Raw genomic sequence first — 57,671 nt, 5'->3', positions numbered from 1 at the left:
TCCAAAATTTTGGAAAGAAATAACTGAATTTATCCTATTAGAACGCATATTTCGTTATCCAAAAGATTCTGATCAGCATATGACATTCGATGCTGGTACAGGGATCTTGCTTTTTGAAATATTGATGCGGAACAAAGCATTGATTGAAACAAATCAAGGTTATCTTCAATTTGATTTGGAGCGTCTTGAAAAAGTAATAATATTGATGATAGCAGATATAGAAGCACTTGAAGCATTAGATGATGACGCTTATTTGGCAGGAGCTAAAGATTATATCCAAAATAATCTTGGTAAGCCGCAAACTTCACAGTCACGATTTAATTTTTCAACATCATCTTATGCACAGCGAGTGATTAGAGGATTAAATCATTGAGTTTTATAAAAGGACGATTATTATTATTTACTTTTGCCATTCTAGCATTGTTTTCCATAAGTTGGTTATTATCTAAGAATTTGGTTAGCAATATACCCGTCATGCATGCGGTTGGACTTAGGTTGTTTGCCACCGCTGCCACCTTATGGCTGATTGCAATATTTCGTGAGAAAGCTGTTTTCAGATCCCTACCATTGCTTTCCATGATACCTTCTTTTTTAATTCTCTCAGTGTTAGGATTTTCGCTGTATTTTGTATGCAGCTTTGGTGCATTAAAATCGCTCAAAGCCAGTGATTTAACCATGGTGCTCGCTACTATTCCAGGAATTACTTATATATTAGGTGCATTGACAAATGTCCTTAAATTCTCATGGCTGAAGCTTAGTGGAGTGATAATTGTCAGTGTAGCAGCTGTAGTATTCAATATAAATAGTGGAGAAGGTGGATATTATAACCTGATAGGAGTAGTGCTTGCCTTAACAGCAGCACTTTCTTATTCTGCTTATGGCTTATTGTCTAAACGTTATCTTAAAAATCTACCTTTGCTCACCTCACTGGCTTGGATCACGACAATTTCTGCAGCATCATTTATGCCATTATTTATTTTTGATCCTGCCCCACTCTTCTATCTTAAGTTAGAAGATATATTGAAAATATTGATTTTAGGAACTGTTTGCTCGGCACCAGTTTACGTATTATATCAAAAAGTTTTAGCCGAAGGAGGCGTATTATACGCCAACACTATCGGCGTATTATCCCCTTTTGCAGTGATTGCATGTGAATGGATAATCGGCTCGAGCCCTTCTCTCAATATGATCAAAATAATTGCTATGATTGTAGTTGTTATAGGGATGACACTCTTATTTATAGATGCATCAAAGGTATCTACATGGCAACATAAACGCCATTCTCAAAACTCCAAATTTAATGAGGAAACAAAATGAAAAAACTCGCGTTAGTTTGCCAGCGCAATGCAAAATTACCATTTATATTTGAAGCAGCACAAGCAGCTAATATCGAATTAGTAATGATCTATGATACCGCTGAAAGCGTTCCCTCTCAACACCCCGCAGCAGTAACTTCAACTTGGCAACTTCCTGTTTTTGATAACCCAGAGGCAGCTCTAGACACTTTTGCAACGGAAGCAAAAGAACGCAATATTTCTGGGGTTATGACCCTTCGCGAAGAAGCCATCCTATGGACAGCTTTGGCTGCAAAAAAAATCAATACTCCAAGTATTGAACCAGAAGTAGCAGCATTAACCAGAAATAAATATCTCATGCGTCAAGCTTTCGCTAAAGCAGGCTTAAGAACACCAGGATTCTTTTATATAGATTATCCAGAAGACCTATCACAAACACAAGCCTTGGATTATCCACTCGTTATTAAACCCGTCTCTGGATGGGCAAGTACAGGCGTAATGTTAGCTAAAAATTCCGCCGAACTTCCTGATCTCATTAAAGCCGTATGGAATGTTCAGCATAAAGACATGGCACGTTTTAATGATAAAAGTAAACCTGTAGGTTTAGTAGTAGAACAGTATTTGCCAGGAAAAGAGTTTGTCGTAGAATGCTTTGTTGATACAGCAGGTGTACACGTTCTGGCCATTGGAGACAAGGGACAGCCTGAGGGACCATGGTTTGAAGAAACAATTTATCGTCAACGATGTGATATAGATGATCCTTTAATTATTGCTTTATGTGAGGCTGCATGCTCTGGAGTTAAAGCTCTTGGTATAAATATAGGTGCTGCCCATGTAGAGCTACGCCTAGATGCTCATAATTTACCTTATATCATTGAGATTGGCGCTCGTATAGGTGGATCAGGTGTCTCCCATTTTATTGTTGAGCAAAGTACAGGAATTTCATTTGCAAAACTATGTATGAATACCGCTTTAGCTGAAAAAAACTTAGACCTTCCCGATATACTTCCAGCTGAAAAAGTGGCGGCAAATTATATTATTCCTCTTCGTGGTCATGGACGGTTTTCTGGATTTTTAGGTCTCGATAAGGTTGCACAGCATCCTCAAACCGCCAGAACTATCATTTTCTTTGAAACCAATCATCTTTCACCACCTCCACCAGCATTTGGTGGATATCCTGGTTTTATTTTCTCTGTTCATAACTCAAACGAAGAAGCACGCAATTACCATAAATGGCTCGATGATACCTTAAGCATCATATGGCAAAATACTGATTTATAATGATAATTTATCTTTATTCATATTGAATAAGAACGCCGATATCGTAGGATTTTCTCATTTTAAATCTGTTTATCAGATGGACAAATTTTTTAAAGCATTTGAAAAATGCTATAGTAGATAAAAATAAATCAACACGATATTTTCATATTTATTAAAGCACATGGTACCATTATTAAAAAATTCTGCACAAACAATGGTTTTAATTCCGGTAGTAGAACAAGACTTCGAAAATCACATTTATTGTTTTTTTAAAGATTTATTAAAAATGATAGCGCAAACCACCAGAAAAATGAACTCCAGAAAAACCAGCCTTGGTTAACCTATGCTGATAGCTAAGATCACTGTGAAGTGTAACTTTAGAAGAAAACTGTGAATTGACACCCAAACCTGTTTCTAAGGAAGAACCGAAAGCACTCAACTGAAAAACATCTTTAAAATGAACAAATTGTTCTTTACCAAAACAATGAGCAAGATGAATATTTCCATAAAAAGAAGTGATACGATCCTTATCAGAGGCTGTAAATGTTTTACTTAAACGCCCACCAACACGCACAAACCATTGACTCATTTTTTTCATATCAACATCAAATCCATCAATATCACGAAACTTATCAAATTGAAAATGTTGATAAATAAGCTGAAGTTGCGGATCAAAAATAAGATCTTTATATCCTGTTATAAACGTTTTACCAGCAGAAAACGAAACGTTCAAAGGATTTGCTTTTAATGTCGCCGTCTTACCCCAAACATGGCTACGCACATCCCCTTTAAACAAACCATAAGATAAAAAACTATCTATATAAAAACCAGTTTTGTGTTCCACACTACCATATGCCGTAAATGACCATTTATTAAATGTACTCTTTTGACTTTGTTCCACGTTATGAGGTTGTAAGGAAAGCTTTCCATAGGTTCCCATAATCCCAAAAGATGTCGTACTATATGCACGCTCTATTGTTTTGAGCAAAATATCTGTTTTTATAGCGTTATAATCAACATGACCATCGTACCCATATTTAAGTGTAGAAAGATCTGAGACATAACGATAACTCCCACCATAACCGTGGACAGATAAAGCAAAGTTCCCTTCAACTTTTAATAATTTACGAGGAATAGACCGCCTAACTTGCAACTGCTTTTGTTGATGACTCATATCCATGAGCCCAACATGAAACAAAGCATTTGGTAACAAAAGATAGGTCGGAACTTGTGGAACAACCTCTCTGACCTTTAACTCAGAAAGGGGAATAGCAGACACCTCTAAAGCAGGCTGAATATATTTACTTTCAAGGCGGAAATCCCAAAAATCTCCATTTCCTTCAACCAATCTTTGAGAAGTTTGTGCATTTCCAAGAGCAGAAGCTGGACCATAAGCATGAAGATAATACTGGTAAGGCAAACCCTCTAATGCGATATAAGCACGATTTAACTGAAAAGAATCCTCTGCCGCTTTTCCAGAAACCTGAATAAGTGAAATACTATGAGCATTTTCACCGGTTGCTATCTCACCCTGATTTCCTGAAACAAATTGCACATAAACTGTCGTTTTTCCAGAAACATCACCATGTATCAAAAGCCGATCAGTTTTTTTATTATCGAGCAAACCATCACTACTGAGATGTGTATTGAGATAAATATCTGCCCTATCTTGTGCACTATAAACTTCTTTTTCTCCCTTCCCAATATGAAGTGTCTGATACTCCTGAAACATTGGAGTCTCAAAAGCAATAAAACTATCAGAAACTTTCACAAATGAAATAGACGAACTTGTACGGTTTGCAACTTGCAAATCGATCTCTCTTCTTTTTGTCAAAAACCATTTTGATCCCCCTGTTAAATAAAGCTCAGCAATAGAATCATCGGCAACACGAGTCCCTCCTATCAATGAAGAAGAATTAGCCAAAACCGCTACACTTCCCCCCTTTTCAGCTGTTAATAATAAGTCACCAAAAATTTTTGTACCTTCTGTTACTCCAATATAAATACGACTGTTATGACTATGAACAGCTGTCCCATCTGGAACCTCAAAAATCGTCCTTTTCAAAAAGACAAGCCCCTGTTCATATGCATCATTTTCCTCATCCCTCTCAAAATACATACCATGTTTGTTACCTATTGCTTTAATTGTTGAATCTTCAATATTAACCCGCGAAATTAAAATATTTCCTTCCCTGCCGTTATTGGATGGCGTGTTAGAATCTTGTCCAACTGTTAAAACATGAACATCCGTAGAAATAATATTCGTATTTTTTACATAAACAGAACCCTGATGTTTTACATTGAAAACTGTATGTGTACTTTTTTCATTTGTATTTTCTTTGTCTTCTGTTTTTTGATATTTTGAAGCAATGGTAACACCATCTAAAGTCGCACTCCCCCCTCTCCCCACATAAAGCGCAGCAGCATCATTCACATCAATAAATCCACTTTTCATCTGAATACCCGCATCAGCACTAACGAAAAGAGCACTCTCTTGACCGATACCCAAACCTTCCACTTTAATTTTTGTATTCGTTAACGTAACAGATGCTCCTCGCTTCTCTGCATAAACAGCAATCTGAGAAGCCTCAATTGTTCCACGATTAACCTCAATCATTCCACTATCAGCTTTAAGACCTATTGATACATTTTTTAAAGCTGAATCGCTCAAAACAATTTTTCCCCCTCGTGATACAAAAACACCATAAATATCTTCTATACTCGCAGTCCCTTCAACCTCTACACGCGTTGCCTGAATAACTGTATTTGGCTCCTGCACTACTATAGCAGCAGGTAACATGAGAGAACGATCCTCCCCATTCTTTTCTTTAACAGGCGCCGTGAATTTATATACTTTATCACTAATTGTATGCTTTGAACCATCACTGCATTCATAAGGTAATTTGTTTTTGTCACATGACAGTGATGTATATGAATGAGAATGTGCCTCAATATTTATATTTAACAAAAAAGAAAAAATAGCTGCTGTAAAAACGCACGAATACAAGTGATTGTTAGATACCTTGATTATCATTGTTTTTCAAAACTTTCTTTTTTCAACAAAAACAAAAAATGCTGGCAAAAAAATAAACCACAAATTAAACACAACAAGAATAAAACAAACAAAATTATTTTATTTTTTTTATGATAAAATCATAGCATTCAATAATATGTTTTGTGTTTTATGTAAAGAAAGAACAAAAAGTTTAAAAATACCATTTAGGATGAAAATCCCTTTAAAGAATGCATCTCAAAAACCGCTGGAAACTGTAATTACAAAAGGCCAAAAAACCAATCTTAAAAAAACGTAAAAAATGCGAATTTTGAAGAGATATAATATTCAATTTATCTCACCACCAAAAAATAAAAATACAACAAAATGAGAATGACTTCTAAGATTAAACGATTAAAACGTTTTAATAAAACACAGAACAAAAAGATACAGTATACGAAATCTATAACCGCATCATCTCTTCAACTACAACAAAAAAACAAGAAATTGCACACTAATGTATAAGCTAATGTACACAATTTCTATATTAAAAATGCTAGATATCTAACAAAGAAATTTGAATAAATAAAAAACTTCTCCTAATACCCTATCATCAATGATTTGAATTAATAAATGTAATATTTTAGATCTTTTGATAAAATCTAAAATACAGTAAAACACTCACCATTCTGAACTTAAAAAACACCAAAATAAAATTTCATCAAAATTAGCTCTATGAAAGCTATCTGTTTATTATCGTTAAAGAAGATATTTTAGCAAAGCTATTATTTGCCATTCTTTATATTGAATAAATTTCTCTAAACAACAACTCACTATCCTCCGCTAGCATCATCTGACAACAACACTATTGCCAATCTCGTAGCTGATGAATATAACTACATTAGAGACAAAAGAGCTATATTTCTCTCTTCTCCCGTTTAATATTTTTATTTAATTATTGCTTTAAAAATTAACGTTCTACTGTTGATGATCACTTGTGCAAAGCTTTTTTTATTTTCTGGCGCTTTTTATCATTTTCAAAACGTAACATCGAATCTCGCTCTTGTTGTGTCGAATTGGTTACACCAAAAGTATCATTGTCCATAACCTGCTGATACCCTGCTACCATTAAATTGACTAAAAATGAATCACTTCGCGGCGTTGATGAAAAATAGATTCCCTTTGAATCTTGTAATTTGTACCGATAACCTGCTTTAGTCATGCACTCATAAACTGCTGCAAAATCACTTGCACGCGAATCCATATTTTTAGAAGAAGCGTAGATTGGTTTCCAACCACATTTTGACAGTGCTTGTTGGACCATAGACTTACTGACACCAGACTTTTCCCATAATTCTAACGTCGATGGGGGAGGTTTGCTAATACACCCAGCAGAGCTTAATAAAATTATAGCAATCAATAATTTCAATGTTTTTTTCATTTCCCCCTCCGTCAATATTTACGATAGAAAGACTGATAAGTCTTCTAATATTTTCTCACACGCAAGATGACTTTTGTTAGCATATAGATATTGAAGAAACAATCCCACCCCCCATGCAAAAACAAGAATGGAAGGATTTTTGATTACAGCAGCCTCAATACTTAAGGTTGACATTCAGGTTGTTCTTTATGCTCTTCACAATGAGGACTATTCAAACGCCTCTCTACACTTCGCTGAGGAATAACTGCATCAGGCTGACAAATTGGAAGATTTTTATATTTCTCACACCACTTCATTCTTCCCAATTTATCTTGGAAACCTGCTTGGATCATACATGCATTCACAGACTCCTCAGCATTGAATTTCTCATCAGTACTTGTTTCTGTATCAAGACGACCATCAAGATGCTGTATTCCACATTCTAACAGAGCTTTTTTGATCTCAAGCTGATCAGCACCTGATTTTTCCCATGCATCTACAGCTGTTCGAGAAGGCTGCTCAGGGTAGCATCCAGCCATAACAAATAAGGTTATCCCGCTTAATAATTTTAAAATCTGCTTCATTTTCCTATCCTTGAGTAATTTTGATATTACGAAACAATCTATAAATTATTTTACATGCTGTTTTTTATTTCCAAAACAATGATGAACATTATCAATCTATATTATTTTTATCTTTCCGAAGATTATGCCATAATTATTATATCAAAAATACGGTAAAATTATTACTAAAATCATCTATCTATCAACGATATGCTTATAATTATTATCAATATTTTGATTATAACCAAAATAGATATTTCATATTATTGCGCCAACAGTTGTGGTACCCATAAATAAATAGCATTGACATGCTGAATTAAGTCCCCCGCGTACGGGTATGAGAAACATGAAGGTAGGGATTGTGATCGTCACAAACAGCAAGACTTAAGGTTTGCATTCAGGTGCATTTTTATATTTTTTACAAAAAGGGCTGTTCAAGCGCTTCTTGACACTGCGCCTCGGGATGACTGCGCCTGAACGACAAATCGGCAAGTTTTCGGCTCTAAAAGTATAACATGGTCCACCCGCTCTTGCTACCTCTTCATCTTTATAGCGGAAACCTGATTGAAGCATGCAAGCATAAGTTGTTGCTTTTGCATTGATGCTCTGCTTTCTGTTTTCTGGATCGACATCATAAGGAGTTGGCATACCACATTCTAACAAGCCTTTTCCTATCTCTGTAAAATCTGCTCCTGGTTTTTCCCAAGCAGTCAAATATCCTGAAGGAGGCTTATTAAACTGACATCCAGCTATACTTAACAAAGTTACAGCACTTAATAATTTTACGATGTGTTTCATTTTTTACTCCATGATCTAATTCAAGGCTTTTGTTCTAAATGAGATGTGCCATAAAATTTTTGGCATTTTGGACCCGCATCTCCAAGACAGGTATGGGGATTTATGGGATTTGTAGCCACTCTCTACCATTCTATCCAAACGTTACTGCCAGCAAGGTATCGTTTCGTAGGTATAGCCATTACCGCCAATAATTCTGCTTACAAAGTCAAATTTATTCCCATCAAAACCTGTTTCATGCGTCTGTGAATGGCTGCTATGATGGTCTGTCATGCCAACAATCGTCATACTTTCCCCCATTACATTGATATCTTGACCAGAAATCAGATGAGAAGCAATAATCGTAGCATCTCATTGTACATCCATATCAACATTGCCTGTTGCCTCAAGGATAGAGAGAATTGTTGTTGTGTGTGTTCAGAGCTATTGGAAGATTTCTCGTGTAAAAAGCCACTTTCCGATGATTTTTTTGCTGGTTGTAGTGTTCTTGAGCGCCTTTTATGGTAATATCGAATAATTTTGCACCGAAATACAGTTGCGGAGTGCATTTTGTCCGCCTCCACTTGTGATAAAAATTACTCTTGTATCAATATTAAAAAATAAGTTTGATCCTTCCTCTTGTGAGAGCAATAAGAATCGTAAAACTGTCACACGTTCATTGTTCTCTTTAATTTACTCTTCTATGAAATTTTATTGTAATACCTTGCTGCTGTTTATTAAAGTTTTTGTAAAAACAATGATACAATGCCTCATGTAACTTTGTTATCCACTATTTTCTACCAACGCCAATCCTCTTTGAGAAAAAATACATAAAGAACTTTATCTTCGCTTCTAAAAGCAATATTAATTTTCTAAACAATAAAATTTAAACAACCAATTTTTTAAAGAGCTAAAAAACAATTCTTACAATAACTTCTTTCGTGAAACAGAACTTCATTAATACGTTTAGAAAAAGATATCTGCCTATAATCATGTATCTGGTAAAATCTATTTGCACTGTTAGGCATTTTAACCTGAAAGACTTATATTGATGGCACAGCTCACCATCAAAAAAACGCCTAATATTTATATGATTTTGTCGTTACCGTAAACAATGGTTCACAAAAACTTCCAAAGCAAAATAATAACGAGCAGATTTTTTCAATCTAGATTGTTCTAACCTTTAGAGAAAACAATCAAACACCTGTTCTCCTGATGACATCAGCTATTTGTTTTGAGTTTTTTCTCTATTCACATTTTATTCAGCTTCTTTTGCTTAAAATTATAAAGTTTAAGTGCATAGAAACAAATAACAAGCCAAGCAATCCAAATAACACCTATAATTAAAACTGGTCGTGTCTCATCAAAATACCATAAGAGAATAAAAATAAAAACCATAAATAAAATAGAAAAAATCGACCCTATTGGCCAAAATGGAATGGGAAATTTTAAACCATTCTGTGCTTCTTTAGGCATCTTAATTCGCATAGAAAATTGTGAAAGTAGAATCATCATCCAAACAAAAACTGTCGCAAATGTTGCCATTACAGCAATAAGAAAAAAAAGCTTTTCATGATAAAAATAATTAAGGACAGCACCAAGAAGAAAAATACCGAAGATCATCAAAATAACAAAAACTGGTATACCGTTTTTTGATAAATATTGAAACTTTTTTAAAGCATAACCTTCCTGCGATAAACCATGGATCATACGACAAGCACCATACATTCCACTATTCATTGCTGAAATAGCCGCTGTAACAACAACAATATTTAAAATATTTGCTGCATATGAAATCCCAAGATTTTCAAAAATGGATACAAAAGGGCTATCCATGAGACCAATCTCATTCCAAGGATAAAGAGACATTAAAATAGCTAACGTCATGACGTAAAAAAGCAAAATACGAACTGGAGTAGAATTAATTGCCTTTGAAATCGTTTGATGAGGGTTTTGAACTTCCATAACTGCCATGCCAATGATTTCTATGCCACCAAAAGCAAAAACAACAACACTAAAGCAAGCTAAAAAACCAAACCAACCATTGGGAAAAAGTCCACCATTTTTCCATAAATTATGAACAGTAACGGTAGAAAAATCTGCACCTTCACCCCACCCCCAAAAAATAATTGCTATTCCTAAAATAATCATCGCAATGATAGCGATAACTTTAATAGAAGATAGCCAAAACTCTAGTTCACCATAGACTTCTACAGCCGCTAAATTAATACCTGTGATGATTAATGTAATACTCAGTGCCCATACCCAAGGAGCAACATCAGGATACCAAAACCCCATATAAGTCGCAAAAGCTGTAATATCAGCCAAACCAACAAGAATCATCTCAAATACATATGTCCATCCCGTTAAAAAACCTGCTAATGGTGATATATAATTTGCCGCATAACGAGCAAAAGAACCAGGCAATGGATTATGAAGTATCATCTCTCCTAGAGCCCGCATAACCATAAAAATAGCTAAACCAGCAATACAATAGGCAATCAAAACACTGGGACCCGCAAGCTTAATTGCCTGTGCAGACCCATAAAAAAGACCTGTTCCAATAGCAGAACCAAGAGCTAAAAAAATAACTTGGCGCTTACTCATCCCTCTTTTCAGTTCATTTATTGCCATTTCTTTCCTTACTTTTTGAAATGCTGACAATCCACACCACGATAACAGCTCTATGAGAAATAAAGCCTCATGTTTCTTTCACAAATATATTTCAAAAAACATCGAAGACCAGCCAGTCCAACACTTTGCTCTAAACAATGAAAAAATACTTTTATTGCGAATTATTCAGCTTTTATAGCCTACAATTTCGTATTATTTTATTCAAATAAAGTGATAATGAATTTTTTCATAATTGTCATTTAATTCATTTCGTATTCTCTAGTTTTTTACAGAGAAAATTAACCTTAATGTAATCTAAACTTTTAGGCTTCTATTTCAGTGCACTGAAATAGAAGCCTAAAAATTCATAACAAACACATTAACTATGCATACAATTAATTTTTTGTTACTTTAAGCCAACTCTCTTTGAGCTTATAAAAAAACTTTTTACGCCAATTGAATAGCTCAATTAATGATAATACGAATCTCGCAAGTTTTCAAAAGTATGAGAAAGTGTATCTACAACCCATCTTTTAAGGACTCCAGCTGCCTTAACGACAAGCTTTCCAATGAAAAAAAAATATACGGTAAAAAGAGCATCTTTGATTGTTGGTCCGATGATAGCGTTCTCCTTACCTCTGGGAATTTGCCCTGATATAGCAATAAAATCTTTGTTTTTCGCTGAAATAAGAGGCTCTTTCTCTTGGGCCACTATCATAATGAAAACTTCCTCTGGAAAGCTACCTCTCCTAAAATTTGCATGAATCTCAAGAATTTGAGAGAAAAAAAGAACTGTTATTGAAACACATAATTTAGCACTTTTAAACATTCCTTTCTCCTTTTTTATTTTAAATATCAAAAATAAACTATAAAATTCATAAAGTATTAACAAATAAGAATAATATAAAATAAAACTTTTATTTTTACTCGATACAATACATATATTATAATTTATATTTATATTTATAGAAATATAATATCACGAATATATAATTCGTGGATATTATTTAACTTATATTAAAATTTCTGATATAAATCAGAAAATATAGGTGCTTTAAGTTTATAGTTTCTATAAAATAACATAATATCTAGTTAACTACAAAAATCAGATATATACAGTAATAAATATATGATTTATTAAATAATTCAAATATTGTATCGCTCCTCTATATTTTCATATGAGAAAGTTTTAAAATTCAATATCCGCCCTTCAGCATTGACCTTCAAACAAATACTATTGAAAACTTAATGAAGGAAAAATTGTTTCTGGTAAAACAGATAATAAGTGCCCTTCACGCACAAGTATATGTGCTTGATGAAGATCTGGAGCCAGATAGCGATCTTCCTTAAGAGAAGCAACATTTTTTCGTAGACATTCCATAACGGATTGCAAAAAAGTACTTGTTTTTAAAGGTGCACGATATTCAATTCCTTGTGCTGCAACAAGCGTTTCAATGCCAATAAGTGTAAAAAGATTTTCGCTCATTACCAATAACCGACGCGCTCCATGGCAAGCCATTGAAACATGATCTTCTTGATTGGCAGAAGTTGGGGTTGAATCAACGGAAGCAGGATGGGCCATTTGCTTATTTTCAGACATTAAAGCTGCCGCTGTTACTTCAGCAATCATAAAACCTGAATTAAGACCCGCATTATGCGCTAAAAAAGCTGGAAGTCCATAAGAAACTGCTGGATCAACCATAAGAGCAATACGCCGTTGAGAAATAGATCCTATTTCACATAAAGCAAGAGCAATCTGATCAGCAGCAAACGCTACAGGTTCAGCATGAAAATTCCCACCTGATACAACTTCACCATTCCTTAAAATCAATGGATTATCTGTAACAGCATTTGCTTCAATAATCAGTGTTTTTGCTGCTGCCAGCAAAATATCAAAACATGCCCCCATGACCTGTGGCTGGCAACGTATACAATAAGGATCTTGTACACGCTCATCCCCCCGTAAATGTGCTGCACGAATTTCTGAATCCTCTACAAGCTTTTCTAATGTTTTCGATACAGCAATCTGCCCATAATGTCCTCGTAAAATATGGATATCAGGATGAAATGGCGCCGTTGATCCCATGATAGCATCTGTCGTCAAAGCCCCTGCCAACAATCCACCACACAATGCCCGATAACCTCGAAAAAGACCAGCAAGTGCAAGGGCTGTTGATGTTTGAGTTCCATTAATAAGAGCTAGACCTTCCTTTGCCTCTAAAATAATAGGGGACAATCCCGCTTTCTCTAATGCAACCGCCCCACTCATACGAATATTTTGAAAAAATGCTTCTCCTTCTCCCATCATAACAGCCGCCATGTGAGCAAGTGGAGCTAGATCACCTGAAGCACCAACAGACCCTTTTTCAGGGATGACAGGAATGACGCCCTTTGCAAGCATATTTTCCAGCAAATTTACCAATTCTAGACGAACTCCTGAAGCCCCTCTTCCTAAAGAGATAAGCTTTAAGCTCATTATCAAACGCACAATATTTTCAGCTAAAGGCTCTCCTACCCCACAACAATGGGACAAAATAAGGTTTCTCTGTAAAACAGCGACATCGTCCGCATCAATTTTAATGGAAGCCAACTTCCCAAAACCAGTATTAATACCGTACACAGGCTCACTTCCAGCAGCAATTTCAGCAATGCGCTGAGCCCCTTTCTCGATAGCTAAATGCGTGTCATTATGAAGTTTACTCACTTCACCATTAAAATAAATAGCTGCAAGCTCACTAAGCGTCACCTCGCTCGGTTTCAGTATAATAGTCATAATCTACTTTCTTTTTTTTATCAAAGTATAACGTTTAGCATTATTGATCCTTCTATAAAACAAAAAAAACTATAACGACTCTTTAAAGCGAGAATGCTTTCTTAAAGGTATTCCTTACAATGGAGTTATTATCCAAAAGTAGAATAGTTGACGATAAATGAAAATGAAATATTGACAAACACAACCAAGGTCATGGATTTTAAAAATAGATAACGCATTAATTTATAATTATAATCTAGCATGATTCATATTAAATGAGAGAGCGGAATATCTTTAGACTCTCTCATTCCAAATCTGTGTATGTTGAATCAATCAAAACCATTCGCTTGCACGTCATAAGCGAAATTGGCGTATGGATAAACTGTACAAAAAAGGACTACTCCTCTTATGAACCGTGTCAAGGGCTGTCGCAACATTGGGAGATGAAAGTGTGGATGGTGCAGGCTTATTCTTTTATGAAGCGTAAAGATGAAAAAATCAATGGATTTATTATCAAGCTATTCTTACTAAACTTATAAAAACCTTAAATAGATAGCTGTCACAATCTATCATGATTGCAAAAATCAAACTCTATAGAAAATTAAAAAACTTATTCAACACATCACAACAGAGAAGAAATTGAGCTTATTTGCGACTTCTAAAATTGTATTTAAAGCGCCAGATTAAACCTTGAAAAACACATCTTCAATAAAACCACATAAGAATCGGCCTAACCCGTTATTTAAAATAAAAATAAAAGAAGTTTTCTTATATCAAAAAATTTAATTAACATATTGTTTTTATATTATATCTTTAAAAAATAGAAATGCTTCATATAGCATATTTATATTTTACTTTTTTGTTATACTGAATCTGAATTTAGAGATAATTTCAAAATGAGTTGTTTTTTAAAGGTGCTTCCAAGCCATTACCTTTTTTACTACAAATTTCTGATTATGATAATTTTTTGTACTTTTTCAGTTGTTTTTGTCAAAATTTATTAAAAACACTCTCATTTAATAATAAAAAGCAATCATAAAAACAAAGAATTATCAAACATTTCTATTCAATTTACCTCTTTCCATTTTATAAAATAATCTGTTGTTAAACTGCAGTAAAGAAAGCGCTTCGATGCTATAATGCAGTGCATAAATTTTCTATTTAAACTCTCTCATATCAAGTGAACAATGAAAATCAGCGGTAATAAGATGTCAATGTGAATGCTGAAGAAAAAAACTTTCGCCCTCAAAGTCTGCCTTAATAAGGCGTTAATTTCCTGAATACCGCCCACTCTGATGTGCTAAAAGAGCAAAAGCAATCATCGATATCGGATTATCCTGCATACATATAGAGCTCACTTCGATACAAAAGCTCCAAATTGCCTTGCACTTCATATTTCTTTATCAATGCGACCAATTGCCGCAAATATTCTTCCCCATAGCAAGCAATAGCGCGTTGCGCTTGCGTTGAAGAGCGGCTCATTCCAATAAAAGCTTCAGATGGGATCATCATCGTCCAATTGTGCGTATGAAAAAAAATCTTTTCTGGATCTACCCCAAAGCCATCAGTCATTTCCTGTAAAAAATCAAAATTACGATAATAACGGGAATAATTCGGACTCATTTTCTCTAACAATGTCTCATAAGCCTCTAGAAATTCGCTATGCTTGAAATCACGATTATTTTGAATAACCGCCATGACACCATTGACTCGAAGTTGATCTGAAACAGAACAAAGCAACTTGGGACGATCCATCCACTGAAACGCTTGCGCTGCAATGACAAGATCAACCTCGCCAATTTGAGGCAATAGGTCTTCGGCACGGCCCTGATACCACTGCACCGTAGGAAATTTTTTTCGCCCCTGCTTAATCATATCTGCCGATACATCGATAGCATGATATTGGTGCTCATTTCCTAAAAATTTAACAATTCCCTCTAATGCGATGCCTGTCCCAGCACCCACATCCACAATGGACAAATGCTTTTTGTTCTTAAAAGGATGGGCATGGTTTTAAATAAAGTAAGGGGATAGCGAGGACGATAACGATCATAATCATTAGCCAATCCATCAAACTTTTCACTTTGCCGCTGAACACTTTCTATCATAGGACTTTCACCCTCCTTCTCAATTACTACCATACATAATTAAAAAGCCTTTTTTATCCAATGTATTAAACATAACTTCTAAAGGAGGAAAATAAGAACTGCCCTGACCTTCTATCTTTCCATAAGATTGATACTTACATTTTTCTCTTTTCCAATTGTTATCTGCACGTTGCAAAACCCAAAACTCCTACGAAAATAATATAATTTTCTGTAATAATAATTGATATAAATATTATTGATCTTTTATAAGATGACATCTATATTACTAGTATTATTTTAATATCAGCAAGTCACTTAAGCGTACCTAAAACGCATAGAGATATCAATTTATTGATAAATACGCCTGTTTATAAAGTTCAAAATACTTTCCACCAAGAAAATAAACCCTATATAATACATAAAATATCTGTGGAGACATCTTTATGTTAAATGTACAAACTTCTTCAATGTTTAAAATATTAAAAAAATTTCCAATCGTGATTCTTTTGGCATGGTTAGTGCCATTTTTAAGTGGGTGCGGATTTAATACGATACCAACAAATGAAGAAAAAGCACATGCAGCATGGAGTGAAGTGCTCAATCAATATCAACGTCGTACAGATCTCATCCCCAATCTTGTAGAAACAGTTAAAGCTTACGCAGCTCATGAACAAAGTGTTTTCACAAATGTAATTGAAGCACGTGCTAAAGCAACACAAGTCAACATTAATGCAGATATGTTGAATAATCCAGAAGTTATGCAGCAATATCTCAAAAATCAAGCAAATTTATCAAGTGCACTTTCGCGACTTATGGCTGTTGTTGAAAACTATCCGGATCTTAAAGCAAACCAAAACTTTCTTGCTCTTCAATCACAATTAGAAGGAACAGAAAACCGTATTTCCGTTGCGCGCCGCGATTATATTGAAACAGTACGTGCCTACAATACTGCACTCAAAACAATGCCGACGATGATTTGGGCAAAATTATGGTTTCGTGATGCTAAACCTATGCCAACTTTTACGATCGATACTGATAGCCAACAAACACCAAAGGTTAATTTTAATTAATGAAATCATTTCGATACTCTTTGCAACGTATTGTATTTCCAAAATTATGGGCTTTTATCTGCTCTCTGTATTTAGTTGCTGCATTGGGAAGTATCGCTTGTTCGCAAATAAAATTTCCTCATTTAACAGGTTATGTTAATGATGTGGCTCATTTGCTCGATAATGCAACCAAGGAAGACTTGACAAAAAAACTGGCAGCACTCGAAGAGAAAACGGGAGATCAAATTGTTCTTATAACACTCCCTACTCTTTCGGGCAACGATATAGAAACGTACAGCAATTTTCTTTTTCGTACATGGGGATTAGGCCAAAAGAAGATCAATAATGGTGTATTACTGGTCATTGCACCGAATGAACGCACAGCACGTATCGAAGTTGGATATGGTTTGGAAGGAGAGCTAACAGATGCTCTTTCCTCTGTCATTATTAATAGCTTCATGATTCCTAATTTTCGCGAAGGAAATTATCAAAAAGGAATTGCTGAAGCAGTTGATACAATTATCAAAGTTATTACAGAAAGTGATTCTGATTTTACTTTTCGCATCAAAGAAAAAGCTAAAATCGTTGAAGAACAACGTAAACAAGCTGAAAAAGAAGAAATGGTAATCAATGCAATTATGTTTCTCATTCTCTTTATAGTCGTTGGTTTGCCCATTCTTGCAATGATTTTTGGTAAAAAAGTGGGTCCACAAAAGTATCTCTGGCTGGGGATCATCTTCACACCTTGGTTTCTTAACTTAAGTGCCGGTGGCAGATATCCTGGTGGAAGGTTCGGTGGTCCTAGAGGTGGAGGGGGATTTAGGGGTGGTGGTGGATCATCAGGTGGTGGTGGTGCAACAGGAAGATGGTAAAAGGAACGTGGATTTTTAAGCGTAGCAAATCTTCTTAAGATAAAATTTTATGAACGTATTCTCTTTTATTCAACAATTCTATACCTTACTCTGTAATCACTTTTATTGATTACAATACAAACTCAAACATCAAGATAAATATTACCCATGACATGTGAATTGAAACATACAGATCGTAATCACTTATCACATCATTTTAATGCAATTCTAGAAAATCCACCCGTCGAATGGAAAATAAGCGATCATCTAGTTGAGTATCCTGAAGCTCTGCGTTATATGCAAGAACGTGTAGAAAAAATTCTTGCAAAAACTGCGCATGAACAAGTTTGGCTTCTCGAACACCCTTCCCTTTATACAGCGGGAACGAGTGCAAATAAAAAAGATCTTTTGGCTCCTAATTTATTCCCTGTTTATGAAGCAGGACGTGGAGGTGAATTTACATATCACGGTCCAGGACAGCGTATTGCTTATATCATGCTTGATCTTAAACGCCGGAAACAAGACATTCGTGCTTTCATTAGTGCATTAGAAGAATGGATCATACAGATGCTTGCCAACTTTAATATTAAAGGCGAACGCAGAGAAGATCGCGTTGGTGTCTGGGTTAAACAGTCTCATTGCCCATCAAAACAAAATGATCTTTCTTCCGAAGATAAAATTGCAGCTATTGGCATTCGAGTGCGCAAATGGATAAGTTTTCATGGAGTTTCTATCAATGTTAATCCTAATTTAGCCCATTATTCAGGAATTGTTCCTTGTGGAATTACAAACCACGGTGTAACAAGCTTTCTTGATCTAGGTTGCCCTGTAGCAATGCATGATATTGATATTGCTCTCAAACACGCTTTTGAAAAAATTTTTGGTCCAACAATCGATGTTTCCTAAGTGCATTGATTTTTAAATAAAAAACAGGCATAAAATTATTTTAATAAATATTTGATTTTATGAGGTGGATAGTTAAACGCTATGAGCGATAACAAAAAGGATCTTTTTAGTGTTTTAAATAAAGCCCAATCTCGGGTAAATACAAAAGAAAACACTCTGCAGTCTCCAATGAAATCAAACGCGATGATTTCAAGAAAAAGTGCAAAAGATACGCAAGAAGATGACTATAATGCCCTCTCTATTCGAGTTCTTGAGGGTTTAGAGCCGGTACGTTTACGCCCTGGAATGTATATTGGTGGAACAGACAGTAAAGCGCTTCATCATTTATTTGCCGAAATTATTGATAACGCGATGGATGAAGCTGTTGCGGGTTATGCAGATTCTATTGAGGTCTCATTAGATAGGAATGGTTATATAACCGTTACAGATAATGGACGCGGTATTCCTGTTGAAAATCATCCTCAAATGCCTGAGAAATCGACTCTTGAAGTTATTATGACACAACTCCACTCAGGGGGAAAATTTGATGGAAAGGCTTATCAAACTGCAGGTGGACTTCATGGAGTAGGAATTTCTGTCGTCAATGCTCTTTCTGATGATATGGAAGTTGAAGTTGCACGAGAACGAAAACTTTACCGCCAACGTTTCTCACGTGGTATTCCTCAATCTGGATTAGAAGATCTGGGAGATGTTTATAATCGTCGTGGTACGCGCGTTCGTTTTCATCCTGATCATAAAATTTTTGGTGAAAAAGCAGCTTTTGATCCAGAAAAAATCTATAAGATGACATGCTCCAAAGCCTATCTTTTTGGTGGCGTAAAAATTCGCTGGTCTTGTGATCCCGTCATACTTGAAGGCGCAAAAAATATTCCTGAAAAAGCTGTTTTTCATTTTCCCGATGGGCTTAAAGACTATTTACTTTCGTCACTAAAAGATGAATATCGAGTAACGTCAGAAATTTTTTCTGGCAAAACACACCACAATAATGGCCATGGCTCCGTTGAGTGGGCTATCGCTTGGCATGGTGGTGATTCTTGTGTGCAATCTTACTGCAATACGATTCCTACAGGAGAAGGCGGAACACATGAAATAGGATTACGTCAAGCTCTTTTGCGTGGATTGAAATCCTACGCTGAGTTAATAGGAAACAAGCGCGCAACGATTATTACGTCTGACGATATTATGATTTCAACAGCCGCAATACTTTCAGTCTTTATCAGTAACCCTGAATTTGTTGGACAAACAAAAGATCGATTAGCAACCATTGAAGCACAGCGTATCGTTGAGAATGCAATCCGCGATCCCTTTGATCATTGGTTAGCAAATTCCCCACAAGAAGCAACAAAACTTCTCGATTGGGTTATTGAACGTGCTGAAGAACGTGTTAGACGACGCCAAGATAGAGAAATAAGTCGAAAAACTGCTGTCCGTAAATTACGTCTGCCCGGTAAACTTGCAGATTGTAGCCAGAACCATGCTTTGGGTGCTGAACTATTCATTGTTGAAGGGGATTCTGCAGGAGGATCTGCTAAACAAGCAAGAAATAGAGCAAACCAAGCAATTTTACCTCTTCGTGGTAAAATCTTAAATGTCGCCAGTGCTGCACATGAAAAAATGAACTCAAGCCAAACAATTAGCGATCTGATCCTTGCTCTTGGATGTGGAACACGCTCCAAGTATCGTGAAAAAGATCTCAGATATGAACGTATTATCATCATGACAGATGCTGATGTTGATGGTGCTCATATTGCGTCACTGCTCATTACCTTCTTCTTTCAAGAAATGCCTGACCTTATTCATCAGGGACATTTATATCTTGCCGTCCCTCCCCTTTATAGAATATCGCAAGGAGGAAAAGTTGCTTATGCTCGTGACGACATTCATAAGGATGAATTGCTCAAAACTGAATTTACTGGAAAAGCTAAAATCGAAATCGGGCGTTTTAAAGGGCTGGGTGAAATGCGCGCAGAACAACTTAAAGAAACGACTATGCATCCTCAAAAACGTACATTGCTTCGTGTTTCTATTGATGCCGTGGAAATGCAAGAAACGAAAAAGACTGTAGAAAGTCTCATGGGAACAAAACCAGAAGCACGATTTCGTTTCATACAAGAAAACTCTACTTTTGCTTCTAATCTAGACATCTAATGTAAAAAATATCCCTTTCAAACCACTGCAGCTGCGTCAATCACGCGCAGTTGCGGATTGATCGTTCCATTCCAATAATTCAAACTAAGATGACCAGCTAAATGAATCATTTCACCAATATTTTCAAAAAGAAAATCACCTAGCGATGTCCCTACAGCACGAAAAGCTATTCCTTGTAGTTTTTTTCCTTCAACATTAGATACAATGAGGCGAAGATGTCCTTTACCAACTTCAGATAGATTCACCAGTCGATGAGAGGGAAGAACAAAAACAGGTGTTGCATTCCCTGCCCCAAATGGCCCTGCTTTTTCAAGCAATTCAAACAGCGCTTCATTAACACCAGAAGCAGAAAGAGAACCATCTATACTAAGAGATTTTTTTGCACGCAACTGTGAAACCATTAAAGAAACTTTTTCTTCTAGCCATTTTCGAAAAATTTCAATTTTTGTTGATTGAATTGTAATTCCTGCTGCCATACTATGCCCCCCTCCTTTTTCTAATAAATTGAGTGTAACAGCTTCACGAACGATTGCTCCTAAATCTATACCATTAATTGAGCGTCCCGACCCTACGCCATTTCCATCTTCTTTCAAAGCAATAGCAAAAACAGGACAAAAAAAACGCTCTTTGAGGCGGGAAGCAAGAATACCAATAATCCCCGGATGCCATTCTTTATGAGAAATGACAAGTGACAATGGTGTTTCTTGACCTTGATAAAGAGAAGCAATATAGGATTCCGCTTGTGCTAATTGAATATTCTCCATTTCTTGGCGTTCTTGATTAAGCCGATCTAATTGTTCTGCTATTCTGTCCGCTTCATCTTTATTCTCACAGCTAAGCAAACGTGCTCCCAAAGCTTGATCACCAATGCGCCCTCCTGCATTAATTCTAGGACCTAATAAAAAACCTAAATGAAAACTATTAAGCGGCTCCCCTATTCGTGCAACCTTTGTTAAAGCTGTTATTCCTAGATTATGCATAGAACGAGCAACTTGAAGCCCTTTTAACACAAAAGCACGGTTAACCCCCTGTAATGGAACGACATCACATATGGTTGCCAATGCAACAAGATCAAGCATACTTAAAAGATCAGGCAGCGGTCCTTGGAATTGTTTTTTCCGCAGCAAATGATGAACCCAAGCTAACGTAACAAAAACAACGCCAGCTGCACATAAATGCCCCTGTTTAGAAAAATCATCAGGACGATTAGGATTGACAAGAGCAACAGCTTCTTGATGAATCTCTGACATTTGATGATGATCTAAAATCACAACATCAGCACCAGCAAGCCTCGCTGCTTTTACGGCATCAGGACTGTTTGCGCCACAATCAACAGTGATAATTAACCGAGCGCCTTCTTGCACAAGCATCCTCATTGCTTGTTCATTCGGACCATAGCCTTCAACAATACGATCAGGAATATAAATTTTGACTTCAATACCAAAATAACGAAAAAAACGTGCTATGAGTGCCGATGAACAAGCACCATCAACATCATAATCACCAAACACAGCAACCTGTTCTTGATTGAGAAGAGCCTTAACAATGCGCTCTGCAGCGCATTGCATATCCCTAAAACTTTCTGGATCAGGCATAAGCGTACGCAATGTTGGATTAATAAAAGCAACAGCCTCAGCTTCATCCACATCTCTTGCTGAAAGTACTCGAGCTAACTGATCTGGAAAGCCAAATTTTTGAGAAATAGCGCGCGCGTTATTTATCCCTTGAACATCAAGGGCATCTAACCAAGCTTGACCACAAGCAGAAGATTCAACATTGAGAAAATAACGAGACCACTGCATTATTTCTTATTTTATAATGAAGAACGATAAAATACAATCATGCGTTAAAGATAAAATAGTCTTTTGCAACATTCATTTTAAGTTTAAATGGTCTACAAACTTCTTTTAATGGGGTATTATAATACCTTTCTTGTAACATGTTGTTTTATAAAGTTTTTATTTTCTCTTGACGTCAATCAAAAGACATTATATCAGAGCAAGTAGTATGCGTTAAATATTTCGCTATGGTAACAATTTTCAACGCAAAACAGTAAAAATTCCCTTATATTAAAAGGGTTCTAATAAAGGATACTTCTATGGCAACTTTTTCACAAAAGCCAACTGAAGTGGTGAAAAAATGGGTTATTATTGACGCAGAAAACCTTGTTTTGGGTCGTCTTGCCACATTTGTTGCTAACCGCTTACGTGGCAAACATAAAGCTACATTTACTCCACATGTTGATGATGGTGACAACGTTATTGTCATTAATGCAGATAAAATAGCTCTCACTGGCAAAAAATATACGGATAAAAAATATTATTGGCATACCGGCTATATTGGTGGAATCAAACAACGTACAGCACGTCAACTTCTTGAGGGGCGTTTTCCCGAACGCGTTATTGAAAAAGCAGTAGAGCGCATGATTCCTCGAGGGCCTCTTGGTCGCCGTCAATTGAAGAATCTACGTGTTTACGCTGGAAGCCAACATCCACATGAAGCACAACAGCCTGAATCTCTTGACGTTGGTGCTTTAAACCGCAAAAACAAAAGGATTGCTTGATTATGGCTGAAATTAATTCTCTTTCTGAGCTTAGCATAGTAACAAGTATTACAGAAACACATGAAAATGTTGTTCCTGTTCACGTGCAGAAGCTTGATTCACAAGGACGTGCTTACGCAACAGGAAAGCGTAAAGACGCTGTTGCGCGTGTATGGATTAAACCAGGTTCTGGAAAAATCACGATCAACAATAAGGAATTTGACAAATATTTTGCTCGTCCTGTTCTTAGAATGATTCTTCGTCAACCAATTGTTGCAACAAATAGGGATACCCAGTTTGATATTATTGCAACCGTTGCAGGCGGTGGTCTTTCTGGACAAGCCGGTGCAGTGCGCCATGGCATTTCCAAAGCTTTAACCTATTACGAACCAGAACTTCGCTCAATCTTGAAAAAAGGTGGGTTTCTTACCCGTGATAGTCGTGTTGTTGAACGTAAAAAATACGGTAAAGCAAAAGCACGTCGTTCTTTCCAATTCTCAAAGCGTTAATTTCAATTTTTGCAATGCATAAAGCCTCGGACAAAAACGGGGCTTTTTAAAACTGCTAAAACAGACTTTTAGATGAATGTAGGAACAAATCTATACCGATTAGAAAAAACAAGAATGCAAAACAACCTCTTCTCTTAAGATAAAAGGCAAGAAAAATAGACCGAAAAAATTCAAAACTTCAGTTTCAATTTTTTAAATCTGTTTTACTAACTTGTAATATATCGACGTGCTAAAGCACAAAAATATTTACGCGACAACTTTAGCAATCTTATAAGCTTTTCAATATTTTTTCTATCATCACTTAACAAGCTTTAGTCCAAGAAATGCTTTACCATTGTAATAAAATGAGGGACAGAAATAGGCTTTGACATATATTCTTCACATCCACTGGCACGAATTCGCTCCTCATCGCCTTTCATAGCAAAAGCTGTTACAGCAACAACGGGGATTGATCGAAGTTCTTCATCTTCTTTTAATTGTTTAATAACATCTATTCCAGAGACCTCTGGCAACTGGATATCCACAAGGATAAGAGATGGCATTGATGAACGCGCCAAATCTAATGCCATAAGACCATTACGTGTTTCAACGGTTTCATAACCACTCGCTTCTACAAGATCGCGAAATAACTTCATATTAAGCTCATTATCTTCCACGATCATGACTTTTTTTGACATTCGTATAACTCCACCCTTCTCAGATAAAATAGAGAAATAGAAATGAATCCACATTCTCTTTGCTTAAGATAAAATGATAAAATGAATTGTAAACCACAAAGAGATTAAAAGATTCCAATAAAAGCATTTTTGCAAATATTTGTAAGACGCATCGCTATACTTATTCAGTTCATCAACATAAAATCCACAAATAGTCGTAAGATTGTGTGACCTTGTATTTTTTGAGTTGATATACAAAGTTTATGGATATCTCAATTAATGCATTCGCGTTTTCATCATAAAAAAATATCAACCACAAACTTAGCTCAAATGCGCATTTTGAAGAGAAAAAAATTTAAGTAAATTTAAAAAGCAACTGATTAGCTGAATTTAATGCACCATATACTGGCATCCACAAAACAATATCTTAATGATATAAAAGGATAAACTTATCAAGGTCATTAAGATTAAAAAAAATAAATAAACCGTGATTAAATATCACGGTTTATTTAATATAAAACATTCAATAACAGCATAATTCAAAGTTTATCAAGGATAATATCTTTTAATTCAAAGCCCATGAACTATGAGAAAAAGCATCGAATGTTCTTCCACCTGTCTTTCTGTTAGGACTCGGCGGCTTTCTAGTAAAGAAATATACAAGATATGCGATGAGACCAAAAATCGCTGTCTCCACCCCCATTAAACCCGCAACTTTTTGGACATTTTTCTCAGCCCCTTGTCCTCCAAACTGGCTAATAATCATATCCACAGCTTTAATAACTCTATTTTCCTGTGTCATTACAGAAATAAAACCAGCATTTTGAAATCTGCCATTTAAAGAATCAGCATTGGCTCTTAAAATCTGTGAAAAGAAAATCGCTACTGCAACAAAACATACTATACAATGCTTGAATATTTTCATCATAACCACCTAATTACAATATTTAGTAAAATAAATTTTCTTTACCGCCCCCTCTAAATAGAAAACATTCCGTTATCTATCGATAAAGTATATTTATCTTCTGATAATAAAAATATAATACAAAATTTAATTAATAATTTTATTTTAATTGTTATTTTTATATTATATTACACTTAGAATATATCCGTTACATGTTTATTTAATAATTGTCAATTATTTTATTTGTACTTTACATTATGTAGTTTAATGATAAAAATATATTAAAATAAAATTATTTTATTGTTTTTATTATGAATTTAGCTTTATTATCATAAATATTATTATGATTTTATAATATATAAAAATATCAATATGTTGTTTTTTAGTTACACATAATATTTTTATTTTTTTGTATAATATAGTAAAATAAATATTTTTATAAAATAATTTTTCCTTAGGATAGATTGAGAAAAAATATTTGCCCCAGCTACAATTAGCGTAAGCACCAGCTTAACTCTTTGATTGAAAAAGCTAAATTAGGTAAGATAAGGGATAACTTTGGTGAATGCGCCAAATCTAATGCCATAAGCTATTACACATTTCAACGATTTCACAGCCATGCGTTTCTACAAGAACGTGGAATAATTTTAATAAAGTTCATTGTCTTCCACAATTATAACTTTCTAACATTAATATAATTCCACGACTCTAAGATAAAATAGAGAAATAAAAATGAATACACCTTCTTTCTAACCAAGATAAAATGATTAAAAATATGAATCATAAAAATTTAATAATGTCCAATAAAAGCATTTTAGCAAATATTTGTAAGACGCATCGCTATACTTATTCAGTTTATCAAAATGATAATCTAGAATAGCCGTAAAATGATGTGATCGTATATTTTTTGAGTTAATACGAAAAATTTATGGATATTCAAATCAGCTCATGCCCCTTTTCATCTTAGAAAAGATATCAATCACGAAAATTAACATAGATATATATTTTGGAAAAAAATTTAAATAACGTTGATATGGATAGATTATTTGCTAGCAAACAATCTTCTCTATTAAATCAGAGTGTTCACTACTGTGATATTGTAATCTCAATCACGACAACACTTCAATAACAGACTAAAATATAGATTCACTATAAGCTTAAAATAAAAATTTTGGAATTGATCATACATACAATGAATGAACCGTAAAATACAAAAGTAATCATAACACTAGAAAATGAAAAAGCTTATCACTCTTGTTCACTATTCCTTCCTCTCTCATTTTTTCTGTGTTATTTTTAAAGTCTTGTAAAAGATATGAATTACATGCAAAAAAAATTAGCCCTTTGTAATCTCTACGCCATCAATCACATTAGTTTTATTAATGATAAGCAATAACATTTGTATAGCTCTAAGCTTAGAGAGCAAAACCAGATTAAAGTATCATTTTTATTTATTGTAAAGAGGATGTAAAACTCCATTTTTCTCTTATCATTGTTAAGAAAAATTTAAAAATGAGCTTATTAATATTAAAAAAATAGAAAATAATTTTTTAAAAAATAATATCTTATTTAATTACTTTTTAAAATAATATAAATATATTATGTTTATATTGTATATATTTAATTAAATAATAATATTTATAATAACACTAAAATAGTACATAATAATTATCTTTATATCAAATAAAATCATAACATAAAATAAGAAATTCACAATAAAATTAGGTATAATTCCATTAGTTAACAAGTAAAACAAAGAAATATATTTAATTATGTTATTGAACTCAGTTGCGTTGCCATCGTTTTTGCCTGCTTGGATTGGTGAATCCTTTTATTTCCAAGCAATTATTAACTGAATTTTGACTGCTCAGCATGCTGAAAAATCTCTATGTGATTGTTGTCTTGATAATTGCTATCATGTTGTTTGGCGAAGCTCTTAGCTTTCTATCGGGCAACTTAAAAGCTTTATTCTGTCAATTTTCTTATTGTTTAAGCAAAAACTCATCCACGTAATAATATATTGAATGCACCAACAAAATCCGCACGAATAACCACATTCTGCACATATAAAAATTACCCATCTTTGACAATTTTTTAGCACTATAAACGCAACAAAAATAAATTTTGCTCGGAGAAGAAAGCACTACTAATATTGTACACCATCTTACCATTGGCTTGTGTCATCAAGCAGCCATCTAAAATCGAACAGTTTAAACCTCTGATTTCTATTTCACGCTCCTTGCCAGTAACCGTGGGAATGCGGCCTATATTATTGTTCAATCTTATCTAACAATAAAAAAAAATCCTCATGTGAAAATTCTACATGCCTTATATCGCCAGAATAAATAACGATAATTTATGGTACAATAGAATTATTCACTCAATTTTTTTTATTTTTATAATCATGCTGACTTTCATCTCATCCCCCTAATCCATTAAATTTACGCATTGTTTTCTTATAACTTATGAAAGTCATGACCATGGAAAGAAAAGCGCTCAACAGAAGATATCCAATATTCCATTCGCCTTTACCAAGCAACAATGACACAGGCAAGGAAGCAGAAAAAGCCATGGGAAGCATAAACAAAAGCCATTTTACGATGCTTAAAGGATAAATTCCTATTGGCACAAATGAAAGCTCATAAATCATTTCATGAAAATATTCGACAGGCATCTTACGGCTAATAATAAATGTTATAAAATTGAACATCAGAAAAAAACAAATATTGACAATAAAAACACAAAATATTGCAACAACAAAAGAGATCCATCTTAGCTTAAGATCAGAAATATTCGGTAATGATACAAATAAATAGGCACTAACATAAAGGACAAAGAGCTTGATCAAATTAAGAGGTTTACACCAACCAAACAACATCAACAACCAAATTGAAACGGGCTTTATCAAGTATGGTTCAATTTTACCATCCGCTACTTTTTCAAAAAACGTTTCAATAGAATTAATAAAAATATTCAAAAATATTCCAAGTAAAACAAAGACAACAAAGATGAAATGGATTTCATCTCTGCTATAGTTACCGATCTTTCCTGAAAAAGAAGATACTCTATCAATAAATATGAATTGAATAAAATAATAGCATAGAGAAAGAATAAACTCCCCAGCCAAATTCTTACCATAAACAATCTGTCGGCGGATATTCAGACTGATAAAATGAAGGATGATTTTCATCTCAACCACCTGCTCCATTATATGCTTTCATCCCTTTATTCCAAGCGATATAAATTAAGAATAAAAAACACAAAATATAAGTAAAACTTCCGAAAATAAACTGCTGAAACAACGCTAAATTTTGCGTCGCGAAAAACTCGGCAGGAGCGGATATCATGAAACGATAAGGATTAAATTGCATAAGCGGAATAAGCCACACCGGCCAAAAAGATGGTGGTAAAAGAACACCCCCAAGAAGCGCTGAACTAAGAATACTAAAAGAGAGTAATATATTGTACTCAATCACCCAAAAGCTTAATAAAGCAATTCCAAAAGAGATTAAAAAACAAAGCAATTGTGATAGAATAACAACCAGAAAAAAGAACAGAAAAGCGATGACCAATCCCAGAATATTTTCATAGAATAAAACAAGCTTAACAATAAAAAGAGCCAATAATGGGATGCTATATAATACACTCTCCCCTAAAAAAGTAAAAAGCATTTGTGTCATATAACTAAAGGGCTTTGTAAGATATACTTCTAATTGGCCTTCTTTAACATGATGAGAGAAAAACTTAATCACATTATAACCATTATTTAAGTGACCTAGGACTAAAGCAAAAGCATAATAATACATCATATCATAAAAGCTAAAGCCATTTATGGTGTTGCCCGTATCAGAGAAAAGTGCATTCCATAATAGAAGTTGAATAACAAATGGCGAAAGTGTCCCAATGATAATATCGGTAAAAAACATTGCTCTATCACTTAGAACAGTGAGTAATCCATTCTTGGCAAAAAGAAACATACCAAAGCAGTGGTTAGATAAATTCTTTAAATTTAACACGGAGCATCTCTTCAAGCGAGGGAGTGGATACAGAGAACGTACAGTTCAATTTGGTTGTAATTTCGCGTACAAAACGCGCAAAATCCTCACGGGGCAGCGAAACCTCCAGCGAGCATTCTTCAGCGTTAAAGTGCTTATCTTTTAAAGAAGTAGATAATTTCAACGCAATCTCATCAATTTTTTCTACAACAGCTGAAGGTACAGCCATGTGTTCACAAAAAAACGTTATTCTCACCAAAGAAGGAATGACATTTTTAAGCGCGTGAAGATTACCATGAAACTGTTTCTTTCCTTTATGCAAGAGAATAATATCATCAACGTATCCATCAATATCTCCCATATCATGACTTGTGATGATATACCCAGTGCCACGCTCCCTTTTCAGTTTTTTAAGAAGCTCCCTGATTTCATGCTTAGATGTAAGATCAAGACCAATACTTGGCTCATCGAGAAACAACAGTTTAGGTCTAAAGGAGAGATTAAATGCCAATTCACTTTTCACTCTCTCACCCAGACTAAGCATCCGCACTGGCTTATCCATAATATGCTCAAGACCCAGTAACTCAGCGATCTCTTTAAGATCACGGGTAAAAGAGGCGCGTTCAAGACCATATAATGGTTGAACCATATCCAGACTGTAGCGTAAGGGCAAATCCCACCATAAACAATTCTTATGACCAAAGACCACACCCAAAGACTTGAACAGATTTTTCTTCGCTTTATAAGGATCAACACCAAGGACTTTAACACATCCCTCATCAGCGTATTGTATACCAGAAAGTATTTTAATCAGTGTCGATTTACCCGCTCCGTTAGGGCCAAGAATTGCTAACGATTGCCCTGAAAAGAGGGTGAAACTCATATCTTTTAACACATGATGATTTGTATAAACCGGCTTGAAGAGAGAAAAGACCTTGTTTTTAAAACCAATTCCTCTGTCAATGTTGCGATATATTTTTGAGACGTTATTAACGTCAATCAATAATGATCCCATCAGTCACTCCTCATTTCAACTTATCCCCCCTTTGAATGTTTCCATAATAAATATCTGTTTTTGTTCACTAGAAAAAACAAAAGTGTTCAAGCCCTCCTTAGAGCAATAAAACGCGCCTGACGTTTTATCTCCAATTTTTTGTCTAGATATTTTTTCAATGTGATGAGTTCACTTCAATGAAGCATTAAGATACTAAAAACTTATTTCTTCTTTTATGAAAGATAATCTTTTGGATAAACTAAGTAAGTAGAAAAATAATTGGTCATTGAAAGGAGAGCTTTGGTAAGAAGGCTTCATTGTGTAAGCAAAGATACAAAGCATAAATCTATACTATAAGCATATCAAACCACATTGATAACAAAACAAAAATCCTTGACAACAGGAATTTTTTGAGAGGCTACTTTCCCTCAGCATTACTATAAAATGCCTCCATTATTCCCCATGAAAAAACTAAAATTGCTTTCACTATTTTAGTAAATATCTTTCAGATTTTATCTAACTCATCTCCCTCAACAGACACGCCTCCCCAATATATGACCTCTGTAGATAATTCAAAGGAGCAGCTTCATAAACTCAGATTATTAAACGATACATCATATCCCAAATAACAATACAATCAATATGGATAAAGAGCTGTAGAAAGAAAGCCATGATATTCGAAAATTTCATCACTCAAAAACACAATTTTCTCATAGCTATTGACTTATCAAAAACTTTCTTCAAATGATGCCCTATTCATCTTATCAAATTTATAGATAAAATTTGTATCAATCAAAAAGAACAAATGAAGTTTGTTTAGTCGGTTTCAGCATCACTCTCATTAAAAGATAAAAGATTAAAACTTTGGACCATATGAGGTGGTAAAGGTGCAACAATGTCCAATATTCCTCCTGAAGGATGCGGAATACGAATACGACGTGCATGAAGATGAAGACGATTTTGAATTCCTCCTGGTAATGTCCAATTACTATCAGAAAAAAAATACTTTGTATCGCCAATGATAGGATGATCCATATGGGCTGCATGCACACGAAGCTGATGTGTTCTCCCTGTATAGGGTTCCATTTCAAGCCACGAAAGAGCCCGCCCTCGCGTATCTAAAACGCGATAGTAAGAAACCGCATGATGTGAATCTGGCTCCCCATGTTCACAAACACGCATTTTGTCACCTTGTGCAGTCATTTCCTTAACCATCCACGTTGAAATTTTGTCCTGCTTTTTTTTAGGCACGCCCCGAACCAACGCCCAATAAGTCTTTTTTGTTTCTCGCGCTCTAAAAGCAGCAGTTAAGGACTGAGCAGCTCCCCTTGATCGCGCAACAATAAGCACACCCGACGTCTCACGATCAAGACGATGAACCAAACGCGGCTTTTCACCTTTTTTATTGCGCCATACCTCAAGCATACTATCCATATGACGTGTTAAACCAGAGCCTCCTTGTACAGCCAACCCAGCTGGTTTATTAAAAACAAATACCTTTGGATCTTCATAAAGCAGCATTTTTTTCAAAACGGTCCCATCATCCTGCCCACGAAGTGTTTTATCCGTTATTGAAAGACTCTCCTTGTCATTAATAGGGAGAGGTGGAATACGAACAGCTTGCCCTATACAAAGACGCGTATCGGCTTTAACACGTCCACTATCAACCCGTATCTGACCAGAACGCAACAATTTTTGCAAAGCTCCAAAACCAAGTCCTGGATAATGCACTTTAAACCAGCGATCTAAGCGCATTCCATTTTCATCTGCCTCAACTTTTTTTATTTCTATGCCTGCCATGAAAATTCCCTTACCTGATAATTTTATTGATCTATTTTTGCGCCTTTATAAACACAAAAATTCATATTTTAGTTGGTTTTATCACACCATATTACAGTTAGTATCCAAAATTTCCTTTTCTTAACGTCCAAATTTTATTAGCTAAAAACTAAGCGTTGTAAAAATCAACAGCCTTTACGCTTAATAGCGAATGGAGATAATTAACCGTGTCCTTATTCAAAACCTATGCACGTGTTCTCACTTACCTAAATAGAGAAAAAAATGCATCCCTTTTAATCTGTACCGCTAATGTTATATTAGCTATTATCACTATTGCAGAACCTATTTTATTTGGACAAGTTATTGATTCTATTACAGACAAAACAGCTATCATCCCTACTCTTGCCATTTGGGTTTGTTTTGGACTTTCACATATTATTGCTTATGTCCTTGTTGCTCGCGGTGCTGACCGCTTAGCCCATAGACGCCGCTTAACGGTTTTAACGGAATCTTTCGAACGTATCATTGCCATGCCTTTAATTTGGCATCAACAACGTGGAACTTCCAACGCACTCCATACACTTTTGCGCGCAATAGATTCCATGTCAACCATATGGCTTGATTTTATGCGCCAACACCTCTCAACGCTTGTCGCCTTATTGGTTCTCATCCCCATCGCGTTTAATATGAATTGGCGTCTTTCAATAGTCTTGGTTGTGCTTGCCATCATTTATGTATTAATTGCACGTTTAGTGATGCGAAAAACAAAAGACGGACAAGCCGCTGTAGAATGCTATCATCATAACCTTTTTAAACATGTCAGTGATTCAATCTCTAATGTTTCCATTGTACAAAGTTATAACCGAATAAAAGAAGAAACTTCCATACTGCATCAACATACAAATGCTCTTCTTAAAGCACAAAATCCTGTTCTCAATTGGTGGGCGCTCGCCAGTGGCTTAAATCGAATGGCTTCAACAATTTCAATCGTTTGTGTTCTTCTCCTTGGAGCTTTTTTTGTTGCAAAAGATCAATTACGAGTAGGTGAAGTCGTTGCTTTTGTTGGATTTGCACAACTCATGATTAGCCGCCTAGACCAAATGAGCAATTTTATTAATTGTGCAATATCCTCACAAGCAAAACTGCAAGAATTTTTTGAAATGGAAGACTCAACCTTTCATATCAACGAACCACAAAATCTTCCTTCCCTCCAAAATGTTAAAGGCGCCATACAATTTCATCACGTGACCTATCAATTCCCAAATTCTTCTCAAGGTGTTTTTGATATTTCCTTTGAGGTTAAAGCAGGACAAACTGTTGCGATTGTAGGACCAACAGGGGCTGGAAAAACAACATTGATCAATCTGTTGCAGCGCGTATACGACCCTACCCTTGGGCATATCTCCATTGATGGAATAAATATATGCTCAATCAATCGCGAATCTTTACGCAAATCTCTAGCAACAGTATTTCAAGACTCGGGTCTTTTCAACCGTACTATTCATGACAATATTTCAATAGGAAAAGCGAGCGCAACGAATGAAGAACTTTATGAAGCAGCAAAAATAGCAGAAGCTCACGATTTTATTCTAAAAAAAGCTGATTGTTATAACACAATGGTGGGCGAACGAGGATCTCAATTATCAGGTGGAGAAAAACAGCGACTAGCAATTGCACGCGCTGTTTTAAAAAATGCCCCTATTCTCATTCTAGATGAAGCAACAAGCGCTCTTGATGTTGAAACAGAGGCACGTGTCAAAGATGCTCTCGATTGCATAAGCCATAACCGCACTACTTTTATTATAGCACATCGCCTCTCAACAGTACGCAATGCTGATGTGATACTCTTTCTGGATCATGGTCACTTAATGGAAAAAGGAAACTTTCAAGAATTGATCGATAAAGGGGGACGTTTCTCTAATTTTTTAAAGGCAAGTGGTTTAACAATCAAACCACCAGAAAGAGAAGGAGAAAATGTTATCCCCTTACATGAAGCCATAGCATCATAAAAACGATACTCTTCATAGATCTTATGCAAAAAATGCCTCTTCAATACAATATAGAGTGCTTATATATGATACAAGTAAAAAGATTTCTAAAAATGCCACAATCCATTTTAGGTATTTAAGAAAAATATTAAAACAGTTTAGTATTTTCTCTGCTATTGCAATTTTACTAGATTAGAACAAAAATATTTTCCTATATCTGTGCATATTGACGAGTATACATTCTCATTTAGGGAAAATGTAAAGATGTAAAGGTAAAAACAATTTCCAGTTTTACCGTCTTCTTTTAACTCAGCTTTACGAATTTCAAAACGAACTAAAGTAATATCTTTTAAATAATGAATATTATGTATTGCGTTGCACTTTTGTTTATCACTTTCTTTATAGTCCTCTCATAAAGAACAGAACATCATTGTTTTGCACATTCATATGACTTTTTTAAGAAACATTTTTCAATGCTCTTAAGCCCATTTCACAACGACATTCGTGAGTGGTTTTGATTAATTTAACATACACAGAATTTAAAATAATAAAACCCTACGAATATTCGTAGCTCTTGTTCAAAAGATAAAACGATAAATTATCATTATAATTCAATATATTAAAGCAATTTCATCATAAATAAATTAGATGTTAATCTAAATATTTAGATTTATGTTATATTACTTTGATTTATATTGATAATTCATTACCTTATAACTTAAAATAAAGATTTATAAAGATAGGAGAATATTCCTTTCAAGACCTTTTAATAATAAACCAAAAAACTGTTTTCTTGTACATAACAAGCAAAATGAAAATAATAGCTCTAAGATACAACAACTCTTTTATAAGCCTTTTCAAGGAAAGAAATTTTATTCATTTGAAAACTAATCGAATAATGATAGCTTATAACTTTATAAGGATAATCGTATGCAATAAATCTTGTATTTTTCCTTTCATAAAAAGAGATGTTTCTTCAAAAAATCTATAAGAGCAACACAATAACTAGTCTCCCTAGTAAAAGAATACACAGCAAAGCATGAAGTGCTGCATAGTCTATCTTATCTTAAAAAGGTGATTCCTGAAACGCTTGGAAGCTATAAAGCCAAATGATAAAGTGGTGATAAAGACAAACACTGTCTTTATCTTTACAATTGTATTTTCCCCAATTACGCTGTATCTGCATTTCAGAAATACACCAGACAGATATTCATGATACATAGATGCCAACCAAATATAACAATGTAAAAAACACCTATGCAGAATGATTTAATTTAATTTTTTTCAAGAAAATCTTTTAGTGCCGCAAATGCCTCATCAGCTTTGTTCCCCTCAGGACCACCAGCCTGTGCCATATCAGAACGGCCACCTCCACCTTTACCACCAAGCATCGCTGAAAGAATACGAACGAGATCTACAGCATTTAACTTATCCGTTAAATCATCCGTAACGCCGACAACAGCACTCCCTTTTCCATCCTCCGAGACACTAATAAAAGCAACCACTCCAGATCCAATTTGTTTTTTCTCAGAATCGACGAGCGCCTTAAGATCCCGTGGTAAAATATTTTTAACAATGCGTCCAGTAAAAGAAAGCCCATTGATGATGGTAATATCACCTTGGCTCCTTTCTGTTACTCCACCACTCAACATCATTTTCTTGCGTACATCATTCAATTCTTTTTCAAGTTTACGACGATCATCAAGCAAAATTCGCACCCGTTCTTCCACACCAGCAGAAGAAGTTTTTAAAAGATCAGCGATTTCATGAATACGTTCATCTTGGCGGCTAAGATAAAGACGTGCTTCTTTGCCTGTTAAAGCTTCAATACGCCGCACTCCAGCTGAAACAGAACTTTCAGAAACAATATGAATTAAACCAATATCACCTGTTCGCTCCACATGTGTCCCTCCACAAAGCTCAATTGACCAACGCTTTTTTAATCTTTCCTGTTCAAGTGGCTCCCCCATAGAAACAACGCGAACTTCATCACCATATTTTTCACCAAACAATGCCATGGCTCCTTCAGAAATGGCCTCATCTACAGCCATGAGGCGCGTTATTACTTTACTATTTTGCAAAATAATCTCATTGGCTAAATCTTCTATTTTTTTCAACTCTTTTGGTGAAACGGATTTTGGATGGGAAAAATCAAAACGCAACCGATCTGGCGATACAAGAGAACCCTTTTGTGTAACATGGTCCCCCAATGTTTGGCGTAAAGCTTCGTGTAACAAATGAGTAGCAGAGTGATTCGCACGAATTTTCTTACGACGAACAATATCAACCGTTAATTCTACACAATCAGACCTCGATGCCTGACCAGATTTCACCTCCCCAATATGGATAAAAACACCATCACCCTTTCTTTGGGTATCATGCACCTTAAAAATAAAATTTTCACCAGAAATGATACCGCTATCACCAATTTGCCCACCAGATTCACCATAAAAAGGTGTCTGATTAACAACAAGCATAGCTTTCTGATCTGAAGAAATATGATCAACAATTTTACCATCACATACAAGAGCTGTAAGAATACCTTTCGCTGTCTCAGTTTCATAACCTAAAAACTCTGTGGCCCCCACTTGATCACGAACAGAAAACCAGATTTTCTCTGTTCCAGCTTCTCCAGAACCAGACCAATTGGCACGTGCCTCCTCTTTTTGGCGTTCCATCGCTTTATCAAAAGCACCAACGTCAACAGATATTCCGCGACGACGAAGAACATCTTGCGTCAAATCAAGCGGAAAACCATAGGTATCATAGAGCTTGAAAGCAACTTCACCATTCAAATAGTCCCCTTCTTTAAGATCGGTACTTGCTTCGTTCAACAAACCAAGTCCTCGTTCAAGCGTTTTACGAAAACGTATTTCTTCTAACCTTAAAGTTTCTGAAATCAAAGATTCAGCACGTGTCAACTCAGGATAAGCTTGTCCCATTTCGCGAATTAAAGCAGGTAAAAGTCGCCACATTAAGGGCTCTTTAGCACCAAGAAGATGCGCATGACGCATAGCACGACGCATAATACGACGTAAAACATATCCTCTTCCTTCATTAGAAGGAAGCACACCATCAGCAATCAAAAATGCAGATGAGCGAAGATGATCAGCAATGACACGATGGCTGGCAATAAAATCACCCTTTGCCTCAATCCCTGTAATTTCTTCTGATGCAGCAATTAATGCACGAAAAAGATCAATATCATAATTATCATGAACGCCCTGTAAAACAGCAGCAATACGCTCTAATCCCATACCGGTATCAATAGAAGGGTGAGGTAAGTTAACACGTTCTTCCTTGGAAACTTGCTCATACTGCATAAAAACAAGATTCCAAATCTCAATAAAGCGATCCCCATCTTCATTAGCACTTCCAGGAGGACCGCCCCATATTTCATCACCATGATCATAAAAAATCTCCGAACAAGGACCACAAGGGCCTGTTTCTCCCATCGACCAAAAATTATCAGCCGTCGCAATACGAACAATTTTTTCATCTGGAAGACCTGAAATTTTACGCCACAGTTCAGCAGCAACATCATCACTCTGATAAACTGTCACCAACAATTTATCTTTTGGCAGGCAAAATTCCTTTGTTAAAAGATTCCATGATAAAAAAATAGCTTCTTCTTTGAAATAATCACCGAAAGAAAAATTACCCAGCATTTCAAAAAATGTATGATGGCGCGCCGTATAACCAACATTATCAAGATCATTATGCTTTCCACCTGCACGAACACATTTTTGTGCCGTTGTTGCCTGCGTATAAGAAGGTTGTTCAAGTCCAGTAAAAACATTTTTAAACTGCACCATCCCTGCATTTGTAAACATAAGTGTAGGATCATTCCGCGGAACAAGCGGACTAGAAGAAAGAACTTTATGCCCATTACGATGAAAATAATCCAAAAATGTTGACCGAATATTATTAACACTATTCATGTTGACACCTGCTCAATACAGCACAAAACCATAAAAGAAAAATCCCCCCTCATTAAATCCTCTTCGCCACGCATGGAGTCAATTTAATCAAAAATGGAATATTTGTTTTAAAAAATTGAGAAAAAAATGACTGCGTATTTAAAAACTCAAACAAAAAAACAGAAAAATCTTAAAGAAAAAAAATTATAGACGACCCCCCCCATCAAATGGCTTCATCACTTTCTATATTTTCTGACCCTGCATTTTCTAACAATTCAATCGCAATCAAACCAGCATTTTGGCGCAAAGCTGCTTCAATCTCTGTAGCTATTTCCACATGTTCACGTAAAAACTGCTTTGCATTCTCACGCCCCTGCCCTAAACGCTGAGAATTATAAGAAAACCATGCACCAGATTTTTCAACAACACCAACCTTGACACCCAAATCAATCAATTCACCTACTTTGGAAATACCTTCACCATAAATAATATCAAACTCAACCTGTTTGAATGGAGGTGCCAATTTATTTTTCACCACTTTAACGCGCGTCTGATTACCAACGATTGAATCCCTATCTTTAATGGATCCAATGCGACGAATATCTAAACGAACAGAAGCATAAAACTTTAAAGCGTTTCCACCCGTTGTCGTTTCAGGAGAACCAAACATCACACCAATTTTCATGCGAATTTGATTAATAAAAACAACCATACAGTTAGAGCGAAAAATTGCTGCGGTTAATTTTCGTAACGCTTTACTCATTAACCGAGCTTGCAATCCGGGCAAAGCATCACCCATTTCACCGTCAATTTCTGCTCGCGGTGTTAAAGCTGCGACAGAATCCACAACAAGCACATCAACGGCACCAGAACGAACCAACGTTTCTGTAATTTCCAATGCCTGTTCACCGGTATCTGGCTGAGAAATGAACAAGTTTTCTAAATCAACACCAAGCTTACGCGCATAAATAGGATCAAGCGCATGCTCTGCATCAATAAAAGCACAAATCCCACCACCTTTCTGTGCCTCAGCAATAGCATGGAGAGCCAATGTTGTTTTCCCAGAACTTTCTGGTCCATAAATCTCAACAATACGCCCCTTCGGTAATCCACCAATCCCTAAAGCAATATCCAAGGATAACGACCCTGTTGGAATTGTTTCAATTTCAACAACCTGCTCTTTTTGCCCAAGACGCATAATCGAGCCTTTACCAAAAGAACGTTCAATTTGTGAGAGAGCAGCATCGAGAGCTTTTGTTTTATCCACGATTATATCCTTGACCGAATTCATAATAACCTAAAACTTTAGTGTATACTGTACTTTTAATTTAACTAAAGGCTTGAGTTTAGAGTTTCACAGACTATTTCCATTCCTATCTCCACATTATGTCCATAAACATTCATGACCATCACAATAAAGAATTGGCATTGCTTATCTTATGACACATAATAAACTCCAATAAAGTAATATCTCTATGGGAGCATAGTTAACATATTTATATCTCTCTAGAAAAGGAACAATTTAATTTTAAACACAATGTTCTACAACCCTTCTGCTTATCCCTTTGATTAAATACTTGAGAGACTAAGAATTCTCCCGCTATTGATCACACAAAAAACGCATCATCAATCAACCTCATACCCTATTGCATCGAAGAACAAAACGCTATTGTGTTGCATATTCATGCACTTGATTTAAGAAACATCTCTCAAAACTTCCAAGCTCATTTTGTGACAACACCTATGAATGTGGTATACTGCAAAACCCTTTAGGCACCACCATCTTTACTCTATAGAAGGAGCAAGCCGGCACCATCACACTATTTATCATCCTCCAATATTGCAACAGCTCTCGGCACTTGAGACAATTCATAGGAGGGATTTTTAGTCCTTTCTTGTACAGTTTTTATCACACGCTAATCCTGCTTGTAACATGCAAGCGAATAACTTGATTGCTTCAACAAATAACAGACTTGGGATGAGAGAAATTTACGGTATTTGAAACTTTCATTCAACTTACGAAACAGTTAATTATCATTATAAGTCAATATATTATTTAATAAAACCAAAAAAAATAAAGCAGCTTAAAAGTTGAATGATATATTTAAATTTGAAAAAATATGCACTTTTGAAGATATCAAAAAAATCTCTACAAGCAATGCAATAAATTGTTTAAAATATAAGCTAAATTTCTCATACAATAACATAAGAGATCAATAAAAAACGTATTTCAACTCAAATTTTATTTTGATCTTTACGTTTTTTGCGCAACTGTTGCCACCACTCAAGACGTTTCACAATTTCACGCTCAAAACCACGCTCAACTGGTTTATAATAACTCTGACGTCCAAGTTTTTCGGGAAAATATTCTTGTCCTGAAAAAGCATCTGGTTCATCATGGTCATAACAATAACCACTTCCATACCCTTCTTCCTTCATAAATTTCGTAGGAGCATTAAGAATATGCTTAGGAGGTGGTAAAGAGCCATTTTTGCGTGCACAACGCAGTGCTGCTTTATACGCAAGATATGCTGCATTTGACTTTGGCGCAGTTGCAACATAAAGACATGCTTGCGCCAAGGCCAACTCTCCTTCTGGTGATCCTAAATAATCATAGGCATCTTTTGCTGCATTACAAATGACAAGAGCTTGAGGATCCGCCAAACCAATATCTTCAACGGCCATACGAACCAATCTTCGCCCAATATAGAGAGGATCTTCACCAGCATCCAACATACGTGCCAAATAATAAAGCGCAGCATCAGGATCAGATCCACGAACGGATTTATGCAACGCTGAAATGAGATTATAATGCCCATCTCGTCCTTTATCATAAATAGGCGCACGACGCTGAATAACTTTTTGCAAAGCAACAACATCAAGAATCTCTCCCAATGGCGCAATAGACCAAACTTCCTCTGCCAATGTTAACGCAACCCGCGCATCACCATCAGACATCTCTATCAAAACGTCTCTGGCATCATTATCCAAGGGAAGAGTTTTTCCCTCCACTTCTTCAGCACGCCTCAAAAGCATGTCCAAACTTTCATGATCATGAGAAAGAAATGTTAAAACACGTGCACGCGAAAGAAGGGCAGCATTCAGTTCAAAAGAAGGATTTTCGGTTGTTGCACCTATAAGTACCACAGTACCCTCTTCCATCACAGAAAGAAAACTATCCTGCTGTGCACGATTAAACCGATGAATTTCATCAACAAAGAGAAGTGTTTTATCCCCAGATATAAAACGCCTCTGCGCAACTTCAAAAATCTTTTTAAGTTCAGAAACTCCTGTAAAAATAGCAGAAACCTGTTCAAACGCGAAATTTGTTTCAAGGGCTAACAAACGTGCAACGGTCGTTTTTCCCGTCCCTGGAGGTCCCCAAAAAATCATCGATCCAATTGAGCCTGTTGCCGCCATACGTGAAAGCAAACCATCCTCTCCAATCAAATGCTTTTGTCCCACAACATCATTGAGAGAACAAGGGCGCATTCTTTCTGCAAGTGGCTGATTTTTATTAACTTGAAAATCAAACGACGAAGTAAAAAAATCTTTCTTCAAAAAAAAACCTCAACGAATAAATTGGCGAATATACATACCATCACGTTCATATTCCAATTGCCACATATTTGAGCGACCTTGCATAAGAACCTTTTTCAACTGATGAACTGTTTGAATTTTATGGCCATTTACAACACGTAGAATATCTCCTGACTGAAAAATTCCAGCTGCATTGCTCATTTCCTCAAGATTGGTAATCACAACCCCTTTTGCAGATATAGGAAGATGAAAACGTCGACTATTTTGCGGTGTTAAATCTAACACCTCAGCACCAGCAAGAGGACTGTCACCCGTAATTTTTTCAGATTTTAAAAATGCAGTTTCTGATATTGATGAAACTGTTATTTGTGTTTTTAAAGTTTTTCCACTTCGTAAATATTCCAAGGCAAGACTATGCTCAACGTCAGCTGTCATCAAACGATAACCAAGACTATCTGGACTGTCAACGCGTACCCCCTGCACACTCAAAATAACATCACCTACTTTCAATCCAGCTTTTTCAGCAGGACTATCTTTGATAACTTCAATAATCAGAGCACCATAGGGACGTTCTAAACCTAAACCACCAGCAATATCAGCTGTAACATTTTGAAAAGAAGCCCCAATATAAGGCGGCACAAAATATTTTCCACCGCGTTTAACAGTATCAAGCATCACTTTTACAAGATTAACTGGAATAGCAAAACCAATCCCTACAGAACCACCGGAACGCGAATAGATAGCCGTATTAATTCCGATTAACTGACCTTTCATATCAATTAAAGCGCCACCAGAATTCCCTGGATTAATGGCTGCGTCTGTTTGAATAAAAAAGTCAAAATCAGAAATCCCAACACGTGTACGCGCTTGCGCTGAAACAATACCACTTGTAACTGTTTGACCAACACCAAAGGGATTACCAATAGCAAGAACAAGATCACCAACTTCAACAGTATCAGAATTTCCCAAAGAAAGAGCCGGAAATTGAGCATCTTTTTCCTTAACTTCAAGAATTGCAATATCAGTTGCTTCATCTTTGAGCACGACCTTACTCTCAAACTCCCGTCCATCAGAAAAAGCCACTTTAATTTCGCTTGCATCTTTAATGACGTGGTAATTTGTAACGATCAAACCACGTGCATCAACAATCACCCCTGATCCTAATGACGATTGCTTACGAACAGGAAATTTATTTTGAAAACGACCAAAAAATTGCTCAAAAAATGGATCGCCTTCAAAAGGTGATCGAGCTCTAATTTGTCGAGCTGCATAAATATTTACAACAGATGGAACTGTCTTTTTAACTAAAGGAGCAAATGAAAGGGTGATTTCTGTTTGTGTTTGAGGAACATGAGCATATACATGATCAAATGATATCTGCATCATAATTGCAAAAAAAATCCGCACCCAAAAAGAATACCTCATAATCCACTCCTTATAAAATCAGCACATTCTGTTGAAGATTAATAGAATAAAAAAACGTATCCCCGCAAATTAAGGACCTCTATTAATATTTCATAATAGAGAATAAAAACAACCTATTTGAACAATAAATATTATAAAAATAAGATAATTCAATATTCTATAATTTTCTCTCTGCACCTATTTCTCAACTAAAACAAACTTAAAAATGCTCACAAAAAAACCGCCCAAGACAAGGCGGCCTTTAAAAATCCAACAGAATAAAAAACTCTACGAAGATGTTCCCTTTTCATTCTCAGAAGCTTCCATGCGAGCACGATCCCCAGCACCCTTCGCTTCAACATCACGATCAACAAATTCTATAACAGCCATGGGCGCATTATCACCGGTACGAAACCCCGCTTTCATAATACGCAAATACCCACCGTTGCGTGATGCATAACGTGGCGCAAGCGTATCAAATAATTTTGCAACCTTTCCTGCATCACGAAGTGCTGCAATAGCTTGCCGACGCGCATGCAAACCACCACGCTTACCAAGAGTAACGAGTTTTTCAACAATAGGACGAATTTCCTTAGCCTTTGGTAGTGTTGTCACAATCTGCTCATGCTCGATCAACGAAGTTGCCATATTTGCAAACATCGCTTTACGGTGACTGGCAGTACGGTTCAACTTGCGTCCTGACTTACTATGGCGCATAAGCCCTCTCCTTAAATTCTAATTTTAATATTGATCTTCATAACGTTTTGCAAGATCATCAATGTTTTCAGGCGGCCACGCAGGAATCTCCATCCCAAGATGTAAACCCATACACGCCAAAACTTCTTTAATCTCATTCAACGACTTGCGACCAAAGTTCGGTGTCCGAAGCATTTCAGATTCTGTTTTCTGAATCAGATCACCAATATAGACAATATTATCATTCTTAAGACAATTTGCCGAACGAACTGAAAGTTCTAATTCATCCACTTTTTTGAGAAGAGCAGGATTAAAAGAAAGCTCAGAATCAGCCTCTTCAACAGGCTCCTTCTGTGGCTCTTCAAAGTTAATAAATAACGATAATTGATCCTGAAGAATGCGTGCTGCAAAAGCAACAGCATCCTCACCATTAACAGCACCGTTTGTTTCAATCGTGAGCGTTAATTTATCATAATCGAGAACTTGACCTTCGCGTGTATTTTCTACTTTATAAGATACCTTACGGATAGGTGAATAAAGACTATCAATTGGAATAAGCCCTATACGTGCATCATCAACACAATTACGATCAGATGGAACATACCCCTTTCCTGTGTTGACAATAAATTCCATACGAATTTCAGCTTCTTCATCAAGAGTACAAATAACATGATCTGGATTTAGAATTTCCATATCCCCAACTGTACTGATATCTCCCGCTTTCACGACACCAGGCCCCTCTTTATAAACGACGACACGTTTAGGCCCTTCTTCTTCCATACGAAGCGCAATTTCTTTTATATTCAGAATAATATCCGTAACATCCTCACGCACACCTGGAATCGATGAAAATTCATGCAAGACACCGTCAATCTGCACAGCAGTAATAGCAGCACCACGAAGCGAAGATAACAAAACGCGACGAAGCGCATTTCCTAACGTTAAACCAAAACCACGCTCAAGAGGTTCAGCAATCACACTTATAATATTTGGATTATCATGTGCACATGATTCAACCTTATTGGGTTTAATAAGTTCCTGCCAGTTTTTCTGGATCATATTTTTATTCCCGTTCTTTAGTTCCGTTACCATTCAATCGTAACGACCAATGTGAACATCAGAGAAATCTCCGACAACAAAAAACAACACCCAATTAAACACGCCGCCTTTTCCGCGGACGACATCCATTATGAGGAATTGGTGTTACATCGCGAATAGAAGTAATGACAAAACCAACAGATTGCAATGCACGTAAAGCAGATTCACGCCCTGATCCAGGTCCACAAACTTCAACTTCCAAAGAACGCATACCATGCTCTTGCGCTTTTCTTGCACAATCCTCCGCAGCAACTTGAGCAGCAAAAGGTGTCGATTTACGCGCACCTTTAAACCCCTGAGCTCCCGCAGATGACCAAGCAATTGCATTACCCTGAGCATCAGTAATAGTAATCATTGTGTTATTAAATGTTGAATTAATATGCACAACACCCGATGAAATATTTTTACGTTCGCGACGACGAACACGTGTGGCTTCCTTGGCCATAATTTCCCTTTCAACGATCTCATCACTGCCGTAACATCAGCAGCTCCACCTTTTTTCCTTGTCAAAAAAATCAAACAAGAAAAAGAATATATAAAAAACCTTCCACAAAGGCCCTTATTTCTTCTTACCGGCGATTGCCTTAGCCGGACCTTTACGTGTACGGGCATTCGTATGTGTACGCTGTCCTCGGACAGGCAAAGACCGGCGATGACGCAATCCTCGATAACAACCAAGATCCATCAAACGCTTAACATTCATAGCAACCTCACGACGAAGATCACCTTCAACTTGATACCCCTGATCTATTGCCTCACGAATCTGCAGCACCTCAGCATCTGAAAGCTCATGCACACGACGCCCCAAAGGAATGCCAACTCTTTCAATAATTTCTTGAGCAAATTTTGGTCCAATCCCGTGGATATATTGAAGCGCAATAATTACACGCTTATTTGTCGGGATATTGACGCCAGCAATACGAGCCACGCCTACTCTCCTTAGTTATTTTGACAAATTGTTATAAAATACCTGATATACCTTACAGAAAAAAATAGACTCAGAAAAAAATTCTTCCGAATCCTATTATTTCACTAAAATAAATTAAATTCACTTCTGATAGATTTCATCTCAAAAGTCAACTCTTTTCATTTATTTCTAAAAAAAAATCTCATGAAAAAAAACCTCTAATCATACGTGTCACTTCAGAAACACCAATCATTCCATCAATAACCTTCAACATTCCCCTCTCTGAATAAAATTTTGATAAGGGAGCTGTTTTTTCACGATATTCTACTAATCTTTTTGCAAAAGCAACAGGATTGTCATCTAAACGAACCTGTCCACCAGTCGCTATTGTTTCCTCAACGCGCTTCTTCATACGTTCAATCAACACGTCTTCATCAACACACAATTCAATAACAGCATTAAGCCGCATATTTTTTGAATCCAGTATCTGTTGCAACGCTTCTGCTTGCCCCACAGTTCGCGGATATCCATCCAAAACAAAACCGTTTACACAATCAGCTTCATCAATCCGATCTGATACGATTTGATTAACAATACTATCAGGTACCAAAGCACCAGAACTTATAATAGCTTTAGCTTTTTTACCAATCTCCGTTTCTTTGGCAATCACCTCACGCAACATATCCCCTGTTGATAAATGAGGAATGTTATATTCCTCAGTCAACATTTTTGCTTGCGTACCTTTTCCCGCTCCAGGAGGACCTAAAAGAATAACTCTCATCGATTCCTTCTACCTCCACGAAGTTTTGATTTTTTTATCAACCCTTCATATTGGTGGGCAACAAGATGCCCCTGAATTTGAGCAACCGTATCAAGTGTAACAGTAACAACAATCAACAAGGATGTTCCCCCAAGATAAAAAGGAACCTGTAATGCAGATATCATAAATTCAGGTAACAAACAAACCAAGATAATATAAATAGCGCCCACAACAGTAATACGCGTCAAAACGTAATCAATATATTCAGCTGTACGCTCACCTGGACGAATCCCTGGAATAAAACCAGAATGTTTTTTCAACTGATCTGCAGTATCACTTGGATTAAACACAATAGCTGTATAAAAAAAGCAAAAAAACGCCATTAAAAATGCATAAACAATCATATAAAGTGGCTGTCCATGACCAAGAGCATAAGAAATCTCCTGAACCCATTGTGGCATTTTATCAGAAAAATTATTAATAGTGGCAGGTAATAATAATAAAGATGAAGCAAAAATAGGTGGAATAACACCAGCAGTATTCAACTTTAAAGGAAGATGCGACATATCTCCTTGAAACATTTGATTACCGACCTGACGTTTCGGGTATTGGATAAGAATTCGCCGTTGCGCACGCTCTATAAAAACAATAAGCCCAATAACCAAAACAGCAATAAGAACGATTCCTATTAAAAGAAAAGTTGATAAATCAGCCTGACTATGAGCTGTCAAAAGCTGAGCAAAAGTAGAAGGAAAGTTGGCTACAATCCCTGTAAAAATGATAAGAGAAACCCCATTACCAATACCACGTGACGTAATTTGCTCGCCAAGCCACATAAGAAACATCGTTCCGCCAACAAGCGTAATAACAGAAGAAATACGAAACATAAGACCTGGTTCTAAAACAATTTGAAGCCCCGACCCTATACCGCTTTCAAGCGCAACCGCAATACCAAAAGCTTGTAGAATTGCCAATACGACTGTTACATAACGCGTATATTGATTGATAATCTTACGACCTAAATCCCCTTCTTTTTTAAGAGTTTCCAAAGAAGGAATAATAGATGTTAACAATTGCACAATAATAGATGCCGATATATAAGGCATGATACCCAGCGCAAAAATAGCCATACGCCCAACGGCACCTCCAGCAAACATATTAAAGAGTCCTAATACACCCGACGCGTGATGTTCAAATGTTTGCCGCAAAGCATCGATATTGATACCTGGAAGAGAGATGTAAGTGCCAAAACGATATACAAGAAGCGCCAACAGAGTAAACCAGATGCGTTTCTTTAATTCAGTTGCACGCGAAAAGGTGCCGAAATTTATATTGGAAGCAAATTGCTCTGCTGCTGATGCCATAAAACGTCTCCACTTTACACTCCAGTTCTTCAAATCACAGAAGTATAATCCTAAAATTCATATATGCATACACAAACAAATGCAGAACTTAAACAATTCTCCACAAAAGATCCCACAAAACAGATATTATTCTTCTTTAGGTCTCTATTCATATCAAAAAATTATCGAGCAATATCAGGAAGAATAACCTGGCCACCCACTTTTTCAATCTTAACACGAGCAGCTTGTGAAGCACCAGAAACATGAAAGGTAATCTTAGCCTTCAAATCACCATCAGAAAGAAGACGAACCCCATCTTTTTCACGACGAATAATACCAGCCTCTTTCAAAGAAACCATATCAACAGGCTTTTCAATATTCAACTTACCTGCATCAACTGCCAACTGAATACGTCCCAGTGAAACTTCATTGTAGGTTTTAGCAAAGAAATTCCTAAATCCACGTTTTGGCAAACGACGATAGATAGGCATTTGCCCACCTTCAAAACCATTAAGGGAAACACCAGAACGTGACTTTTGCCCTTTTACACCACGTCCACCAGTCTTACCCGTACCGGAACCAATACCACGCCCAACACGCTTACGATTTTTTGTTGCGCCTTCGCAATCACGCAGTTCATTGAGTTTCATATCTAATACTCCCGCAACCCTTAACCTTCATCTATAACGCGAACAAGATGCCGAACCCGAGCAATCATACCCCGCACACAAAGTGTATCATCTAAAACGCGCCGACGACGCATTTTATTTAGTCCAAGCCCCTTTAAGGTTGCACGCTGAATCTGTGAGTTTCGAATAGGGCTTCCAATTTGTTCCACCGTCACAGTTTTACCACTCTGAGATTTTTTCTGAACCATTTCCTAATTCCTTTTCTGATAATCTCAGAAACTACCCTTCTAGGTCGACTAAATGGCGACGACGCGCCTGCAAAGTCGAATACTTTATACCACGTTGAGCAGCAATATCTCTAGGATGCATTTGATGTTTCAATGCATCAAATGTTGCACGAACCATGTTATAAGGATTCGACGACCCTAGTGATTTTGCAACGACATCCTGCATACCAAGAGCTTCAAAAATAGCACGCATCGGTCCCCCAGCAATAATACCAGTACCAGCAGAAGCCGAACGTAGCAAAACACGCCCAGCTCCGTGACGACCTTCAAGATCATGATGCAATGTACGCCCAGACCGAAGCGGAACATAAATCATCCCACGTTTTGCAGATTCCGTTGCTTTACGAACGGCTTCTGGAACTTCACGGGCTTTACCATGTCCAAAACCCACACGGCCTTTTTGATCTCCAACGACAACAAGAGCAGCAAAACCAAAACGCCGACCACCCTTTACAACTTTAGCAACACGATTGATATGAACGAGCCTATCGACAAATTCATTATCGCGTTCTTCTCTCTCACCACGTTCTTTTTGTGCCATTCCTCATTCCTTTTTCTTTTCCGGAAGCACGATAACAAAGTCCCTCATCAAACTGGAAGAACTTAAACGAAATACTCTAAACTCTCCTTACTCATTCATAAATAAGAAATTTTAGAAACTCAAACCACCTTCACGAGCAGCTTCAGCTAAAGCCTTGACGCGACCATGGTACACATACGCTCCACGATCAAAAACCACCTCATTAACACCCGCTTTCTTCGCACGCTCAGCAATTAACTTACCAACAGCAAAGGCCGCCTTTTTATCAGCACCACTCTTTAACGATTTTTTCAAATCACTTTCAAGGGTAGAGGCTGAAACAAGTGTACATCCCCGCAAATCATCGATAACTTGAGCATAAATGTTCTGATTTGAACGATAAACACTAAGCCGAGGACGATCATGAGAAACCATTTTAATTCTACGACGAACGCGCCTTGCACGACGTTGGATAATGTCCTTAGATGAAACCATAATACAAAATCCTTATTTCTTTTTACCTTCTTTACGGAAGATACGTTCATCTGCATGCTTAACACCTTTACCTTTATAAGGCTCAGGCTTACGATACTCACGAATCTCCGCTGCAACTTGTCCAACTTGCTGTTTATCAATTCCAGAAACAACAATTTCCGTTGGCTTAGGAACAGTCACAGTAACACCCGACGGAACTTTATAAACCACATCATGCGAAAAGCCCAGAGATAGTTGAACATCTTTACCCTGCAAAGCAGCACGATAACCAACCCCATTAATCTCCAACCTCTTTTCAAAACCATCTTTCACACCACAAAAAATGTTCTCAATCATTGAGCGCGACATACCCCATTTAGAACGCGCATCTTTTGACTGATCCCGCGGCATAACTGATATGATATTCTCCTCAAGTTTGACTAAGACTTCATCATTGACGACGTAACTCAGCTCACCTTTTGGACCTTTTGCCTTAACCAGCTGTCCTTCAACAGTAGCAGTAACTCCAGAAGGAATTGAAATGGGTTTCTTTCCAATACGAGACATTGTTCTAACCTACTTTTTCTTCCGTTTTCTTGACATAACTTAGAAAACACGACAAAGGAGTTCTCCACCAACATTCTGTTCACGCGCCTCATGATCTGCCATGACGCCTTTAGGAGTCGATAAAATCGAAATACCAAGGCCATTTGCCACCTGAGGAAGTGACTTAGCAGAAACATACACACGACGCCCTGGCTTTGATACACGTGAAATCTCACGAATAGCAGCCAGCCCTTCAAAATACTTCAATTCGATTTCAATTTCAGCTTTCCCATCACCTAAATCAATTCGATTATATCCGCGAATATAACCTTCCGACTGAAGAACATCAAGAACGTGCGCACGAAGCTTCGAAGCTGGAGTAACTACTTTACCTTTTTTACGACCAAGTGCATTACGAATACGTGTTAGCATATCACCAAGAGGATCTGACATAGACATTAAATAATCTCCTCTTACCAACTAGACTTTACAATACCAGGAATATAGCCAATAGAGCCAAGCTCACGCAACGCAATTCGCGACATTTTTAATTTACGATAATAAGCCCTCGGACGACCTGAAACCTCACAGCGATTACGAATACGAACTTTCGAAGAATTACGCGGCAACTCTGCCAACTGAACAGAAGCTTTAAAACGTTCTTCAAGAGAAACCTTCTGATCCATAACTATTGCTTTCAAACGTGCACGACGGGCAGCATAGCGCTTTACCATCACCTCACGACGCTTATTTTTTTCAACGGCACTTACTTTGGCCATAATTTCACCTCACTACGTTTGCCGTTACGAACGAAAAGGAAAATTAAAAGCACGCAATAACTCACGAGCTTCATCATCCGTTTTTGCTGTCGTACAAACGATAATATCCATACCCCAAATTTGATCAACTTTATCATAGTTGATTTCTGGAAACACAATGTGTTCTTTAATACCCATAGCAAAATTGCCACGACCATCAAAACTCTTTGGATTTAAACCACGAAAGTCACGAACCCGCGGAAGAGCAATCGTCACAAGACGATCTAAAAACTCAAACATACGATCTTTACGCAATGTAACTTTAGCCCCAAGAGGCATTCCTTCACGAACCTTAAAGGTCGCAATAGAATTACGCGCACGCGTAACAACAGCCTTCTGACCCGTTATTAGCCCTAAATCCTCAGCGGCAAGGGAAGGTTTCTTCGAATCAGCAGTTGCTTCACCTATCCCCATATTTATTACAACTTTATCAATCCGCGGAATTTGCATCACATTTCTGTAATTAAACTTCTCTTGAAGCACTTTACGAATCACTTCAAAATAATGCGCTTTCATACGCGGTATTTGTCTTTCCTCAGCCATTAATCAACTCTCCCGAACGCTTGGCAAAACGAACTTTATTACCATCTGCATTCATACGAAAGCCTACACGTGTAGGCTTACCATCTTTAGGATCAGCAATCGCCAAATTAGACAGATGAATCGGAGCTTCTTTAGAAATAATTCCAGCTTCTTGCTTCTGCGTTTGACGTTGATGACGTTTAATCATATTAATCCCACGAACAAAAGCCTTATTCTCTTTTGGACTAACCTTAATTACTTCACCACTACATCCTTTATCCTTACCGGACAAAACAACAACTTTATCACCTTTTCGAATCTTTTGCATAACATTTACTCCTTACAGAACTTCAGGAGCAAGCGAGATGATCTTCATATGATTCCTACCACGCAATTCACGGGGAACAGGTCCAAAGATACGAGTACCGATCGGCTCTTTTTTATTATCTACTAAAACCGCAGCATTACTATCAAAACGAATGACACTACCATCTGCGCGACGAATATCCTTAGCAGTACGAACCACAACAGCTTTCATAACATCACCTTTTTTAACACGGCCACGAGGAATTGCATCCTTAACCGAAACAACAATAATGTCACCGACCGAAGCATATTTCCGCTTTGAACCGCCTAACACTTTGATGCACATGACACGACGCGCTCCAGAATTATCAGCAACGTCAAGGTTTGTTTGCATCTGAATCATGACTGGCCACCTTCTCTTAACACATATACCCGATTGTATCTTTTACACACTCGGATTTGCCTGCCAAATAACGATAAAGTTATCGCCTTCAAATTTATCAATGATAACCACACTGTTAAATTCTAAAACAATAAGCTTAACTCATTACGCTACATTGTCTTTTACAACAATCCAACATTTATCTTTCGAAATTGGTCTAGATTCTTGAATAGAAACTTGATCCCCAATCTTGAATTGGTTGTTTTCGTCATGCGCTTTATAATTTTTAGACTGCCGAACAGTCTTCTTAAGAAGCGGATGAGAATAACGGCGTTCAACTTTGACAACAACAGTCTTATCACTTTTGTCGCTAATAACAACACCCTGCAAAACGCGTTTAGGCATCTCTTATTTCCTTAAACCTTACTTTCACTTATCTTTTGACGAAGAAAAGTTTTAATACGCGCAATATCACGACGAACTTGTCTAACGCGCGCAGTCTTTTCTAATTGACCTGTTGCTTTTTGAAAACGCAAATTAAATTGCTCTTTCTTTAACTTAGCCAATTCATCTTTCATTTGGTCGAGCGTTTGCGCCCGTAATTCTGTGGCTCTCATCGCTTAACCTCATTATTCAGCAATACGCTGGATGAAACGCGTTTTTATAGGCAACTTTGCAGCACCCAATCTTAGTGCTTCACGTGCAACATCCTCCGGAACTCCATCAAGCTCAAACATGACGCGCCCAGGAGCAACACGTGCAGCCCAATAATCAACACTTCCCTTACCTTTACCCATACGAACTTCAGTCGGTTTAGATGTAACCGGAAGATCTGGAAAAATGCGAATCCACACACGACCAGAACGCTTCATATAACGTGTAATCGCACGACGCGCCGCTTCAATTTGACGAGCAGTAACCCGCTCCGGCTCAACAGCCTTCAAACCGTAGGCACCGAAATTCAAATCCGTACCACCCTTCGCAAAACCGTGAATACGGCCTTTGAACTGTTTACGGAACTTTGTGCGCTTTGGCTGCAACATTGTTCTCTACTCCAAATTTTAGTTCAATCTCAAAAACTAAGCATTTTCGCGGCGACGATTCAATGAAGAACCAGATTGATCAGCTTCCGTAGCACGACGTTCTGAAGCCATCGGATCATGCTCAAGAATCTCACCCTTAAAGACCCAAACCTTAATACCACAAATACCATAAGCGGTCTTAGCTTCTGCTGTACCGTAATCAACATCAGAACGCAAGGTATGAAGTGGAACACGACCTTCACGATACCATTCCATACGAGCAATTTCAGCACCACCAAGACGGCCAGAACAATTGATACGAATACCTTCCGCACCAAGACGCATAGCAGACTGAACAGCACGCTTCATTGCACGACGAAAAGCAACACGACGCTCTAACTGTTGAGCAATTGATTGCGCAATAATTGTCGCATCAATCTCCGGTTTACGAATCTCCACAATATTCAATGAAGTTTCAGCATCCGTCATTTCTGAGAGCTTACGACGAAGCTTTTCGATATCAGCACCCTTTTTACCAATAATCAAACCAGGACGTGCAGAATGAATTGTAATACGACACTTTTTATGAGGACGCTCAATAACAACCTTAGAAATAGCCGCCTGTTTAAGTTCCTCAAGCACATATGAACGAATTTTCAAATCTTCATGAAGAAGGCGCCCATATTCACCACTATCAGCATACCAACGAGAGTCCCAAGTCCGATTAACACCAAGACGAAGTCCTATTGGATTGATCTTCTGCCCCATTACGCGGCCTCCACTTTTTCGGTAACTTCACGAACAATAACAGTAAGATGCGAAAATGGACGTTCAATTCTACTAGCACGCCCTCGACCACGAACATGAAAGCGCTTCATCACTATCGACTTACCAACATAAGCTTCCGCCACAACAAGCGAATCAATATCAAGATCGTGGTTATTTTCTGCATTTGCAATTGCTGATTCAAGCGTTTTTTTCACAGTAGCAGCAATTCGCTTGCGTGAAAACATCAAATCAGCGAGCGCTACATTAACTCTTTTACCACGAATCATTGCAGCAACTAAATTAAGCTTCTGCGGACTAACACGAATTGTCCGCGTGACAGCTCTTGCTTCATTATCTTTAAGCTGGCGCGAAACTTTAGCTTTTCCCATTCCTACTTCCTCTTCGCTTTCTTATCGGCACCATGACCATAATAAGTCCGGGTAGGAGCGAACTCACCAAACTTATGCCCAACCATCTCTTCAGAAACAGAAACAGGAATATGCTTATTACCGTTGTAAACACCAAAAGTTAAACCAACAAATTGCGGTAAAATAGTAGAGCGACGACTCCATATTTTTATAACTTCGTTGCGCCCACTTGCACGTACCTTCTCTGCTTTACCAAGAAGATAGCCGTCAACAAACGGACCTTTCCACACTGAACGAACCACCTCAGACTACCTTTCTCATTTCTTGCGTTGATGACGCGTACGCATAATAAATTTATCAGTGGCTTTATTGGAGCGCGTACGCTTACCTTTCGTAGGTTTACCCCAGGGAGAAACTGGATGGCGCCCCCCCGATGTACGACCTTCACCACCACCGTGTGGATGATCAACGGGGTTCATAGCAACACCACGAACATGTGGACGTTTACCACGCCAACGTGACCGCCCCGCCTTACCATCATTAATATTCCCATGATCAGGATTTGAAACAGCGCCAACAGTTGCAAAACAGCTACTCGGAACCAAACGCTGCTCACCAGAATTTAAACGAAGAATAGCCATACCATGATCTCGTCCAACCAACTGCGCATAAGCACCTGCTGAACGTGCAATCTGTCCGCCTTTCCCTGGCTTCATCTCAACATTATGAATAATTGTACCTACAGGCATATTAGCAAGAGGCATAGCATTACCTGGTTTAACATCCACATTTAAACCAGCCATAACAGAATCACCAACACCAAGACGCTGTGGTGCAAGAATATAACTCAATTGCCCATCCTCATAGCGGATTAAAGCAATAAAAGCGGTACGATTAGGATCGTATTCTAAACGCTCAACCTTTGCTGAAACATCACGTTTAAGACGCTTAAAGTCGACAAACCGATAACTACGTTTATGTCCACCACCCTGAAAACGAGCAGTAACACGACCGCGATTATTACGTCCACCCTTTGAAGACAAACCTTCAGTTAACATCTTTACAGGTTTTCCCTTATAAAGACAAGAACGTTCCACAATAACAAGCTGACGCTGCCCAGGTGTCGTTGGATTAAACTGCTTAAGTGCCATTATTCCTATCTCCGAGCCTCTTAAAGACCTGTCGAAACGTCGATAGTCTGACCACTGGCCAGAGTTACGATCGCTTTTTTGACATCACTCTGCCGACCAACTATACCTTTGAAACGCTTCACTTTACCCTTACGGACTATCGTGTTAACTGCTTTAACTTTTACGCTAAAAAGCGCTTCAATAGCAGCCTTAATCTCAGGCTTCGTCGCTTTCGGCGCGACATTAAAAGCAACTTGATTATATTCAGAAATCATAGTCGCCTTTTCAGTAATAACTGGACTAATAATTATATCATAATGGCGAAGATCTGTCATTTAAAACGCTCCTCAAGAGCCTCAACAGCTGCTTTTGATAAAACAAGTTTGCTGCGACGCAAAATATCATAAACATTAATTCCCTGAATAGGCAAAATGTCAATATTAGGGATATTAGAGGCTGCACGAAAAAAGTTAATATCAATCTCTTTACCACCAATCAAGAGAGCGTTATTAAATCCAAGCTTAGAAAAATGAGAAACAAGCATTTTCGTTTTAGCATCCTTAACAGTCAACTCATCCACAATAATTAAATCTTTTGCTTTTAATTTTGCAGATAAAGCAAGACGTAACCCAAGAGCACGAATCTTTTTAGGAAGATCATGCGCATGGCTACGAACCACCGGTCCATGTGCCTTACCCCCACCCCTAAACTGCGGTGCACGTGCAGATGAATGTCGAGCACGCCCAGTTCCTTTCTGTTTAAACATTTTTGCCCCTGTTCGCGACACATCAGAACGACCTTGGGATTGATGACTTCCCTGCTGACGACGTGCAAGCTGCCAACGAACAACACGTTGCAAAATATCCTCACGCGGAACAAGATCAAAAATAGCTTCAGAAACCTTTAATTTGCCAGCTTCATTACCATCAAGAGTTTTAATTACAAGATCCATTATTAGGCTCCCTCAACCTCAGAGGTTTCCGTCACCGGAGTAACCATTTCCGCTTTCTCCTTCACAAGACGGCGAATACCAGCAGGCTTTGGAGCATTATCAGGAAGACGCTTCTTCACAGCATCCCGTATCAAAATCCAAGAACCTTTAGAACCAGAAACAGCACCACGCACTAAAATTAAACCACGCTCACTATCAGTGGAAATAACTTCAATATTCTGTGTTGTTACACGCACTTGCCCCATATGGCCAGCCATTTTTTTACCTTTAAAAACTTTACCAGGATCTTGGCACTGCCCTGTAGAACCATGAGCACGATGTGTAATCGAATTACCATGAGAAGCACGATGTCCACCAAAGTTATGTCGTTTCATAACACCAGCAAACCCCTTACCAATACTGGTACCAGTCACATCAACTCTTTGTCCTGGAACAAAATGTTCCACTGTAATCTCAGTACCAACATCAAGAAGATTGTCGGGACTCACACGAAACTCTGCTATTTTGGCTTTAGGCTCAACAGAAGCCTTAGCAAAATGTCCACGAAGAGCTTGTGAAGTATTCTTAACCTTAGCAAAGCCTACACCTAATTGAACAGCAGTATAACCATTCTTTTCAACTGTACGCTGAGCAACGACTTGACAATTCTCCAAACGAAGTACCGTCACCGGCACATGCTCACCAGCATCATTATAAATACGGGTCATGCCCAGCTTCTGTGCTATTACACCTGAACGCATCGGGTCTGTTCCTTCTGTCCTCAAACCTCAGAGCTTAATTTCTACATCCACACCAGCAGAAAGATCGAGCTTCATAAGCGCATCCACTGTTTGCGGCGTTGGATCAACAATGTCAAGAAGACGCTTATGTGTTCGCATCTCAAACTGCTCACGACTTTTCTTATCGATATGCGGTCCACGATTGACCGTAAACTTCTCAATCCGCGTCGGAAGCGGAATGGGACCACGGACATTTGCACCGGTACGTTTAGCAGTCGATACGATCTCACGCGTCGACGTATCAAGAATTCTATGATCAAACGCTTTCAAGCGAATGCGAATATTCTGACTGTTCATGCTCTTTATTTCCCTGTTATACAAAGTGCCTTCAATAATCAAAGCACTCAACAAGCATTATTTATTCAATGATCTTAGAGACGATACCGGCACCAACAGTACGACCACCTTCACGAATAGCAAAAC

The 57,671-nt window shown here is 37.1% G+C and carries 58 protein-coding genes and 2 pseudogenes (1 of these 60 running past the window's edge); 11 read left to right on the top strand and 49 right to left on the bottom strand.

Annotated elements, in window-relative coordinates; translation table 11 throughout:
• The 3 genes in view from ACFINX_RS05395 to ACFINX_RS05385 are tightly spaced (each overlapping or abutting the next) and all read left to right on the top strand, a layout consistent with a single transcriptional unit that may run on beyond the window.
• Positions 1 to 373, top strand: the final stretch of a protein-coding gene (locus tag ACFINX_RS05395) for a DUF6421 family protein (RefSeq protein WP_375668440.1). The gene continues 527 nt to the left of window position 1, outside the view; the window shows 373 of its 900 coding nt (coding positions 528–900); its start codon lies off the left edge, out of view; the stop codon is at positions 371 to 373.
• A complete protein-coding gene (locus ACFINX_RS05390; protein WP_375668439.1) occupies positions 370 to 1,317 on the top strand; it encodes a DMT family transporter in 948 nt (315 codons plus the stop codon). The genes ACFINX_RS05395 and ACFINX_RS05390 overlap by 4 nt, the downstream gene beginning before the upstream one ends.
• Positions 1,314 to 2,576 (top strand): acetyl-CoA carboxylase biotin carboxylase subunit family protein, encoded by a 1,263-nt coding sequence (locus ACFINX_RS05385; protein WP_375668438.1) that lies wholly within the window; start codon positions 1,314 to 1,316, stop codon positions 2,574 to 2,576. Before ACFINX_RS05390 ends, ACFINX_RS05385 begins: the two co-directional genes overlap by 4 nt.
• A gap of 259 nt (positions 2,577 to 2,835) precedes the next feature.
• On the opposite strand, the gene ACFINX_RS05380 is transcribed toward ACFINX_RS05385, so the two are convergent.
• A complete protein-coding gene (locus tag ACFINX_RS05380) occupies positions 2,836 to 5,589 on the bottom strand; it encodes an autotransporter outer membrane beta-barrel domain-containing protein (protein ID WP_375668437.1) in 2,754 nt (917 codons plus the stop codon).
• On the opposite strand from ACFINX_RS05380, the gene ACFINX_RS05375 reads away from it, so the two are divergent.
• Positions 5,567 to 5,866: a hypothetical protein gene (locus tag ACFINX_RS05375; RefSeq protein ID WP_375668458.1), complete on the top strand. Its 300-nt coding sequence runs from the start codon at positions 5,567 to 5,569 to the stop codon at positions 5,864 to 5,866. The two genes, ACFINX_RS05380 and ACFINX_RS05375, sit on opposite strands and share 23 nt — an antisense overlap.
• Before the next feature lie 672 nt (positions 5,867 to 6,538).
• On the opposite strand, the gene ACFINX_RS05370 is transcribed toward ACFINX_RS05375, so the two are convergent.
• The 9 genes and pseudogenes from ACFINX_RS05370 to ACFINX_RS05330 all read right to left on the bottom strand — a co-directional run bounded on the left by ACFINX_RS05370 (position 6,539) and on the right by ACFINX_RS05330 (position 15,952).
• Entirely contained in the window at positions 6,539 to 6,988 is a 450-nt protein-coding gene (locus tag ACFINX_RS05370; RefSeq protein WP_375668436.1) for a hypothetical protein, read from the bottom strand.
• 161 nt (positions 6,989 to 7,149) lie between these two features.
• The gene (locus ACFINX_RS05365) at positions 7,150 to 7,551 is read right to left on the bottom strand and encodes a hypothetical protein (protein ID WP_375613121.1); all 402 of its coding nucleotides are present in this window, start codon (positions 7,549 to 7,551) and stop codon (positions 7,150 to 7,152) included.
• Between the two features lie 363 nt (positions 7,552 to 7,914).
• Positions 7,915 to 8,328: a hypothetical protein gene (locus ACFINX_RS05360; protein WP_375613122.1), complete on the bottom strand. Its 414-nt coding sequence runs from the start codon at positions 8,326 to 8,328 to the stop codon at positions 7,915 to 7,917.
• 141 nt (positions 8,329 to 8,469) lie between these two features.
• Positions 8,470 to 8,613 carry a hypothetical protein gene (locus ACFINX_RS05355; protein WP_375668435.1) on the bottom strand — a complete coding sequence of 48 codons (144 nt, stop codon included), beginning with the start codon at positions 8,611 to 8,613 and terminating at the stop codon, positions 8,470 to 8,472.
• A 942-nt stretch (positions 8,614 to 9,555) separates the two neighbouring features.
• Positions 9,556 to 10,938: an amino acid permease gene (locus tag ACFINX_RS05350; RefSeq protein ID WP_375668434.1), complete on the bottom strand. Its 1,383-nt coding sequence runs from the start codon at positions 10,936 to 10,938 to the stop codon at positions 9,556 to 9,558.
• Positions 10,939 to 11,386: 448 nt separating this feature from the next.
• Positions 11,387 to 11,746, bottom strand: a complete 360-nt coding sequence (locus ACFINX_RS05345) for a hypothetical protein (RefSeq protein WP_375613125.1) — start codon at positions 11,744 to 11,746, stop codon at positions 11,387 to 11,389.
• A 405-nt stretch (positions 11,747 to 12,151) separates the two neighbouring features.
• Positions 12,152 to 13,690: a histidine ammonia-lyase gene (hutH, locus tag ACFINX_RS05340; protein WP_375629031.1), complete on the bottom strand. Its 1,539-nt coding sequence runs from the start codon at positions 13,688 to 13,690 to the stop codon at positions 12,152 to 12,154.
• Positions 13,691 to 15,001: 1,311 nt separating this feature from the next.
• Positions 15,002 to 15,777, bottom strand: a pseudogene (locus tag ACFINX_RS05335) (class I SAM-dependent methyltransferase).
• A gap of 19 nt (positions 15,778 to 15,796) precedes the next feature.
• Complete coding sequence (locus ACFINX_RS05330) at positions 15,797 to 15,952, bottom strand: hypothetical protein (protein WP_375668433.1); 156 nt, start codon at positions 15,950 to 15,952, stop codon at positions 15,797 to 15,799.
• Positions 15,953 to 16,199: 247 nt separating this feature from the next.
• Here ACFINX_RS05330 and ACFINX_RS05325 point away from each other — a divergent pair, with 247 nt between their 5' ends.
• The 4 genes from ACFINX_RS05325 (at position 16,200) to parE (ending at position 20,710) form a co-directional block, all read left to right on the top strand.
• Positions 16,200 to 16,826: a LemA family protein gene (locus ACFINX_RS05325; RefSeq protein ID WP_375613126.1), complete on the top strand. Its 627-nt coding sequence runs from the start codon at positions 16,200 to 16,202 to the stop codon at positions 16,824 to 16,826.
• Positions 16,826 to 17,677, top strand: coding sequence for a TPM domain-containing protein (locus ACFINX_RS05320; protein ID WP_375668432.1), 852 nt, complete (start codon positions 16,826 to 16,828; stop codon positions 17,675 to 17,677). The genes ACFINX_RS05325 and ACFINX_RS05320 overlap by 1 nt, the downstream gene beginning before the upstream one ends.
• Before the next feature lie 147 nt (positions 17,678 to 17,824).
• On the top strand, positions 17,825 to 18,562 hold the full coding sequence (gene lipB, locus ACFINX_RS05315; protein ID WP_375613128.1) for a lipoyl(octanoyl) transferase LipB: 738 nt from the start codon (positions 17,825 to 17,827) through the stop codon (positions 18,560 to 18,562).
• 81 nt (positions 18,563 to 18,643) lie between these two features.
• Positions 18,644 to 20,710 carry a DNA topoisomerase IV subunit B gene (gene parE / locus ACFINX_RS05310; RefSeq protein ID WP_375668431.1) on the top strand — a complete coding sequence of 689 codons (2,067 nt, stop codon included), beginning with the start codon at positions 18,644 to 18,646 and terminating at the stop codon, positions 20,708 to 20,710.
• A 17-nt stretch (positions 20,711 to 20,727) separates the two neighbouring features.
• On the opposite strand, the gene recJ is transcribed toward parE, so the two are convergent.
• The gene (recJ, locus tag ACFINX_RS05305; RefSeq protein WP_375629022.1) at positions 20,728 to 22,512 is read right to left on the bottom strand and encodes a single-stranded-DNA-specific exonuclease RecJ; all 1,785 of its coding nucleotides are present in this window, start codon (positions 22,510 to 22,512) and stop codon (positions 20,728 to 20,730) included.
• A 296-nt stretch (positions 22,513 to 22,808) separates the two neighbouring features.
• Here recJ and rplM point away from each other — a divergent pair, with 296 nt between their 5' ends.
• Both rplM and rpsI read left to right on the top strand, forming a co-directional pair.
• Positions 22,809 to 23,273, top strand: a complete 465-nt coding sequence (rplM, locus tag ACFINX_RS05300; protein WP_015856544.1) for a 50S ribosomal protein L13 — start codon at positions 22,809 to 22,811, stop codon at positions 23,271 to 23,273.
• Between the two features lie 2 nt (positions 23,274 to 23,275).
• A complete protein-coding gene (gene rpsI / locus ACFINX_RS05295; RefSeq protein WP_015856545.1) occupies positions 23,276 to 23,761 on the top strand; it encodes a 30S ribosomal protein S9 in 486 nt (161 codons plus the stop codon).
• A 311-nt stretch (positions 23,762 to 24,072) separates the two neighbouring features.
• Here rpsI and ACFINX_RS05290 read toward each other — a convergent pair whose 3' ends face one another.
• The 6 genes from ACFINX_RS05290 to ACFINX_RS05265 form a co-directional block, all read right to left on the bottom strand.
• Positions 24,073 to 24,438 (bottom strand): response regulator, encoded by a 366-nt coding sequence (locus tag ACFINX_RS05290; RefSeq protein ID WP_273724078.1) that lies wholly within the window; start codon positions 24,436 to 24,438, stop codon positions 24,073 to 24,075.
• Between the two features lie 544 nt (positions 24,439 to 24,982).
• Positions 24,983 to 25,342 (bottom strand): hypothetical protein, encoded by a 360-nt coding sequence (locus tag ACFINX_RS05285; RefSeq protein ID WP_375668457.1) that lies wholly within the window; start codon positions 25,340 to 25,342, stop codon positions 24,983 to 24,985.
• A gap of 2,398 nt (positions 25,343 to 27,740) precedes the next feature.
• Positions 27,741 to 28,529 (bottom strand): ABC-2 family transporter protein, encoded by a 789-nt coding sequence (locus tag ACFINX_RS05280; RefSeq protein WP_375613131.1) that lies wholly within the window; start codon positions 28,527 to 28,529, stop codon positions 27,741 to 27,743.
• A complete protein-coding gene (locus ACFINX_RS05275; protein WP_375668430.1) occupies positions 28,513 to 29,298 on the bottom strand; it encodes an ABC-2 family transporter protein in 786 nt (261 codons plus the stop codon). Before ACFINX_RS05275 ends, ACFINX_RS05280 begins: the two co-directional genes overlap by 17 nt.
• Positions 29,299 to 29,311: 13 nt before the next feature.
• A complete protein-coding gene (locus ACFINX_RS05270) occupies positions 29,312 to 30,331 on the bottom strand; it encodes an ATP-binding cassette domain-containing protein (RefSeq protein ID WP_375613133.1) in 1,020 nt (339 codons plus the stop codon).
• A 795-nt stretch (positions 30,332 to 31,126) separates the two neighbouring features.
• On the bottom strand, positions 31,127 to 32,110 hold the full coding sequence (locus ACFINX_RS05265) for an RluA family pseudouridine synthase (protein ID WP_375632409.1): 984 nt from the start codon (positions 32,108 to 32,110) through the stop codon (positions 31,127 to 31,129).
• A 206-nt stretch (positions 32,111 to 32,316) separates the two neighbouring features.
• Between ACFINX_RS05265 and ACFINX_RS05260 the strand changes: the two genes are divergently transcribed.
• On the top strand, positions 32,317 to 34,098 hold the full coding sequence (locus ACFINX_RS05260) for a glucan ABC transporter ATP-binding protein/ permease (RefSeq protein ID WP_375629013.1): 1,782 nt from the start codon (positions 32,317 to 32,319) through the stop codon (positions 34,096 to 34,098).
• 1,253 nt (positions 34,099 to 35,351) lie between these two features.
• Here the strand turns inward: ACFINX_RS05260 and alaS are convergent.
• The 32 genes and pseudogenes from alaS to ACFINX_RS05100 form a co-directional block, all read right to left on the bottom strand.
• The gene (gene alaS, locus ACFINX_RS05255; RefSeq protein ID WP_375668429.1) at positions 35,352 to 38,018 is read right to left on the bottom strand and encodes an alanine--tRNA ligase; all 2,667 of its coding nucleotides are present in this window, start codon (positions 38,016 to 38,018) and stop codon (positions 35,352 to 35,354) included.
• A gap of 202 nt (positions 38,019 to 38,220) precedes the next feature.
• A complete protein-coding gene (recA, locus tag ACFINX_RS05250) occupies positions 38,221 to 39,264 on the bottom strand; it encodes a recombinase RecA (protein WP_273791424.1) in 1,044 nt (347 codons plus the stop codon).
• 968 nt (positions 39,265 to 40,232) lie between these two features.
• The gene (locus ACFINX_RS05245) at positions 40,233 to 41,558 is read right to left on the bottom strand and encodes a replication-associated recombination protein A (RefSeq protein ID WP_375613137.1); all 1,326 of its coding nucleotides are present in this window, start codon (positions 41,556 to 41,558) and stop codon (positions 40,233 to 40,235) included.
• A 9-nt stretch (positions 41,559 to 41,567) separates the two neighbouring features.
• Complete coding sequence (locus ACFINX_RS05240) at positions 41,568 to 42,962, bottom strand: DegQ family serine endoprotease (RefSeq protein WP_375613138.1); 1,395 nt, start codon at positions 42,960 to 42,962, stop codon at positions 41,568 to 41,570.
• Positions 42,963 to 43,229: 267 nt separating this feature from the next.
• Entirely contained in the window at positions 43,230 to 43,658 is a 429-nt protein-coding gene (gene rplQ, locus ACFINX_RS05235) for a 50S ribosomal protein L17 (RefSeq protein ID WP_273791421.1), read from the bottom strand.
• A 24-nt stretch (positions 43,659 to 43,682) separates the two neighbouring features.
• The gene (locus ACFINX_RS05230) at positions 43,683 to 44,696 is read right to left on the bottom strand and encodes a DNA-directed RNA polymerase subunit alpha (RefSeq protein WP_375611485.1); all 1,014 of its coding nucleotides are present in this window, start codon (positions 44,694 to 44,696) and stop codon (positions 43,683 to 43,685) included.
• Positions 44,697 to 44,790: 94 nt separating this feature from the next.
• Positions 44,791 to 45,180, bottom strand: a complete 390-nt coding sequence (gene rpsK / locus ACFINX_RS05225) for a 30S ribosomal protein S11 (RefSeq protein WP_007347762.1) — start codon at positions 45,178 to 45,180, stop codon at positions 44,791 to 44,793.
• A 114-nt stretch (positions 45,181 to 45,294) separates the two neighbouring features.
• Positions 45,295 to 45,663, bottom strand: coding sequence for a 30S ribosomal protein S13 (gene rpsM, locus ACFINX_RS05220; RefSeq protein WP_026500557.1), 369 nt, complete (start codon positions 45,661 to 45,663; stop codon positions 45,295 to 45,297).
• Positions 45,664 to 45,844: 181 nt separating this feature from the next.
• The gene (locus ACFINX_RS05215; protein WP_375611484.1) at positions 45,845 to 46,423 is read right to left on the bottom strand and encodes an adenylate kinase; all 579 of its coding nucleotides are present in this window, start codon (positions 46,421 to 46,423) and stop codon (positions 45,845 to 45,847) included.
• A complete protein-coding gene (gene secY, locus ACFINX_RS05210; protein WP_375611483.1) occupies positions 46,420 to 47,766 on the bottom strand; it encodes a preprotein translocase subunit SecY in 1,347 nt (448 codons plus the stop codon). Before secY ends, ACFINX_RS05215 begins: the two co-directional genes overlap by 4 nt.
• A gap of 161 nt (positions 47,767 to 47,927) precedes the next feature.
• The gene (gene rplO / locus ACFINX_RS05205; protein WP_375613141.1) at positions 47,928 to 48,395 is read right to left on the bottom strand and encodes a 50S ribosomal protein L15; all 468 of its coding nucleotides are present in this window, start codon (positions 48,393 to 48,395) and stop codon (positions 47,928 to 47,930) included.
• Between the two features lie 20 nt (positions 48,396 to 48,415).
• Positions 48,416 to 48,622: a 50S ribosomal protein L30 gene (rpmD, locus tag ACFINX_RS05200; protein ID WP_375611481.1), complete on the bottom strand. Its 207-nt coding sequence runs from the start codon at positions 48,620 to 48,622 to the stop codon at positions 48,416 to 48,418.
• A 31-nt stretch (positions 48,623 to 48,653) separates the two neighbouring features.
• On the bottom strand, positions 48,654 to 49,202 hold the full coding sequence (gene rpsE, locus ACFINX_RS05195) for a 30S ribosomal protein S5 (protein ID WP_015856574.1): 549 nt from the start codon (positions 49,200 to 49,202) through the stop codon (positions 48,654 to 48,656).
• A gap of 111 nt (positions 49,203 to 49,313) precedes the next feature.
• On the bottom strand, positions 49,314 to 49,676 hold the full coding sequence (rplR, locus tag ACFINX_RS05190) for a 50S ribosomal protein L18 (protein ID WP_375611480.1): 363 nt from the start codon (positions 49,674 to 49,676) through the stop codon (positions 49,314 to 49,316).
• A 12-nt stretch (positions 49,677 to 49,688) separates the two neighbouring features.
• A complete protein-coding gene (gene rplF, locus ACFINX_RS05185) occupies positions 49,689 to 50,222 on the bottom strand; it encodes a 50S ribosomal protein L6 (RefSeq protein ID WP_375621436.1) in 534 nt (177 codons plus the stop codon).
• A 39-nt stretch (positions 50,223 to 50,261) separates the two neighbouring features.
• Complete coding sequence (gene rpsH, locus ACFINX_RS05180; RefSeq protein ID WP_375613142.1) at positions 50,262 to 50,660, bottom strand: 30S ribosomal protein S8; 399 nt, start codon at positions 50,658 to 50,660, stop codon at positions 50,262 to 50,264.
• 14 nt (positions 50,661 to 50,674) lie between these two features.
• Positions 50,675 to 50,980 carry a 30S ribosomal protein S14 gene (gene rpsN / locus ACFINX_RS05175; RefSeq protein ID WP_273791412.1) on the bottom strand — a complete coding sequence of 102 codons (306 nt, stop codon included), beginning with the start codon at positions 50,978 to 50,980 and terminating at the stop codon, positions 50,675 to 50,677.
• A gap of 24 nt (positions 50,981 to 51,004) precedes the next feature.
• Positions 51,005 to 51,562 carry a 50S ribosomal protein L5 gene (gene rplE, locus ACFINX_RS05170; protein ID WP_375613143.1) on the bottom strand — a complete coding sequence of 186 codons (558 nt, stop codon included), beginning with the start codon at positions 51,560 to 51,562 and terminating at the stop codon, positions 51,005 to 51,007.
• Positions 51,555 to 51,869: a 50S ribosomal protein L24 gene (gene rplX / locus ACFINX_RS05165; RefSeq protein WP_015856579.1), complete on the bottom strand. Its 315-nt coding sequence runs from the start codon at positions 51,867 to 51,869 to the stop codon at positions 51,555 to 51,557. Before rplX ends, rplE begins: the two co-directional genes overlap by 8 nt.
• Positions 51,870 to 51,881: 12 nt before the next feature.
• Positions 51,882 to 52,250, bottom strand: coding sequence for a 50S ribosomal protein L14 (gene rplN, locus ACFINX_RS05160; protein ID WP_004855715.1), 369 nt, complete (start codon positions 52,248 to 52,250; stop codon positions 51,882 to 51,884).
• 144 nt (positions 52,251 to 52,394) lie between these two features.
• Complete coding sequence (gene rpsQ / locus ACFINX_RS05155; protein ID WP_012231991.1) at positions 52,395 to 52,634, bottom strand: 30S ribosomal protein S17; 240 nt, start codon at positions 52,632 to 52,634, stop codon at positions 52,395 to 52,397.
• 11 nt (positions 52,635 to 52,645) lie between these two features.
• A complete protein-coding gene (gene rpmC, locus ACFINX_RS05150) occupies positions 52,646 to 52,846 on the bottom strand; it encodes a 50S ribosomal protein L29 (protein ID WP_375606714.1) in 201 nt (66 codons plus the stop codon).
• A 12-nt stretch (positions 52,847 to 52,858) separates the two neighbouring features.
• The gene (gene rplP, locus ACFINX_RS05145) at positions 52,859 to 53,272 is read right to left on the bottom strand and encodes a 50S ribosomal protein L16 (protein ID WP_375611475.1); all 414 of its coding nucleotides are present in this window, start codon (positions 53,270 to 53,272) and stop codon (positions 52,859 to 52,861) included.
• Positions 53,273 to 53,308: 36 nt separating this feature from the next.
• Positions 53,309 to 54,019 (bottom strand): 30S ribosomal protein S3, encoded by a 711-nt coding sequence (gene rpsC / locus ACFINX_RS05140; RefSeq protein ID WP_375668428.1) that lies wholly within the window; start codon positions 54,017 to 54,019, stop codon positions 53,309 to 53,311.
• A complete protein-coding gene (rplV, locus tag ACFINX_RS05135) occupies positions 54,019 to 54,408 on the bottom strand; it encodes a 50S ribosomal protein L22 (RefSeq protein ID WP_273791407.1) in 390 nt (129 codons plus the stop codon). Before rplV ends, rpsC begins: the two co-directional genes overlap by 1 nt.
• 2 nt (positions 54,409 to 54,410) lie before the next feature.
• Positions 54,411 to 54,689, bottom strand: coding sequence for a 30S ribosomal protein S19 (rpsS, locus tag ACFINX_RS05130; protein ID WP_004855734.1), 279 nt, complete (start codon positions 54,687 to 54,689; stop codon positions 54,411 to 54,413).
• 15 nt (positions 54,690 to 54,704) lie between these two features.
• Entirely contained in the window at positions 54,705 to 55,538 is an 834-nt protein-coding gene (gene rplB, locus ACFINX_RS05125) for a 50S ribosomal protein L2 (protein ID WP_375611474.1), read from the bottom strand.
• Between the two features lie 20 nt (positions 55,539 to 55,558).
• On the bottom strand, positions 55,559 to 55,852 hold the full coding sequence (locus tag ACFINX_RS05120; RefSeq protein WP_273723987.1) for a 50S ribosomal protein L23: 294 nt from the start codon (positions 55,850 to 55,852) through the stop codon (positions 55,559 to 55,561).
• Positions 55,849 to 56,469, bottom strand: coding sequence for a 50S ribosomal protein L4 (gene rplD, locus ACFINX_RS05115; RefSeq protein WP_273791405.1), 621 nt, complete (start codon positions 56,467 to 56,469; stop codon positions 55,849 to 55,851). Before rplD ends, ACFINX_RS05120 begins: the two co-directional genes overlap by 4 nt.
• A 2-nt stretch (positions 56,470 to 56,471) precedes the next feature.
• Entirely contained in the window at positions 56,472 to 57,209 is a 738-nt protein-coding gene (gene rplC / locus ACFINX_RS05110; RefSeq protein WP_273791404.1) for a 50S ribosomal protein L3, read from the bottom strand.
• 27 nt (positions 57,210 to 57,236) lie between these two features.
• A complete protein-coding gene (rpsJ, locus tag ACFINX_RS05105; RefSeq protein WP_005773267.1) occupies positions 57,237 to 57,545 on the bottom strand; it encodes a 30S ribosomal protein S10 in 309 nt (102 codons plus the stop codon).
• Between the two features lie 61 nt (positions 57,546 to 57,606).
• Positions 57,607 to 57,671, bottom strand: a pseudogene (locus ACFINX_RS05100) (elongation factor Tu); the annotation flags it as partial.

This window comes from Bartonella sp. AP36NXGY, from assembly GCF_042195865.1.
Lineage (GTDB): Bacteria > Pseudomonadota > Alphaproteobacteria > Rhizobiales > Rhizobiaceae > Bartonella.
The sequence above is the reverse complement of the archived record's forward strand: the minus strand, read 5'-3'. Positions and strand labels throughout refer to the sequence as shown.

What these genes read in the sequence shown, in the direction of transcription:
- rpsH (WP_375613142.1), bottom strand. Translation starts at nt 50,660, where the DNA reads ATGTCTATGTCAGATCCTCTTGGTGATATGCTAACACGTATTCGTAAT.
- ACFINX_RS05120 (WP_273723987.1), bottom strand. Translation starts at nt 55,852, where the DNA reads ATGACAGATCTTCGCCATTATGATATAATTATTAGTCCAGTTATTACT.
- rplF (WP_375621436.1), bottom strand. Translation starts at nt 50,222, where the DNA reads ATGTCTCGTATTGGAAAGAAACCCATTTCAATTCCTTCTGGAGTTACT.
- rpsJ (WP_005773267.1), bottom strand. Translation starts at nt 57,545, where the DNA reads ATGAACAGTCAGAATATTCGCATTCGCTTGAAAGCGTTTGATCATAGA.
- ACFINX_RS05280 (WP_375613131.1), bottom strand. Translation starts at nt 28,529, where the DNA reads ATGGAGCAGGTGGTTGAGATGAAAATCATCCTTCATTTTATCAGTCTG.
- rplM (WP_015856544.1), top strand. Translation starts at nt 22,809, where the DNA reads ATGGCAACTTTTTCACAAAAGCCAACTGAAGTGGTGAAAAAATGGGTT.
- ACFINX_RS05275 (WP_375668430.1), bottom strand. Translation starts at nt 29,298, where the DNA reads ATGTTTCTTTTTGCCAAGAATGGATTACTCACTGTTCTAAGTGATAGA.
- ACFINX_RS05265 (WP_375632409.1), bottom strand. Translation starts at nt 32,110, where the DNA reads ATGGCAGGCATAGAAATAAAAAAAGTTGAGGCAGATGAAAATGGAATG.
- rplD (WP_273791405.1), bottom strand. Translation starts at nt 56,469, where the DNA reads ATGGATCTTGTAATTAAAACTCTTGATGGTAATGAAGCTGGCAAATTA.
- ACFINX_RS05360 (WP_375613122.1), bottom strand. Translation starts at nt 8,328, where the DNA reads ATGAAACACATCGTAAAATTATTAAGTGCTGTAACTTTGTTAAGTATA.
- ACFINX_RS05215 (WP_375611484.1), bottom strand. Translation starts at nt 46,423, where the DNA reads ATGAGAGTTATTCTTTTAGGTCCTCCTGGAGCGGGAAAAGGTACGCAA.
- ACFINX_RS05320 (WP_375668432.1), top strand. Translation starts at nt 16,826, where the DNA reads ATGAAATCATTTCGATACTCTTTGCAACGTATTGTATTTCCAAAATTA.
- rplX (WP_015856579.1), bottom strand. Translation starts at nt 51,869, where the DNA reads ATGCAAAAGATTCGAAAAGGTGATAAAGTTGTTGTTTTGTCCGGTAAG.
- ACFINX_RS05350 (WP_375668434.1), bottom strand. Translation starts at nt 10,938, where the DNA reads ATGGCAATAAATGAACTGAAAAGAGGGATGAGTAAGCGCCAAGTTATT.
- ACFINX_RS05290 (WP_273724078.1), bottom strand. Translation starts at nt 24,438, where the DNA reads ATGTCAAAAAAAGTCATGATCGTGGAAGATAATGAGCTTAATATGAAG.
- parE (WP_375668431.1), top strand. Translation starts at nt 18,644, where the DNA reads ATGAGCGATAACAAAAAGGATCTTTTTAGTGTTTTAAATAAAGCCCAA.
- rpsQ (WP_012231991.1), bottom strand. Translation starts at nt 52,634, where the DNA reads ATGCCTAAACGCGTTTTGCAGGGTGTTGTTATTAGCGACAAAAGTGAT.
- secY (WP_375611483.1), bottom strand. Translation starts at nt 47,766, where the DNA reads ATGGCATCAGCAGCAGAGCAATTTGCTTCCAATATAAATTTCGGCACC.
- rpsI (WP_015856545.1), top strand. Translation starts at nt 23,276, where the DNA reads ATGGCTGAAATTAATTCTCTTTCTGAGCTTAGCATAGTAACAAGTATT.
- rplO (WP_375613141.1), bottom strand. Translation starts at nt 48,395, where the DNA reads ATGAAACTCAATGAACTGCGTGATTGCGAAGGCGCAACAAAAAATCGT.
- recJ (WP_375629022.1), bottom strand. Translation starts at nt 22,512, where the DNA reads ATGCAGTGGTCTCGTTATTTTCTCAATGTTGAATCTTCTGCTTGTGGT.
- rpsK (WP_007347762.1), bottom strand. Translation starts at nt 45,180, where the DNA reads ATGGCCAAGGAAGCCACACGTGTTCGTCGTCGCGAACGTAAAAATATT.
- ACFINX_RS05230 (WP_375611485.1), bottom strand. Translation starts at nt 44,696, where the DNA reads ATGATCCAGAAAAACTGGCAGGAACTTATTAAACCCAATAAGGTTGAA.
- rplQ (WP_273791421.1), bottom strand. Translation starts at nt 43,658, where the DNA reads ATGCGCCATAGTAAGTCAGGACGCAAGTTGAACCGTACTGCCAGTCAC.
- ACFINX_RS05285 (WP_375668457.1), bottom strand. Translation starts at nt 25,342, where the DNA reads ATGAAAATATTCAAGCATTGTATAGTATGTTTTGTTGCAGTAGCGATT.
- rplN (WP_004855715.1), bottom strand. Translation starts at nt 52,250, where the DNA reads ATGATTCAGATGCAAACAAACCTTGACGTTGCTGATAATTCTGGAGCG.
- ACFINX_RS05325 (WP_375613126.1), top strand. Translation starts at nt 16,200, where the DNA reads ATGTTAAATGTACAAACTTCTTCAATGTTTAAAATATTAAAAAAATTT.
- ACFINX_RS05345 (WP_375613125.1), bottom strand. Translation starts at nt 11,746, where the DNA reads ATGTTTAAAAGTGCTAAATTATGTGTTTCAATAACAGTTCTTTTTTTC.
- rplE (WP_375613143.1), bottom strand. Translation starts at nt 51,562, where the DNA reads ATGGCTGAGGAAAGACAAATACCGCGTATGAAAGCGCATTATTTTGAA.
- hutH (WP_375629031.1), bottom strand. Translation starts at nt 13,690, where the DNA reads ATGACTATTATACTGAAACCGAGCGAGGTGACGCTTAGTGAGCTTGCA.
- ACFINX_RS05385 (WP_375668438.1), top strand. Translation starts at nt 1,314, where the DNA reads ATGAAAAAACTCGCGTTAGTTTGCCAGCGCAATGCAAAATTACCATTT.
- rplR (WP_375611480.1), bottom strand. Translation starts at nt 49,676, where the DNA reads ATGGTTTCATCTAAGGACATTATCCAACGTCGTGCAAGGCGCGTTCGT.
- rplP (WP_375611475.1), bottom strand. Translation starts at nt 53,272, where the DNA reads ATGTTGCAGCCAAAGCGCACAAAGTTCCGTAAACAGTTCAAAGGCCGT.
- ACFINX_RS05355 (WP_375668435.1), bottom strand. Translation starts at nt 8,613, where the DNA reads ATGACGATTGTTGGCATGACAGACCATCATAGCAGCCATTCACAGACG.
- rpsC (WP_375668428.1), bottom strand. Translation starts at nt 54,019, where the DNA reads ATGGGGCAGAAGATCAATCCAATAGGACTTCGTCTTGGTGTTAATCGG.
- alaS (WP_375668429.1), bottom strand. Translation starts at nt 38,018, where the DNA reads ATGAATAGTGTTAATAATATTCGGTCAACATTTTTGGATTATTTTCAT.
- ACFINX_RS05380 (WP_375668437.1), bottom strand. Translation starts at nt 5,589, where the DNA reads ATGATAATCAAGGTATCTAACAATCACTTGTATTCGTGCGTTTTTACA.
- ACFINX_RS05365 (WP_375613121.1), bottom strand. Translation starts at nt 7,551, where the DNA reads ATGAAGCAGATTTTAAAATTATTAAGCGGGATAACCTTATTTGTTATG.
- ACFINX_RS05370 (WP_375668436.1), bottom strand. Translation starts at nt 6,988, where the DNA reads ATGAAAAAAACATTGAAATTATTGATTGCTATAATTTTATTAAGCTCT.
- rpsN (WP_273791412.1), bottom strand. Translation starts at nt 50,980, where the DNA reads ATGGCCAAAGTAAGTGCCGTTGAAAAAAATAAGCGTCGTGAGGTGATG.
- ACFINX_RS05240 (WP_375613138.1), bottom strand. Translation starts at nt 42,962, where the DNA reads ATGAGGTATTCTTTTTGGGTGCGGATTTTTTTTGCAATTATGATGCAG.
- rpmC (WP_375606714.1), bottom strand. Translation starts at nt 52,846, where the DNA reads ATGAGAGCCACAGAATTACGGGCGCAAACGCTCGACCAAATGAAAGAT.
- lipB (WP_375613128.1), top strand. Translation starts at nt 17,825, where the DNA reads ATGACATGTGAATTGAAACATACAGATCGTAATCACTTATCACATCAT.
- rpmD (WP_375611481.1), bottom strand. Translation starts at nt 48,622, where the DNA reads ATGGTTCAGAAAAAATCTCAGAGTGGTAAAACTGTGACGGTGGAACAA.
- rplB (WP_375611474.1), bottom strand. Translation starts at nt 55,538, where the DNA reads ATGGCACTTAAGCAGTTTAATCCAACGACACCTGGGCAGCGTCAGCTT.
- ACFINX_RS05270 (WP_375613133.1), bottom strand. Translation starts at nt 30,331, where the DNA reads ATGGGATCATTATTGATTGACGTTAATAACGTCTCAAAAATATATCGC.
- rpsE (WP_015856574.1), bottom strand. Translation starts at nt 49,202, where the DNA reads ATGGCACAAAAAGAACGTGGTGAGAGAGAAGAACGCGATAATGAATTT.
- rplC (WP_273791404.1), bottom strand. Translation starts at nt 57,209, where the DNA reads ATGCGTTCAGGTGTAATAGCACAGAAGCTGGGCATGACCCGTATTTAT.
- rplV (WP_273791407.1), bottom strand. Translation starts at nt 54,408, where the DNA reads ATGGGAAAAGCTAAAGTTTCGCGCCAGCTTAAAGATAATGAAGCAAGA.